The organism is Sediminicola luteus (assembly GCF_002514735.1).
Lineage (GTDB): Bacteria > Bacteroidota > Bacteroidia > Flavobacteriales > Flavobacteriaceae > HQA918.
Map to the genome: position 1 here is coordinate 634,386 of NZ_NBWU01000004.1, position 42,948 is coordinate 677,333.

Here is a 42,948-nt window from a genome sequence, read left to right on the forward strand (position 1 = left end):
CTGCTTTAGGTACCTGGCCATGGCCAAAGCCCCTTGGTTTTGGGCCGCTACTCGCAGGCCCATGGTCTTTATACTACGCTCGAGCAACCAAACCGTATAATCGCTTAAACTACCTCCGAAATTCTTGGCCAATTGAAAAATATGATCTATATGTTTTTTCGATGTAGCCACGGCCCCGGCACAGATATCGGAATGGCCGCCCATGTATTTGGTAGCCGAGTGCAATACGATATCAAACCCAAGATCGATCGGGTTTTGGTTTACCGGACTCGCAAAGGTATTATCGATCATACTTACCAAACCTTTCGATTTGGCCAATTGGGCAAAGGCCGCTACATCAAAAATACTGAGCAAGGGGTTCGATGGTGTCTCTATATACAATACTTTCGTTTTGGGGGTTAGGGCCGCTTCAAAAGCCGCGACCTCAGTGCCGTCTACAAAAGTATAATCGATGCCATATTTTTCGAACTCCTCTATCACCAAATTATAGGTACCCCCATAAAGGGCACTTTGCAATACAATATGGTCCCCGGCCCTTAAAAAGGCCATCAGTGTAGTACTGATCGCCGCCATACCACTACCGAATATCATTCCGGCCTCGGCATGCTCCAGATCGGCTATTTTCTTGGAAAGGGCCTCTTGGTTGGGCGTATTGAAATAGCGCGGATATCGTTTTATAGCCACATCTTCATAGGCATAGGAACTGGCCATATACAAAGGCGATACGGCCCCTTTGAATTGGGGATCCGCTAATTCGCCCGAATGGGTACAGATGGTGTTCAAGCCCGATTTTGAAAGGTCTTTTTCCATGGTGATTTCGGTTTCAACTTAAGGCTACCGAAGTTACGAATAAAGTTTTGGACGCGGTCTACCCTTTGTCATTACATCCACAAAACAAAAAAGCTTAAAATTCCGCTTAAACATTAGACTGAATCCCACTAAGTTTCCTACCTCCAAATAGTAAACAACACTCGTTACGAAAAAGCATCCAATCGTTTCGTGGCATATCTCAAAGCACCATACTTTATCGCAATGAAACGTATCGAGTAAAATGGCTTCCCTTTCCGGTAATCTGACTTCCTTAAAGCCAAAGCAACCCTCTAATTTTGCCATAACTTATTTAAAAAGAACAAAATGAACAAAACTGTATTGGTCACCGGAGCCAGCCAAGGCTTTGGAAAGTTAATAGCTAAAAAATTTCAAAATGAAGGGTGGAATGTTATCGCCACCATGCGTACTCCAGAAAGGGAATTCGAGTTAACCCAATTAAGCAATGTACTGGTAAAACGACTCGATGTTACCAACACGAAAACCATAAACAGCGCCATAGCCGAGGGCATAGCGCATTTCGGCAAAATAGATGTCTTGGTAAACAATGCAGGATTTGGACTTCAAGGACCGTTCTTGCATAGTTCCGAGGAAATGGTCAAAAAACAAATGGACGTTAACGTATTTGGTGTGTTTAATGTCACTAGATCGGTATTGCCCTATATGCAGCAAGAAAACAACGGGCTTATCATCAATTTTTCTTCAATTGCCGGTTTGGTCGGGTTTCCCCATACCGCCGTATACAATGCCACCAAATATGCCATAGAAGGATTTACGGATGGTTTGCAATATGAATTGAACCCCTTGGGCATTCGATTAAAACTTATCGAACCTGGTGCTTTTAAGACTGGTTTCGTATCTTCTATGGACAGACCCGAAGTGCCAGATAACAGCATTTATAAAAAGGGTTGGGATGCCACCATTGCCCAAATAAACGCTATGTTAGGTGAAGGCCAAGATCCACAAGAAGTTGCCGACATCACCTATTTGGCGGCCATTGATGATACGGACAGACTCAGATATTTGGTAGGCGACGATGCCAAACAGATCATGGAAGGGCGTACACAAATGGATGACGAGGCTTTTAAAACTATGCTTATAGAATCTTTTAATCTTTAAAAAAGTAAAATCATTGTGGTCGGTTCAAGGGTAACAATCCTAACCGACCACAATGACAAAAAACGTTAGATTTACGTATTCAAGGTAGGGCGATATGCATGAAACGGTCAAAATTAATACGGTAAGCGAGCTTCATGAATTTTTGGGATATCCGTATAAACCGACACATCCCTTGATAACTTTAATAGATTTTTCGGAAATTAACCTAAATGGTATTAAAAGTGGCACACGTAAGGTATTCGGGTTCTATTCGGTGGTATTAAAGAAAATTACCGGGGCAGGTGTAATTTACGGCAGGAAGGTGTATGATTTTTCAGAGGCAGCGCTTTTATGTATGGCACCGGAACAACTCAGTGTGGTTACGGCTATTGAAAAAGAGGCATTTACAGAAGGATGGGGCTTGTATTTCCATCCGGATTTAATCCGATCTAGCGCACTTAATAAATCGATAAATTCATACACTTTCTTTTCCTATAATACTGATGAGGCACTACATTTATCCGAAAAGGAAAAAAGCATCCTACACCTACTTACCCAGTCCCTTAAAGCTGAGTCCAGTGATAAATTGGATAACTACAGTACCGATATTATCGTTTCCAATATTGAAGTCATATTAAACCATTGCAAACGCTTTTACGGCCGTCAATTCATTACAAGACAAATACACAACAAAGGTATAGCCAGCCGATTTGAAGCCCTTTTAACCGATTACTTCGAATCTGGAAAATTACGGCTACAGGGGCTTCCATCGGTAAAGTATTGTGCCGATCAGTTACACCTATCCCCAAATTATTTGGGTGACTTACTAAAGCAGGAAAGCGGTAAAAGCGCTAAAGACCATATTCATTTTTTCCTTATTGAAAAGGCTAAGAACCTTTTGCTGAATAGCAGTAGCAGTATTACCGAAATCGCCTATGACCTTGGGTTTGGACAACGTCAAAGTTTTAGCAAACTCTTCAAGCAAAAAACCGGAATGAGCCCGTCGGAGTATAAAAACCCGGAATGAACTACGTAAGTGGAAAAAACACAAACTCTCAAATACTAACGGAGCCCGACATTTCCTATAGTCCTAGGCTCCGTTTTCATAATTTCACTCCAAACGCTACACCACCGTTTCCTTCCATTTTCCCTTACGGAACCAGACGATGGCCAAAATGGCCAACAAGACCTCAGAAAAGGTAATCCCCAAAAAGACGCCCAAAGGCCCCAAATCGAGTACCAAGGCCGTGAGATAGGCAAAGGGAATCTGGAAAAACCAGAAGCTTATCAGATTGATCTTAGTCGGGGTTCGGGTATCGCCAGCCCCGTTAAAAGCTTGGGAAACCACCATACCATAGGCATAGAAAACATAACCCGAGGCCATGATCTGCAAGCACAGACTACCGATTCGTACCACCTCGGTCTCGGTATTGAACCAACCGATGATCTGCTTGGCGAACACGAGATACACTATAGAGACCAGGGCCATAAAAATGGCGTTGTATTTACCGGTTTTCCAAACCGAAGTCGCGGCCCGATCGGGCTGTTTGGCCCCTAGGTTCTGGCCTACCAAGGTAGCGGCGGCATTGCTCATACCCCAACAGGGCATTAGCGTAAAGAGCATTACCCGTATGGCAATGGTATAACCCGCGACGGCCTCACTACCAAACTCACTCATAATACGCATAAGTAAAAGCCAACTCGAGGTACCGATCAAATATTGGGCGATACCTCCCAAGGAAACCTTGATCAGGTTGAACATCACTTGGGTTTTGATCTTAAGATCGCGCAGCCCCAATTTAATACGGCTCCAGCCAAAGAACAAAATAGCCAATTGGGCCACTACGGCCGTACCCCGACCAATATTCGTGGCAATGGCCGCCCCTTGTACCCCAAATTCAGGAAAAGGCCCCCAGCCAAAGATCAAAAAGGGATCTAAGATAATGTTGAGTCCGTTCGAGAGCACCAAAGTCCACATGGCCACGGAAGCATTGCCCGCCCCCCGGAAAATGGCATTGATCAAAAAGAGCAACATAATAGTGATATTGCCCCCTAATAGCCATTGGGTATAGCCATAGCCTTCAGCAATAAGTTCGGGTTCGCCCCCCATTAAGGCCAGAATTTCCTTGGCATAAAAAATGCCCACAAAAGAGATAGCTATAGAAATTAATACCCCTAGGGCAATGGCCTGTACAGCGGTTTGCTTGGCCCCTTCAAGGTCTTTTTCACCGACCCTACGCGCCACCACGGCCGTTGCGGCCATACTAAGCCCAATGGCTAGGGCATAGATTAGGGTAACCACCGATTCGGTGAGTCCAATCGTCGCTACCGCATTTACGCTTACTTGGGAAACATAAGCAATATCGACCAAGGCGAAAATGGACTCCATGAGCATTTCGAGGATCATGGGAATGGCCAGCATAAACACGGCCTTACGGATACTGCCTTGGGTAAAATCTTCCTGCTCGCCCTTTACGGCGGCCCAGAAGTATTGTAACATTTTTTTTGGAGATGGAATATTATGATGTGTCATGGTATTGAATTTAATGCCCCAGCGTACTGGGATGGTAGAATAATGTCAGAGCCATTACTTTCAAAGGCTTCAAAATCTGGGGACTAACCCCCGATGACATCTATAAACTGCATAAAACTCTATAACTTCATAATGGTGCAAAGATGGTTGTTTTTTAGAACATAGAAAAAAGAATCTAGAAAATAGATGCCCAGATGGTTGAAATTGGATACTAACAATCAGAACATTAGTAATTCGAATCAAGGGTTAATGTAAACTATAAAAAGTCTTATAAACCTAAGTTCGATTATTTACTAACATATGGTCAGCATGTTTTGTGCTTAGTTGGCTTTCTATGTCTTCCTGAGCGCCGTGTCAGCCGACAGGCAGGCAGTCGAAGGACTATTTTAGCAATAGTACTTTTAAAGGCTTTCGACGGCGCTCAAGCTGACATGAGTGAATTCTATTGTAATTCAGTTGTATTATCTATCTCCAATTAATCGAACTCAGGTTATAAAATTTCTCAGTGTAACTCTGCGTCTTCTCGGCGTACCTCTGTGTAGCTTGAGCCTTAAGAATTATAGCACAGAGTAGCACAAAGAATCACAGAGAGTTCAATTCTTGATTCATGTTAGAAATAATTCTTTATTCACTGAACAAGCAAACAAAAATCTCACATCTAGCTTCTCACATCTAGAATCTCACATCTAGCATCTAGCATCTAGCCCCTACTTCTTATAATGAACCCGATAGCGCCAATAGCTTAGTCCGCCCAAAGCGAATACGAAGGCCACGATATAATAGACCAGTGTCGGTGTGATCACCTGCGCCCCACTGGCGTAACTATGCAAGCCTACCAAGTAGAAATTCACCCCAAAATAGGTCATCATAATACTGGCATAGGCCACAACCGACATAAAACTGTACAACCAACGGCTACGTAGACCGGGGACCAGACGGGCATGGATCACAAAGGCATAGACCATAATGGAAATCAGGGCCCAGGTTTCCTTGGGATCCCAACCCCAATAACGCCCCCAACTCTCGTTGGCCCATTGTCCGCCCAAAAAGTTGCCGATGGTAAGTAAGACCAAGCCCAGGGTAAGGGTAAGCTCATTAATTATGGTAAGCTCTTGCAGGTTGAGCTCCATACGTTTTTTATTCTTTTTATTGGTCATGATCATGAGTAACATGGCCACCACGCCTAAGATCATGCCTACGGTAAGTGGTCCATAACTACCTACGATAATAGCCACGTGAATCATTAACCAATAACTGTTCAGTACGGGTTGCAGATTGGCCACTTCGGGATCTACCCAACTTTGGTGGGCCACCCAAAGTAGCAAGGTGGTAGCAAAAGCGGTCGCTGCCACCGTCATATCACTTTTACGGGCGAACATCAAGCCCATACCCATTGAAGCCCAAGAAACATATAGAATACTTTCATAAGCATCGGACCAAGGGGCATGGCCCGAGATATACCAGCGTGCGATAAGCCCAGCCGTATGCAACAGAAACAACAACCAAATAATGCCCTTGAACCCTAAAATGGTACCTCTATAGAATTTACGGTCCTTAAAAATCTGTAAGATCACGAACAAGAACATCAGTAAACCGAACAGCCCATAATAACGGTATAACTTATTAAAGATATCGATACGGTTATAGCGTATCTCAACATCTATTTTTTTGTCTGACGGCAATACGGCACCCCCATGGTTCTTTTGGTTTTGGGCAAATGCGGCCAACAATTTATCGGCTTCGGCATAATCCCCAGAGATTTTAGCCGCCTTTAAGGTCTGTACATAATAGGGCAAAGCATTATTGATAAAATTGGCGTACAAGCTGTCTTTTACTTGGTAAGTTCCCATACGGAATTCATTGGCCGAAATCCATTTGTTGTTTTCATCATCCAACAAAGGGAAAATTTTAAGTATACTACCACTAAGGGCCTGATCGAACAAACCAAGTCTAAGATCGAGTTCCTGATAATCTTTTTGGAATTTATTCGGATTAGTGGTAGAATAGGCATCTTCCAGAAATGGACTTAGCTTATATCCTACTTTATCATCGTATACATCGGTCAACTTTAAAAACTCCTTTCCTTTCGGAAGGCCCAGTACATTACGCAGACTATCGTTATAGCCTTTTCTATCGATCACGATAAACTCACGATCGATCCAAACACTAGGTACGATCATCATAGACAACATTACCTGATCGGGATTTAGGTCTTCGTATTTATTCTCGTACCTGAGTTTTCGCAATACTTCTGAAGCGAAAGTATTTATGGGTTTCATACGCCCATTACCATCTTGAATGACCAATCGGGCGAATTTATCGGCATGCTCCTTGGGCACTATGGAAGCTTGGAACATAGAATCGAGTTGGGCCGGACTGGGTTGCCTCATATGATTGGGTCCAGTATGTTGCCCCCAAACGGAAAGGGTTCCCAAGGTCATGGCCAAGAGTAGCAGGGCCTTTTTCTTTTCCTTTACTTTTTTCAGTTTTTCGCCCAATTCCCTAAAACGGGTCTTTCCGGGGAACATAATGCCCATAAGCCCTAAATAGAGTAGAAAATAACCGATGTAGGTAATCCAAGTACCCCAAAAATCGTGGCTCACCGATAATACGGTACCTTTTTCATCGGGATGGAAACTGGACTGGAAAAAACGATATCCGTGATGGTCCAATACGTGGTTCATATAAATATCGTAATCGAACGGACGTTCGTCGTTCACGGTAATTTTACTCATATAGGACGAATAACCCCTTTCGGTACCGGGATACCTTTCGGCAATAAAATCGTTGAGTTTGATGCCAAAAGGCAATTGGTACACCTTAGACCCAAAGGACACCCTAAAATCGAGTCCGCCTACGGTAAATGGTTCTGAAAACTCGGCGGTACCGGCACTGCCCAAAATGGTCTTTTTTACGGTTTCTCCGTTTGAGGTCACCGAAAAGCTAAAGCCATCCATATCGTTTTTGGTCTGCTCGGCCTTTGGAATGGGAATAATATCGTACTTGCCCTGCATCAAAGGTTCGGGCAAAACAAAGCGCATATTACCAACAGTATACAACGAACGCATCATTAAGGGTTGGATCGAATCTTTTTTAAGCTCCCCCTTCAATTGATCAGCCATTCGCATAAAATTCCCTTCGAAAGGCGACTTGATCATGGCTACGGTATCACGCAAAAATATATTGATGGCCCCCTGGGTCTCCTTGTTCAGGGCAAACAACATATTATGGATATTGGCCACCTGGCCCTCCTCTAAAAAATGTTCATGACGGCTACCATCGCCTGCTTCCACGATTTTTAGGTAGTTTTTTCCGTTCGGATCGGCCACCAAACCCTTTTTGGCGTGGGCGATAAACCCATCGTAGGCAATGGAAAAATCCTGTCCCTTGAAATCACTGTTCCAAGGTAGGTCACTTTTAATGGCTTCCGGCGTAACTATAAGATGGTTTTGCAAGGTTTTACGTTGCAACTCGCCATTCTCCGTCTTTCCGTCTACCAAAACGGTCAAAAAGGTCTTGTCGGAATAGAATACCCTTTCGGTAGCCCCTTCCCGAATGGGCATCAGGCCTTCGAAACTGATATAACGGGTAACAAAAGCACCAACGATGATCAAAATCCAGGAAAGGTGTAGTAACAACACCGCCCATTTTTCCTTCCGGAATAACCGATAACGCGAAATATTACCTATAAAATTGATAACGAATATGACCATAATGGCCTCGAACCAAGTGGCATTATAAATCCAAATACGCGCGGTTTCCGTACTGTACCAGCTCTCGATAAAGGTACCAAAGGCCATGGCCACGGCAAATACGATAAAGAGAATGGACATTAATCGGGTAGAAAAGAAGAACTTCTTTAGAAAATCGGAGAGCGAACCCATGAAAAAATGGTTTTGCCGGCAAAAATAAGGCATAAAGCCCCGTTATAAAAAAGCAAGGGCCTAATATCACGAATTTTAACTTCAACTAAACTTCTGGAAGCGGTTTACCGTCTGCTATTAACCGATGTTAATACCGGTATTGGATCCAAAGCTGTACTTTTGCCGCATGCTACAGGTATCGTTGATCGGAAGCGGCAATTTGGCCCACCAACTTTTGGTGGCGCTCAGGGATTTGACCGGGGTTGACTTGGTTGAGGTCACCGCCAGGAATACCGAAGCCATAGACCTTCTTGATAACGATATTCCCTTAAATAGCGATTTTTCAAAGCTTCGACCGGCCGATATTTACATCTTGGCCGTAAGCGATGCCGCAATAAGCCCCGTATCGGAACAATTAGGGGATTTACCCGGTATGCTGGCCCATACTTCGGGCAGTGTTCCCATGAATGCCTTAATGCATGAAAACCGTGGGGTTTTTTATCCCTTACAGACTTTTACCAAAGGCAAGGTAGTCGATTTTTCGAAAATCCCCATCTGTATTGAAGCTTCCTCTCGCACGGGTATGGACACTTTAAACCAACTGGCCCAAAAACTGTCTGAAAAGGTTACCGAATTGCCCTCGAACCAACGCAGGCAACTGCATTTGGCCGCGGTTATGGCCAATAATTTTACCAATCATATTTTTTACTGGGCAGAGCGCTTTTGTATCGAAAACCAACTCGATTTTACCCTGCTTCACCCCTTGATCGAGGAAACCGTGGCTAAAATGAAGGCAGTCGGTCCTTTTGATGCCCAAACCGGCCCGGCACGTAGAGGCGATTTAAATACCCTACAACACCAATTGGAGGCCATGCCCACACCCGAGCTTAAACAATTATACCAATACCTAAGTAATAGTATACAAAACACCTATGGAAAAGAATTATAAAGAATACCTGAACGACATTACCACCTTTGTTTTTGATGTGGACGGGGTATTTACCGATGGCAGTGTTATGATCACCGAATCGGGTGATATGTTGCGCAGTATGAACGTAAAAGATGGGTATGCCTTAAAAACGGCTTTATTACGCGGGTATCGGGTGTGCATTATAACCGGAGGCAGTAGCGAAGGGGTACGTAAACGCTTTGAAGGCCTTGGTGTAAATGACATACATTTAGGGGCGCACCAAAAATTGGAGGTCTTCGCAGGGTTTTTGAAAAAATATAGTCTCTCTACCGATGAGATATTATACATGGGCGACGATCTGCCCGATATTCCCCCCATGGGTCAAGTGGCCCTACCCTGTTGTCCGCAAAATGCGGTACCCGAGGTAAAGGAAGCCTCCCGTTATATTTCCCATAAAGATGGCGGAAAAGGCTGCGTACGCGATGTTATCGAACAAGTACTTAAAGTTCGAGGTGATTGGAACGGAAACTACAGTGCCAAAAACGATTAAAATGCTGAATGAAATTCTAAAAAACCATAAGCTCATACTCGCTTCGGGTTCCCCTAGACGCCATCAGTTTTTTAAGGACCTTGGTTTGGCCTTTACGGTACGTACCAAGGATGTAGACGAAGTATATCCCGACCAGCTTCAAGGCGCCGAAATTTCCGATTATTTGGCCCAACTCAAAGCCAATGCCCAAAAAGATACCTTGGAGCCGAACGAAATACTCATTACTTCCGATACGGTAGTATTATTGGATGACGAATGCCTAGGCAAACCCAAAGACCGAGACGAGGCCTTGGCCATGATCCGCAGTCTCTCGGGCCGTTCGCATAGGGTAGTGACTTCGGTCTGCTTTAGCTCTATCGAGAAACAAATCACCGAAAACTGTACGACCAAGGTTTCTTTTAAAGACCTATCCGATACCGAGATCGCGTATTATGTAGACCATTACAAACCCTACGACAAGGCCGGGGCCTATGGTATACAGGAATGGATCGGGGCCACCGCCATTACCCATATCGAAGGTTCGTATAACAATGTCATGGGCCTGCCTACCCATTTGGTCTATAACATCTTAAGCAACTGGGACTGAAAAGGCTTTTCGTATCTTTAGGAAAAAAGCCCATGGAAACTGTTGCCCATTTCCGTAACTATTTTGGTGTTTTGGCCGCAATGCTGTTATTCGGTTGTCAAGAAAAACCGAAACCAACTTTGGCCTTACATGAGAACCCGAACCCTGAAAAGGAGGTGAAAATCGGTAATCGTGAGTTATCGCCAGCCTTTAAGGCCTATTGGTACAATGGCGAAGCAGAAGTGAGTTCCTACACCCTCGAACAAGCCCGGTATGGCGAACTCCGCCAAGGCCATGCCGTTTTAATCTTTGTTACCGAACCCTTTTTAAAAAAGGAGCAAGTAAAGGCCGACAGGGCCAAACCCGGGGACGTTAACGTCTTAAAACTGAACTACACCAAAAAGTTCCATACCGGACTCTACCCCTATTCCATTATGACCAGCACCTTTATGCCCACCAAACAACAAGGGCACGCCCTTAAGGTAAGCAGCTCTATGCAAGAATGGTGCGGTCATGTGTATACTCAAATGAACAACCGGGACCAATTTGAAATACGATCCCATTCGTATTTTGAGGGAGAGGCCGACAAATCGTACGACTTGGAAAAAACCTGGTTGGAAGACGAACTCTGGACCTTGATCCGTATAGCCCCCGAGGAATTACCCGTTGGGGAAATACAAATCGTACCCGCCATGGAGGCCGCACGCTTAAAACACTTTGAACTCAAAGCTTATACGGCCCAACTATCGTTAACCGAAAGTACCAGAGGCACCTATACCTATACGATCCAATGCCCGGAATTAAACCGTAATCTCAGTATACAGTTCGAAAAAGCCGCGCCACATAAAATTTTGGGATGGCAAGAACAGTTCCGTAGTGGCTTTGGAAACAAGGCCAAGGTATTGACCACTAAGGCCACCCTAAAGAAAACCCTACTTACCCCCTATTGGACCAAAAACAAAAATGCCGACGGACAGCTACGCCAAGAACTACTTCTCGATTAGTTAATGAAAGCTTAGTTATTGTCTAAATACAGCAGCTTGTCGTAAACGCTTATTCACTATTTTCGCTAAGCAAGCCCACAAAAAATAGAGTCAATGGATCAAATTATAACCCAATACGCCACGGCCATAATTGGTACCTTAATCGTAATCTTTGTTTTGCTGATCTTACGACTTACCATTGCCATGATCGTAAGACGGGTGGGGCGATCCAAAAACCTGAACCCTAAACGTACCGAATTGGTACTGCGCTATATGACCACGGGACTTATTACCATCGCCCTGGTGGCCCTAACCCTGATCTGGGGGGTTAATGTAATGGAATTGGGCTTTATCTTTTCCTCGGTATTTGCTGTAATGGGCATTGCCCTGTTTGCTTCCTGGTCCATTCTGAGCAATGTTACCGCGGGAATCATCCTATTTTTGAACTTCCCTTTTAAAATTGGGGATCGCATCCGGATTCTGGACAAAGACCTCGATATGGACAAGGAATTTTTGATTGAGGATATCAAGGCCTTCCACATACATTTACGCACTAAAAAAGGGCATTTAATCACCTATCCGAATAGTTTAATGCTGCAAAAAGGGGTTTTTCAAATCGAAAACAATCCGCAAAAACCGGTGGTGGAAGAATAATTCCCGGAACTCATTTAGACCTTTTGGGTTCAAGCGAACCTGCCTCGCCGGCAGGCAGGAAATGATGGTTTTGTAACCAATTGACGGCTTTTTTGAGCTTCATAGTGGTGTTATGAAGGGATAAAAAGTCAAGGAGTGGGTGCAAAACGGCGTTTTTATAGCGAATCGAAAAGGTTTACATGGGTTCCTTGTTAAAGAAGTTCTAAAAAAATGTAAAAGGGTACGCAATCTTTCTATATTTGGAAATACCCTAAAACCATTATTACATGCGTAATATTGCCCTTTGGCTGTTCTTGGCCATCGCAGGTATGGCCCCGAGTTGGGCCCAAGCCCCTAAGCCTTTATCGGCCACCGAAATACATCACGAATTACAGAAATTGAACTTTTTGGGGACCGCCCTTTATGTGGCCGCACACCCCGATGACGAAAATACCCGCCTGATCTCTTACCTCGATAATGCGGTAAAAGCCAATACGGTCTACCTATCCCTGACCCGGGGCGACGGCGGACAAAACCTAATCGGCACCGAACTGCGCGAACTTTTGGGCGTACTGCGTACCCAAGAGCTCTTGGCCGCACGGTCGGTAGACGGGGGCGAACAACGCTTTAGCAGGGCCAACGATTTTGGTTATTCCAAGCATCCGGACGAAACCCTAAAAATCTGGGACAAAGATTTGGTGTTGTCCGATGTGGTACGCACCATTCGTTTGTTAAAACCCGATATCATCATCAACCGCTTCGATCATAGGACCCCGGGTACTACCCATGGCCACCATACCTCATCGGCCATGCTCAGTGTGGAAGCCTTTGACTTGGCCAACGACCCAATAAGCTATCCAGAGCAATTGACGGCATTGGACACCTGGCAGCCTAAACGTATGTTTTTCAATACCTCTTGGTGGTTTTATGGTTCCCAAGAGAATTTTGCCAAGGCCGATAAAACGAATTTGATGCAAGTGGATATCGGCACCTACTACCCCGAACTGGGGCTTTCGAACAACGAAATCGCCTCCGTGGCCAGTAGCCAACACCTCTGTCAAGGTTTTGGTAGAGTTACCACCCGTGGTAGCCAAGACGAGTGGGTGGAATTGATCAAAGGCGACCTCCCGCAAGACAAAACCGACCTGTTCGACGGTATAGACACCTCTTGGAAGCGGGTAAAAGGCGGGGCTGCCATCGGTAAGATCCTTAAAGCCGTGGAAACCGATTTCAATTATGCCGACCCATCGACCCATTTACCACAACTGATGGAAGCCTACAGCCTGATCCAAGGTTTGGAAGACGCCCATTGGAAGGCCCGAAAGACCGCTGAAATTGAAAAAATCATAGAAGCTTGTGCCGGATTGTTTTTAGAAGCACGTACCGACCAAGCCGCTATTGCCCCGGGTGAAACGGGCAAGGTGAGTTTAGAAATGCTTAACCGTAGTGGGGTACCACTAACCATTAAGGAAATTGAAATTATACCCGATGGATATCAAGAATACCCGAATATCACCTTAAAAAACAATAAAAAAGAAACTCGGGATATGGAATTCAAAGTACCAACCGATGCTACCTATACTGCACCCTATTGGCTTTTGGAAGACATTGGTTTAGGTATGTACACCGTATCCAATACCGAATTGATCGGCTTGCCGGAAACCCCGAGAAAATTCTTCGTACGTTTCGATTTGGAGATTGCAGGAATCCCTATAAGTATTGCCAAACCCATGGTATATCGCTATGCCCTTCCGGAAAAAGGGGAAATCTATGAGCCCTTCCAGATTTTACCTCCGGCCACGGCCAGCATTGCTAACAAAGTCATGTTGTTCGCCGATGGCAAACCACATGAGATTCCGGTAACCGTTAATGCCGGAAAAAATAATCTTAGCGGCAGTCTTCGCCTCAAACTAGGAGCCGGCTGGCAAAGTACACCGGCCTCCTTACCCATAAACATTGAAAGAAAAGGCGACCAAAAGACCTATTCCTTTACCCTGACCCCACCTTCCAACCAGAGCGAATTATGGATCTCGCCCCAGTTAGAGGTCAATGGCAAAACCTACGATCAAGAATTGATTCCCATAGATTACGCCCACATTCCCAAACAATCGGTATTGCTACCCTCTAAGGCCAAGGCCGTTCGTTTGAACATTAAGAAAAGTGGCGAACGTATTGGCTATATCATGGGGGCCGGAGACGATGTTCTTACAAGTTTGGAACAGATTGGCTATACGGTTGACCTTTTGGATATCGCTAGTTTAAACAGCGAACAGTTACAGGCCTATGATGCCGTAGTCTTGGGAATACGTGCCTATAACGTGCATAAAGACCTTGCCTTTAAAAAAGAGCTGCTTATGGACTATGTGGCCCAAGGAGGTAATTTGGTAGTGCAGTACAATACGGTTAGCCGTAGGGCGGCCGCACTAAAAGATTTTGCCCCTTACCCCTTACAACTTTCGCGGGATCGGGTTACCGACGAAACGGCACAAGTACGTATTCTGGATGCCAAACACCCCCTGCTAAACTATCCGAATAAAATTAGTGCTGCCGACTTTGAAGGCTGGGTACAAGAACGCGGACTCTATTTTCCGAACGAGTGGAGTGCCGAATACACCCCTTTATTAGGTATGAAAGATGCCGGGGAAACCGAAAAAACAGGAAGTCTTTTGGTAGCCGAATACGGTAAAGGCCAATACATCTATACCGGATTAAGTTTCTTTAGGGAACTACCTGCCGGTGTGGCCGGTGCCTATAAACTATTCGCCAACCTGATCGCCACCAGACCCACACAAAACCAATAAAACCATGAACGATAAACTCATCTGGAAAAAAACGTATACCTGGGTATTGGTACTGAATGCCCTGTATATACTGGCTTTTTATATACTAATGACCGCTAATAAATAATCATGGAGATTGCAGATTGGATTATTCTGGGCGGCACCCTATTGTTTATCGTAGCCTATGGTTTATATAAAACCCGAGGCAGTAAAAATGTATCGGACTATGTGTTGGGCGGCAAAGAGGCCAAATGGTGGACGATCGGCTTGTCGGTCATGGCGACCCAAGCCAGTGCCATAACCTTTTTATCGACCCCGGGCCAAGCCTACCACGACGGAATGGGCTTTGTACAATTCTACTTTGGCCTACCTATGGCCATGGTGGTCATTTGTATGGTCTTTATTCCCATTTATCATAAACTTAAGGTGTATACGGCCTATGAATTCCTCGAAAAACGCTTCGACCTCAAGACCCGTACCCTGGCCGCTATTTTGTTCTTGATCCAAAGAGGATTGGCAGCCGGTATCACCATTTATGCCCCGTCGATCATACTATCGGCCATCTTGGGCTGGGATTTGACCGTATTGAACATTATTATCGGGGTACTGGTTATTATCTATACGGTTTCTGGCGGGACCAAGGCGGTAAACGTAACCCAAAAGCAGCAGATGTTCATTATTATGGGCGGTATGTTCGTGGCCTTCTTTTTTATCCTTGGATTTTTACCTCAGGATATCGGTTTGGACAAAGTGTTAAAGATCGCCGCGGCCACCGATAAGTTGAACATTCTCGATTTTACCTTCGATACCGATAGTCGATATACCTTTTGGAGCGGTATTACCGGAGGCTTTTTTTTAATGCTCTCTTATTTTGGTACCGATCAAAGTCAGGTACAGCGTTATCTCTCCGGCAAATCGGTACGAGAAAGCCAATTGGGCTTGATCTTCAACGGTATCCTCAAAGTACCCATGCAGTTCTTTATATTGTTCGTGGGTATAGCCGTATTCGTTTTCTTTCAGTACAATTCGTCACCACTAAACTTTAACCCCTCGGCCACCGCCGCTGTAAAAAGCTCGGAATACGCCCAAGATTATGCCTTGTTGGAACAGGCGCATCAGGCCATAGAAGTCGAGAAGAAAACAGCTCAAAACCGTTTTGTGTCCGCTTTGGAGACCAAGGAGTATACTTCCATAGAACAGGCCAAGCGCAATATCGCCAAGGTTCATGAAAAAGAGCAACAGAATAGGGATGCCGCCAAGGCCTTGATCAAAAAGGCCGATAGTTCGGCCGAGACCAATGACAAAGATTATGTCTTTATCCATTTTATACTACATTATCTGCCTACCGGTCTTATAGGCTTGCTTTTGGCGGTCATACTTTCGGCGGCCATGTCGTCTACGGCTTCCGAACTAAATGCCCTGGGAACCATCAGTGCCTTGGATCTTTATAAACGGAATACGGCCAACCTTACACCAGAAAAAGAAGTTCAGGTGTCTAAGGCCTTTACCCTACTTTGGGGTCTGGTAGCTATTGGCATCGCCTGTGTGGCCAATCTTTTCGATAATTTGATCCAACTGGTGAATATTATTGGCTCTATTTTCTACGGTAACGTATTGGGTATTTTCCTATTGGCCTTTTTCTTTAAGTTCATTAAAGGCAATGCCGTTTTTGTAGCGGCCATTTTCACCCAGATCATCGTAATCATCGGCTGGTATAACGATTGGATGTCGTACCTATGGCTCAACGCTTTCGGTTGTGCCTTGGTCATCATTTTGGCTTCCGTTTTTGAAGTATTCGACAAGACCCTGAAAAAACCACCGGTAAACGCCTAAACCCCAAATGATATGAAAAAAATAGTATTGCTTATCAGCTGTGTTGCTATCATCCAATCCAGCTTGGCCCAAAACCTTAGCGGCACCCAACTCTTGGATAAATCCATTGCCTTTCACGACCCGGATGGAAAATGGGAACATTTTAAAGCCGATTTTACGGTAACCATGGAGACCCCGAGCCGTCCGAAACGGGTCAGTGCCATTTCCATGGATTTCCAAAAGCAGTTGTTCGCGCTTAAGGTGAAACAAAACGGCAATGAACTAGATTACGAAATCAATGGTGATGCTTGCAAAACCAGGCTAAACGGTTCCGCGGATGTTGCCCAAGCCACCAAGGATTCATTGCGTTTAACCTGCGACCGTGGGCGTATGATGAAAGACTACTACACCTATTTATACGGCTTACCTATGAAATTAAAAGACAAGGGCACCCATATTGATCCAAAAGTGACCAAAAAGACCTTTAAAGGAAAGGAATACTGGGTACTTAAGGCCACCTATGATGCCGAGGTGGGCAAAGATACCTGGTATTTTTATTTCGACCCCAAGACCTTTGCAATGGAGACCTATCAATTCTATCACGATGAGTCTAAAAACGATGGGGAATACATTCTATTGGAAGGTATGGAAACCATAAACGGGATACATATGCCCAAAACCCGAAAATGGTATTACAACAAGGACGATAAATTTTTGGGTACCGATGTTTTGAGTAAGTAATCGACCTGGATTCAAGCATGGATACTCAATAACCTTTTGTATAAAAACATCGGTGAAACGTGTGTTTTTACCGTCTAACGCAACCAAAATGTTAAAATAACAGTAAACTACCTTTATTTTACACGGTTTTCACCCCCTTGGCGTTATACAGATGTACCCAATCTTAAAACGCCACCATGCGCCTACTTAACACCAGTTACCGTTTTTGGTTAGTCCTATTCATTGGAGTTATTTTACTACCTCTCGGTTGTAGTAAAGACGATGGGCCAGAAGGTCCTTTGTCCGACACTGAAGGAGTTGTAGACGAAGACAACCCGGAAAGGATCGCTGCCAAGCAGCTGTACCAAAGTTTATACGTTACTTCCACTACACAAAATGCCGACCCGAGCTGGTCGGGCAATTTCGACGATTGTAATGCCGGACAAACCGCAGATCTTACACGTCATAAAATATTACAACGCGTATCTTACTACCGAAATATGGTCGGTTTGGAAAATACCATTACCGAAAACACCCAAAAAAGTAGCATTGCCCAGCAAACCGCCTATTTAATGGCAGCCAACAATCGTTTGGACCATAACCCGGGTTCCGATTGGAAATGTTATTCGGAAGATGGTAAGACCGGAGCCGGAAACTCTTTATTGACCACCGCCCATAATGCCGAGGCCGTAGACGCCTATATTCGTGATCGGGGTGCCAATAATGGACCCGTGGGCCATAGAAGATGGTTGTTATTCCCCAGGCTTACCGAAATCGGGATCGGGAATACCAGTCAGAGCAACGCCCTTTGGGTATTGGGCAATTACGGCCCTGTACCCGATAACGCCCCAGAATTCATTGCCTGGCCGCCAAAAGGGTATGTTCCCAGTCACTTGGTTTTTGAACGTTGGTCATTCTCTGTGGCCCAGGCCGATTTTTCGGAAGCCCAGGTAAAGGTGACCAATGCCCGCAATCAAGAATTCGCACTGACCGTAGAGGAACTGGTAGATGGTTTCGGAGACCCAACCATCGTATTCATTCCCCAGGATTTGGAAACCGATATCACAGGTGACATCCCTTATACCGTAACCATTAGCAATGTACAAGTAAACGGGGAAACGAAAGAATACAGCTATACGGTGACCCTTTTTAATGTGAATGAGTAACGGTCAATTCCGGTAAAAATTCATCTCATCCATATATTCCCAAGCACCAGTGGGGATCAGTGGGCGGATATTCTTGCCCAATGCGTGATGCTTCCGGATAAAAGTGGCCGAAATTTCCATAATAGGGGCATTCACCTGATGTATTTTTGGATGGCCTTCAAATCGGTGGGCTATTGCGCCCTCCGAAATGCGCGGATACATATACACCTCATGATGCTCTAAGATTACCTCATAGTTTTTCCACTTGTGAAACCCTTTTAGGTTGTCTTCGCCCATCAGCAAAGAAAAACTGTGGCCTGGGTATTTTTCAAGCAAATGGATTAAGGTATCTACGGTATAATTCGGTTGTTTCAGTTTAAACTCGATATCGGACACCAACAGTTTCGGGTAGTCTTTAATCGCCTCATATACCAATTGGTAGCGGTGGTTATCGGCCAGTAAACTCTTTTTTTGTTTAAACGGACTACGCGGGGTAACCACGAACCATACTTCATCGAGATCGGTAAACTCTACCATATGGTTGGCTATGGCCAAATGCCCAATATGAATGGGGTTGAAGGTGCCGAAATAGAGTCCGATTCTTTTCATTACACCCTATTCTTTAGCAATAAAATCGGCGACCAATTGTTCGGCCTCCTTTAAGGCTACGTCCAAGTCGTAGTTTTTGATTATGGTATCGAACTGGGGTGCCGTAGCCAATTCTACCGAAGCCTTAGCCACCCGCATATTGATCTTGTCCTCACTTTCGGTACTCCGTTTTTTTAACCTAATCTTCAATTCGTCTACCGAAGGGGGTTTTACAAAAACCGCCAAGGTCTCTTTGGGGAATTTCTTTTTGATCCGTAATCCACCCACCACATCGATATCGAAAATCACGTTTTTACCTTCGGCCCAAAGGCGCTCTACCTCCGATTTTAAGGTACCATAGAAACAATCGCGATATACTTCTTCCCACTCTAAAAAATCGTCGCTTTTAATGTGGTTTTTAAAGGTATCGAGCGACAAGAAGTAATAATGTTGCCCATCGACCTCTTCTCCTCTACTCGCCCGGGTAGTAGCCGACACGGAAAAGGCTAGGTTCAGCTCAGGTTGTTTTAATAAATGTCTTACTATAGTGGTTTTACCGCTTCCGGATGGGGCGGAAAATATAATCAGCTTGCCTCCTGCCATTACAATACGTTTAACATCTGTTCCTTGATCTTTTCCAACTCATCCTTCATTTGGACCACCAATTGCTGCATAGGGGCATAATTCGCCTTGGAACCGATAGTATTGATCTCGCGACCTATTTCCTGACAGATAAAACCCAACTTTTTTCCGTTGGAGTCCGCCGTAGCCAAAGTGGTCGAAAAATAGTCTAAATGGTTGGCCAAACGCACCTTTTCTTCGGTAATGTCATATTTCTCCAAGTAATAGATCATTTCCTGTTCAAAACGATTCGCATCTACCTCGGTCTTAAGGTCGGCAACGGCTTTTTCCAAGCGCTCACGTAAAGAAGTACTACGCTCGGGATCCATGGTCACCACTTGGGCCAGCAAATCTTTTAAATTATGGATCCGTTTTTTGAAATCGGCTTCCAATACGGCCCCCTCCGAAGTTCTGAAATCGATAATCTCGGCCAAGGCTGCCTGCAGACTTTCTTTGATGGCTACATATTCTTTCGGATCCAATTCTTCGCGATCGGTTTTGGTCGCATCGGGTAAACGCAGGGCCATTTCCATCAACTTAAGCTCCTCACCTGCCGAAATATCGGCCAATTGGGCCATATACCTACGCACTACCCCGCTATTGACCGAAGTAGGTGCATCGTCTCCCGTGAACTCGAGATAGAGTGAAAAGTCGACTTTACCCCGTACCATGGCATTGGCGATCATTTTTCGCATTTCCAGCTCTTTTTCCCTATATGCAGAAGGAATACGTGCGTTAAGGTCGAGGTTTTTACTGTTGAGGGATTTGATTTCTATGGTAATCTTTTTGGAGGGCAATTGTAGTACATGCTTCCCAAAACCCGTCATGGATAAGATCATAAATGGTCTACTTTCGGCAAAGGTAGTTAAAATAGGTCATTGGTAGATTTTTGCGTTCCAAAGTATATCAATCAAAAAAGCCCCTTCCGTTACGGAGGGGGCTCTTCAAATTTATGTTGAAACTTGGGCTTACATGCCACCCCATTCTTTAATGGAGTCTTCGTTCATTTTAACATAGTCGGCGTTTCCGGCAGCCTTGGCCTTGGCCAAAGAACCTTTGGCGGCTTCGATAGCACCTTTTTTATCGCCCATCTTGGCCAAAATCAACGATTGTCTGCGTTGTACCCAAAAAGCATCCGGGTTCATTTCGACTGCTTTGGCAATCCACTCTTTAGCTTTGTTCAAGTCTTTACCCGATTCGAAATAGTAAGAGGCGGCAGAATAATAATCGCCCCCAGATGGTCCGTTCATTACGGCATCGATACTTTTAGTAGTCTTGGCATCGGTTGGCACCTCGAAAGGAATAGCCACATAGGTTTTTTCCCAAAGGATACCCAAGGTAGCCCCGTTGTTGTGCAAATCGTCGATGGTCATAGTAAAGGTTTCGATATCCATGGGCATAGTCTCCACCTTACCATTTACGATAGCACCCACCTTACTTGGGTCCCAATTCCTTGGCGTACCCCAATTATTGGTATCGCTATAGAAATACACCTTCCAAACGGCCTCGCCTGGCTCGGTAAAAATCGCATAGCTACCCGCTTTTAAATCTTTACCTCCCACTTTAACATCGTCACTAAAGGTTACTATGGTATTTTTGTTTGCACCGGTTCGCCATCTGCGACCATAAGGCACCAAATCGCCATAGATGGCACGACCTTTCATTGACGGACGCGAATACTCTACGGTTACATCGGTAAGGCCTACTTTCTGCTCTATTTTAGCAGCCGGACTAGGCTGCGGGGCATCGATTAACTGGGCAAAACCGAACTGGGCAACCAATACGGCCATACATGCCATTAAAAACTTCTTCATTGTGTTTGTTTTAGGGTTTTCCACAAAAATACGGAGAAGTAATGTTAAGAAAATCAAAAAATAACGTATGGAAATCAACCAGCCCAAGGAAAGGCTTTAACACTATAACCATCGGGGGTTTGTACGACCATATAATAAATTCCGCTTGGCAAAACTGATAAGTCCCACGCACCCTCCTTGGTATCTAAACGGGTAAAAGGCACAACCAATTTACCCGTACCATCAAAAATAGAAGCCGTTAGCATCTTTGATTTCCCTGTAAATCGATAGCCTAAAAGCCCATTCTCGGCGCCAAATAATATTATTTCATCGGCAACTGCTGCCCCGGTCGATTCTTCAGGTGTTTTTTCGAAGGGTATGGTTGCACGAAACAAATCATTCCAGAGTAATACACTCGGGGTCTGCCTTTCGAAATATTCCGAAGAGAGATAGTAATGTGCGGCTATACCACCTACCAAAGCTTCCATTTGTCCATAGGAAACCGAAAGGGTCGATTTTACACTTTCGGTCCCAAACAAGGATTCGGTATTACTTTTTTGCCACAGCAAAAAAGGCGCTAGGGTATCGGAATACCCCAAGAGAACCAGTCCGTTTTCCGTAGAATAATCTGCACTGGTCACCAATCCGTTAACAGGGAAAGTGGCCACCTGCCGGGCCGTAAATTCACCGGGAATTTTGGGAATGGTATAGGCACGCGTATCCATGGACTTCCAGCGCTTTGTAAAAACTACTAGCGAATCGCCCTTAACTACTAGGGCTTCGGCGTCCCAATCGCTTTGTCCCGTTTCGTTTTCGGGTTGATCCGGATAGGTAAACCGTATGCTTTCGGCGGTAACTTTATTACTTTCCAAAGCAACCAATGGCACCCTATAAATGGTCAATTGCTTTCTGCTACCGGTATTATTACCTATATCCCCGATATACAGAAAATCTTGGTCTTGGGCTAAATCTTCCCAATCAACATTTTCGGCATTTTCTATAACTATACTGCGCCCAATTTGCATTCCCAAACTATCCATAACATAAAGGCTTGGAGCGCCTCCAGAATCGTTATGACTAATCAATGAATCGTTATAAATTGCCAGTCCTGAGGTCTCTTTCAATGCCTCGGGTAGTATACCCAAACGTTTTACTTGAATTTGGGCACTGAGGGATACCATGGAAAAAAACAACCCTATGTAAACCAGTTTTAAGAACATCTTGAGGATGAAAAATAGATGGGTAAGATAATTTAAATTACTTCAACAAATCATCGCAATGTACCGATAAAAGATTAGATTTGTCCAGCAACTAACTAAATGGGACCAGACCCACGACCAAACTTATGACCGTACGTCCGAATCAACTATTTTCCGAGTTTTTAAGCACCTATATTCTCGTTTTTTGTGGCACCGGTGCTATGGTAGTCAATGAAGTAACCGGGGGATCTGTTACCCATGTGGGGGTTTGTTTGGTGTGGGGATTTGTGGTTTTGGCCATGATCTATGCCTTTGGCGAAATCAGTGGTGCCCATATGAACCCGGCCGTAACGGTAGCCTTTGCTGTAGCCAAAAAATTTGATTGGAAAAATGTGCCACCCTATGTATTGTCCCAATCCGTTGGGGCCCTATTGGCGAGTACCACCCTTTGGTTACTATTTCCGGCCAGTGAGTGGTTAGGGGGCACCCACCCGTCGGTAGACCCTTATTTTTCACCGGGAAGCACTTTTATCTTGGAATTCTTACTCACTTTCTTTTTAATGGTTACTATTATCAACGTGTCTACAGGATCCAAGGAAGTCGGGGCCATGGCCGGTTTGGCCATTGGTGGGGTGGTAATGTTGGAAGCCCTTTTCGCCGGCCCCATGACCAATGCCTCTATGAATCCGGCCCGCTCATTAGGTCCGAATCTCGTATCGGGCCATTATCACGACCTTTGGATTTACCTATTGGCCCCTACTTTAGGTGCCATCTTTGCCGTGTTTACCTGTAAATGGGCCAAAGGCCCCAAATGTTGTGACTAATCCCACCTAAACGACCTCACTTTAATACTAGGGTTCTAATTTGTATATTTAGTGCCGTCTGAGTAAATAGGAATCTTTACAAATCCGTAGTGACCAACTACGGGAGGGGTACGTGTTTGCTCCACTAGCTAACTCTCAAATAATCCAACGCAATGAAAAAATTAGTATTCGTTTTTTTCTTGGTAGCTGGCCTAGGTTATAGTCAGAAACTAACGAAAAACAAAAAAGCCGTAATGGCTTCTGTGGAAAAACACAAGGCGGAATTGATCAAAATAAGTGACTCCATTTGGGCCTTGGCCGAGACCGCATTCGAAGAACATGCCTCATCAAAGATCCTGGCCGATTATGCCGAAGCCCAAGGTATGACCGTAGAAAGAGGGGTAGCCGGTATGCCCACGGCCTTTACGGCCACCTACGGATCGGGCAAACCCGTAATCAGTGTTTTGGGCGAATTCGATGCCCTACCCGGAATTTCGCAAAAGGCCTTGCCTACCAAAGAGCCTTTACACGAAGGTGCGGCGGGGCATGGTTGCGGACACAATATGTTCGGAGCGGCCGCTTTAGGTTCTGCCGTAGCCATCAAAGAATTGATTGAAGCCGGAAAGGTCAAAGGCACCGTAAAGTTTTTGGGTACCCCTAGCGAGGAGAAATTCTTCGGTAAGATCTGGATGGTTCGCGACGGACTCTGGGACGATGTAGATGTGAACATCAGTTGGCACCCCAGTGCCTCTATAAAAGCCGATGTACAGAGTTCATTGGCCCTGGTAGATTTTAAGGTCGAGTTTTTCGGACAGGCCGCGCATGCCTCGGCAGACCCTTGGAACGGTCGATCGGCCTCCGATGCGTTGGAATTGTACACCACCGGAATCAACTATTATAGAGAGCATGTAAAACCCACCGTACGTATCCATTACCATATACAAGATGGCGGACAAGTGGTAAACGTGGTTCCCGATTACAGCCGTTTATGGGTACGGGTTCGCGATACCAAACGAAGTGGCATGATGCCGGTTTACGAACGTATCAAGGCGATGGCCGAAGGTGCCGCCATTATGGCCAATGTAGATTATAAGATATCGTTGATTTCTGGTATCTATGAAGTATTGCCCAACCGGTCAGGGGGTGCCGTTATGCAGAAAAACCTAGAATTGTTGGGTGGTATCACCTATACCCCGGAAGAAATCGCCTTTGGAAAAAAAATACAGGAAGTTACCGGCAAACCCCAAATAGGTATGAATAGCACCATTAGTCCTTTGGAAGAAACACGAGAGCACCCCGGTGGTGGTTCTACCGATGTGGGCGATGTGAGCTGGAACGTGGCCAACATCAATCTAGGCGTAACCACAGCCCCTGCCGACACCCCTTGGCATTCTTGGGCCGTAGTAGCCTGTGGTGGTATGAGTATAGGCCATAAAGGCATGGTCTACGCCGCCAAAGCCATGGGCATGACCATGGTAGATTTGTTCGAGAACCCGAAAACGGTCCAAGAAATAAAGGCCGAGTATTTAGAGCGTAAGGGAGACGAGGTCTATAAAGCCATAGTACCCGATGGCCCGCCACCTATTGATGGTGAATAATAGCATTGAAGTAAAACTGGTAAGTGCCGAACAAGTATGGCCCATACGCCATATCGCCATGTGGCCGGAAGCTGATTTTTCCTATATCAAATTACCGGAAGACCCCAAAGGAATGCATTTTGGGCTCTTGATCGACGGAGAATTAATCAGTGTGGTTTCCTTATTTGACAGAGGTTCGGGTGTTTTTCAATTCCGGAAATTTGCCACCTTACCGGAGCATCAAGGCAACGGCTATGGTAGTCTATTGCTGAAACATATGCTTCAACACGCTAGACACATGATGGCCCGGCAGATCTGGTGCAATGCTAGAACCCATAAACAGCGGTTTTACGAAAAGTTCGGATTCAAATCAACCGGAGAAACCTTTATCAAAAAAGATCAGGCCTATACGATAATGGCCCTAAACGGAAAGGAAATTAACCTGACAGGTTTCAAAAACCAAACCTGTCAGGTTTAAAAGCTTAAAGTCTAACGATCTTGGCTCCGATGGCCTTTAGTCGTTCTTCGATATTTTCATACCCACGATCGATCTGTTCGATATTGTGGATGGTAGAAGTACCTTTGGCAGAAAGTGCGGCAATCAACAACGAGATTCCCGCGCGAATATCGGGCGATACCATAGTGGTAGCCTTTAGCTGCGATTTAAAATCGTGACCGATTACCGTGGCCCTATGCGGATCGCACAAAATGATCTTGGCCCCCATATCGATCAGCTTATCTACAAAGAACAAGCGGCTTTCGAACATTTTTTGGTGTATAAGCACCTCTCCCCTAGCCTGTGTGGCCATAACCAAGATAATACTTAATAAATCGGGGGTTAAACCTGGCCAAGGCGCATCGGCTATGGTTAAAATGGAACCATCGATATAATTCTGGATCTCATAGCCATCTTCATGCTTGGGAATAAAGATATCATCGCCTTTTTGTTCCAAGGTAATGCCCAATTTCCGGAATACGGAAGGGATCACCCCCAGATTTTCCCAACTCACGTTTTTAATGGTAAGCTCACTTCGGGTCATGGCAGCTAGACCGATCCAACTACCGATCTCGATCATATCGGGCAACATGGTATGTTCGGTTCCGCCTAATTTTTCGACCCCTTCAATGGTCAATAAGTTAGAGCCTACCCCTTGTATTTTGGCCCCCATGCGGTTCAGCATTTTGCAAAGTTGTTGCAGATAGGGTTCACAAGCGGCATTGTAAATGGTGGTGGTGCCCTTGGCCAAGACGGCGGCCATTAGAATATTGGCCGTGCCGGTTACCGAGGCTTCATCGAGAAGCATATAGGTACCTTTGAGCTCTTTGGCCTCTACCCCGTAAAAATGTTCTTCACGGTTATAACGGAAGGTAGCGCCCAATTTCACGAAACCTTCAAAATGGGTATCCAATCGGCGTCTTCCGATCTTATCGCCTCCGGGTTTAGGAATATATCCCATACCAAAACGTGCCAATAAAGGTCCTACCAGCATAATGGATCCTCTAAGGCCCCCACCGTCTTTTTTGAACTGTTCCGATTGCAAATACCCTGTATTTACATCATCAGCCTTAAACGTATAAGAACCTTTTCCTTTCTTTTGGATCTTGACCCCTAGGTCTTCCAAAAGCAGTATCAGTTTATTTACATCTACAATATCCGGGATATTGTGTATCGTTACGGCTTCGTCGGTCAACAAAACGGCACAAAGAATCTGGAGGGCCTCGTTTTTGGCCCCCTGTGGGGTTATCGCTCCATGGAGTTGATGACCACCTTCAATTTTAAATGTTCCCATTCAGGTTGTAAAAAGTATGGTTAGTACCTCTTTTTGTTTCGGTTATTGCGGTGTTGTCCTTTACGGCCATTGCTTCGCGGGTTGTTCGATTTCGACACCCTATTTTTCAAGAACTGGCCACTTTCGGTAAGATCTTCGCCCTTTACGGCCATATCGATACGACCGTCACTCAACTCTAACAAATGATTAAATATCACACTATCTTCTACGGAATCCTTATTCCAGTTCAGGTAGCATTTTTTCATGTGGTTGGCAATGGCATACTCCAAACCGTCGCGCATATCGCCTTTATCCCAACTTACCGCCACATCGATCATACGTTTGATGTTGTTACCGTAAAAACGATACTTGGGAAAGCTTTGTGGGTAATCTAAAGGGTCGGGACGCTTACTGAACATTTCCTCGGTAGGCACCTCATACGGTGATTCTACATTCAGTTTAAATTCCGACATAATGAACAACTGATCCCAAAGCTTATGCTGGAAATCGGGTACATCGCGCAGATGCGGTTGTAAATTACCCATAACGCTGATAATGGCACGGGCTATTTTGTTACGCTCGGCATCATCTTCAATCTGCAGGGCATGGTCGACCAACTTTTGAACGTGTCGGCCATATTCAGGTATAATGAGTTTGGAACGCTCTGTATTGTATTCCAATTTTTCTATTTGATCCAATATAAAGGGTTTAGGTAACTAAAAAACGAAATGGAAGTTGTTCTATGAACGATTGCAAGGTAATAAAATTATGGCTTCTGACCATTTTAGAGACTGTTTTGAAATATGTCAATTGTTTTTTTATGCCTCTTCCTGCCTGCCGGCCGGCAGGTTTGAGCCTTATTTCGTTAAAATTTTAAACCGTAGCCCAGCTATGCTAAAAAATTTTGCCTTATAAAGCATCAAAAACCGCCTATAAAAATTCCAATCACACATTACAAAATAGTCTCTTAGAGGGAGATAACCCCTTCTACGGCACTTACCTCTATATATTTTTCGATTACTTTGGCCGGATTGGGCATACGTACATTTATGGAAACCGAGGTATAGGTACCCTTTTTACTTTGCTTAGAGTTGATTACCGCGCCCATATTATTAAAGATATCCTCGATCTGTTGGATCTTGGCGGTATCAGTAGGCACGATGAATTTGTATAGATAGGGTGCTGGCCAATTGGTATCTTGCTCCAATTGCTCTTTTAACCTACTGTAAAATTCCTCCGCTTTCTTTGGATCCATATGTCAAATTCTTTTTGGCAAAGATAGGTCTTATAGGTCTATAATACATGTCGAGCAAGGTTCTTAAGTAAGGTCTCGTAGTAGTTCGGTTAACATCATTATAGCGATAGGGTCTATTTTCTCACTTATGTTTTATTTCTTTGCATTTTAAGACACTGTTTTTGGATACCAAAAGAATATTATTGATTGGAGGGCCAAGTACGGGTAAAACCTCCTTGATAAAGGCCTTGGAAGAACAAGGTTACCCCTGTTTCCATGAAGTTTCTCGCGAAGTAACCCTGGCCGCTCGGGAAGAAGGTATACAACAATTGTTCGTTAGCCACCCTACCCTTTTTAGTGAGCGTTTGTTACAAGGCAGGATCAAACAGTTCGAAGCAGCCAAAGACATGAACGAGGCCTTGGTCTTTTACGATCGGGGTATACCGGACGTGGTCGCTTATATGGATTTTGCGAACGAAAACTACAATCAAAGTTTTACCCAACCCTGTACCGATTATCGCTACGATATCGTTTTTATGCTATTGCCCTGGAAAGAGATCTACACCTCTGACAATGAGCGTTACGAAAATTTCGAGGAGGCTTTAAGAATCCACACCTATTTAGAGAACACCTATGCCCAATACGAGTACCAACCCATTGTGGTACCCTTTGGAAGCATAGCCGAAAGGGCCGCCTTTGTCATTGATCATTTAAACCTAAAATAGTGCAGTTGTCCCCTATCCAACTTCTCGAAAAGTATTGGGGGCACACCACTTTTAGGGGGTCTCAAGAAGCTATTATTGAAAAAGCCATGGAAGGCCGCGATGCTCTGGTACTTATGCCTACCGGAGGAGGAAAATCGGTCTGTTATCAAATACCGGCTTTGGCCCAAAATGGGTTGTGTATCGTAGTCTCGCCTTTGGTGGCCTTGATCAAAGACCAAGTAAACGAATTAAAACGAAAAGGCATTAAGGCCATGGCTCTGACCGGAGGCATCCCATTCGAAGAACTACTCGATCTGCTCGATAATGCCCAATTTGGCGGATTCAAATTCCTGTACCTTTCCCCAGAACGGTTACAGCAAGAAGTGGTTCAAGAACGCATCCGCGAAATGGATGTGAACCTCATTGCCATCGATGAGGCCCACTGTATCTCGGAATGGGGCCACGATTTTAGACCGGCCTATCTAGACTGTGCCCTGTTACGCCAACTGGCCCCGAATGCCCCGGTTATGGCCCTAACCGCCACGGCTACCCAAAAGACCCAAGACGATATCGTCGCTAATTTAGAGCTGATCAACCCCTTTATCTCCAAAGATTCCTTTAAACGCGATAACATCCGTTTTGGAGTCTATGAACAAGAGGACAAACCCCAACGGTTGGTAGACCTCTGTCAAAAGGCACAAGGTAGTTGCATCGTTTATGTAAGGTCTCGAAAACGTTCGGAAGAGTTGGCCCAACTCCTGAACAACAAAGGTATTAAGGCCCTGTTTTTCCATGGCGGACTATCGGCAGGTGAAAAGGAAAAACGCTTACAGGCTTGGGTACACGAACAGGCCTCTGTTATGGTGGCTACGAATGCCTTCGGTATGGGTATAGACAAGGCCGATGTGCGATTGGTAATACATTACCAACCTCCCGAAAGTATTGAGGCCTACTACCAAGAAGCCGGTAGGGCCGGAAGGGACGGTTTACCAGCACAAGCGATTTTATTGTTGGGGCCAGACGATACACAACATACCTTAGAACGTTTTAAACATCAATTACCGAGTATCGCCTTTATAAAACAGGTTTATCGGAACCTGAACAACTATTTTCAAATCGGGTATGGCGAACTCCCCTTGGAAGTCCAACGCTTTCGTTTTTTGGCCTTTTGCCATCAGTACCAAACCGGGGCCGGCATTACGTACAATGCCCTGCGCATCTTGGATCAATACGGTGTACTGCGGCTCGATGAGCAGTTCAGCACCCACAGTTTGGTGCGCTTTATCTGCCCCAAAAACGAATTGGCCCCGTATTTAGATACCCATCGTGCCCAAAGTGGATTAATTCAAACGGTGTTACGCACTTATGGGGGTATTTGGGAATACGAGACCAAGGTAGACACCTATAGATTAAGTAAAAAACTAGGGTACTCTGAAGAAAAAGTAGCCGCTCAATTAACACAATTGGCCCAAGACGGATTAATCGAATACACCGCCAAACACCGCGATGCCGAAATTACCTTTCTCTGCCCTAGGGAAGACGAACGCACCATAAACCCCTTTGCCAAGATCATTAAGACCCAGCAACAACTTAAAATGGGAAAACTTCAGGCCATGCTGAAGTACATTAACCTAAAGAAAGATTGTAGACAACAATATATATTACAATACTTTGGGGAAACCGAACCCCAAAAATGTGGGCATTGCGATCATTGTCTAAAAGAAGCTCCCGTTCCAACAGATTCGCTAGCGATTACCGACCAAATTATAGCGGTATTATCAAAACGAAAATGTAGTTCTAGGGAACTGATCAATGGCCTACCTCATGACCCAATGGAAATATTGGAAGCTTTAAAAGAACTACTGGCCGAAGGAAAAATAACCATTGGTCCCGATAACACATATGAATGCCCGAATTCGGGCGATACAGCTATAGATTGAGAGTTTAAGCAAAATAAAGGCGCTCAGGCAAAAACCTGAAGCAATGTATTTTGTCACTCCGAGCGCAGTCGAGGAGCCTTAAGAACACCGTGTCTACCGGACACAAGTAATTAAATTTTGATTGAATTCATTATTATGTTTGACAAAACAAAAACAATATGAAAAGAGCCTTACGAATCGTTTTTATGGGAACCCCAGATTTTGCCGTGGGTACCTTAAAACAGATTATAGAAAACGGATATGAGGTAGTCGGTGTAATCACTGCGCCGGATAGGCCGGCCGGCAGGGGTAGAAAGCTACGACAGAGTGCTGTTAAGGAATATGCCGTTGCCCAGGGCTTGCCCCTATTGCAACCCGAAAAATTGCGCGACCCGGAATTTTTAGAGGCCCTAAAGGCCTGGAAGGCCAACCTACAGGTTATCGTGGCCTTTCGCATGTTGCCCAAAGTCGTTTGGGACATGCCCGAATATGGCACCTTTAACCTACACGCCTCTTTACTACCCAATTATCGTGGTGCGGCACCCATTAACTGGGCCATAATAAACGGGGAAACCGAAACCGGGGTAACTACCTTCTTTATTGACGATAAAATTGACACCGGGGAAATCATTCTACAAGAAAGCACCCCAATTTTACCAGAAGATAATGCCGGAAGCCTACACGATAAACTCATGGCACAAGGGGCACGATTGGTGATAAAGACCCTAGGGCTGATCACTGAAGGGCCCGTTACGACCCAACCCCAACCCGAATCGGCCCAAAAAACAGCTTATAAAATACATAAGGACACTTGTAAGATAGATTGGTCCTTACCCGGGGAAAAGATCCAAGACCATATTCGAGGGTTGAGCCCCTATCCGGCCGCATGGACCGCCTTTACCAATGGTGAAGAAGCAAGCACCGTTAAATTGTTCGAAACCCGCTTCGAAAAAGCCTCGCATGAATTAAAAGTGGGATCCCCGATCGTAGATAAGCATAGTTTAGGTATTGCCGTATCCAACGGCTACATTAATGTTCTAAGTTTACAATTGGCCGGGAAGCGAAAAATGGAAATCGCAGCAGCCTTAAACGGATTAAAATGGCAGGATAATGCCGAGTTCCTTTAAAACAAAGGGTTTAGAGGGATTTTCCCTGAAAAATCGCACAAAAGCTGTTAGTTTATCAACAGAGCTTCCGAAGTTATCAACAATCATGCGCTTTTCCCGCGGTTTTACTTGCGTCGATCAAGAATCCGTATAAATTTGTTATGTAGATATTTTAACAACAATTAATTTCACTTAATTATGAACAAAACAGAGTTAATAGATGCTATGGCTGCTGATGCCGGTATCACTAAAGCTGCCGCTAAAAAAGCCTTGGAATCTTTCCTAGGAAACGTTGAAGGTTCCCTTAAAAAAGGTGGTCGAGTATCTTTGGTAGGTTTCGGATCTTGGTCTGTTTCTAAAAGGAACGCTAGGGAAGGAAGAAACCCACAGACTGGAAAAACCATCCAGATTGCTGCTAAAAACGTAGTAAAATTCAAGGCTGGTGCTGAGTTGACCAACTCTGTAAACTAAGTCTTTTTCGTATAGAAAATATATAGGGCGTTCCCCGCTGGGGAGCGCCCTTTCTGTTTTCTCACATAGTATTTAACTAAAAAATGCTATATTTAAGTACAACTAAACACGTATGACCAGGTCTAAACCCGATAAAGGCACTTTGTTGATTGCAGAGCCGTCATTGACAGGAGACATTTCTTTTACCCGTTCGGTAGTGCTATTGGCCGAGCATTCAGAAGAAGGTTCCCTTGGTTTTATCTTGAACAAACCCCTGCACTATATGATCAGCGATCTGGTAAAGGAAATCGAGATTCCTTTTCCGGTCTATAATGGTGGACCCGTAGAACAAGACAACCTCTATTTTATACATAAGGTGCCGCATTTAGTAAATTGTAGCGTAGAAATCGCCGATGGTATATATTGGGGCGGGAACTTCGAGACCATTATCAATCTGATAAATAATGGGGATATTTCTGAAAACGATATCCGTTTCTTTTTAGGGTATTCGGGCTGGGATGCCTTTCAGTTAGACCAAGAACTGGAGTCACAATCTTGGGTCTTGGTAGAAAACAGCATGGAAAACGATATTTTCCTAGAACCGGCCAAAGCTTTTTGGAACAAGAAAATACACGAATTGGGTGGTCGCTACCTCATTTGGGCCAATGCGCCTGAAAACCCGAGCCTAAACTAAGGGCTACCATACAAAGAGTCCCGAAATGCACCAGGACGCGTCATTTAAAAAAAAACATGAAAATCAGCCTTCCATAACCGATAAACGGGCCATGGTATTCAATTTACCGATCAATTCGGAAGCCAAGCTAGACTGATATTGCTTTTTACGGTATTTGGTTACCGGTAGTATACCTTGAATGGCATTGGTAAGGAACAGCTCATCGGACTTTTGGAGTTCAAATGGGGAAATAGAGCGTTCTTCCAAGGTTTTGCCCTCCATTTTTCCTATCACCTCCATTAGCTTTTGACGGATAATTCCGTTCAGCGCACCATCCGAAAGCGGTGGGGTAACCACGGTATCCCCTTTCACTAAAAATAAATTGGCATTAATGGCCTCGACCACATGCTTGTTCCCATTGATCAACAAACAATTGGCATAGCCATTTTCTTGGGCGAAAACCCCGGCCACTACATGCAGGGCCTTATTATTGGTCTTTAAGGTGGAGAGCAGATCGTTGTTTACGTAATAATCCTTAAACAATTCAACTTCATACGAAGAATCTTCGAGCGTAAAAAACGCATTTTCCAAGGCACTGGCCTCCAACAAATAGTCTATTTCATTGGTGTTGGGCATATAACGCCCACCCGCCTTACGGAATACGGTTAAGCGTACCCTACAGGTTTGCGCCAACAAACCATTGGCCTCCAGCAGGATTTTGATCTCTTCGGCCAAAAACTCCATAGTAAACGCCATGGGTATCTCCATACGCAGCATACGCATAGACGACATAAGCCTCAGATAATGATCTTCCCAAAAGACCGCTTTACCCCCCATTACCCGTAAACTTTCGAAAACGGCATCACCTACATATAGTCCCCTATTACCATGAGGTAGATAAGGCACTTCCTCGGCCATAAGTTGGCCATTGAAATTTACTTGCATAAACCGCTACAGATATGGGTTGTTATACAGAGCCTAAAACATGTTTTAAATCGGAAATCTGGTTGTCCCAAAGCATTTTGGCCTCCTCCATTTCATCGTCTTCCGAAAAATCGGTGATAAACAGGGAGACATCTTTGGTAATCTCATCTACAATGATCCGCATTTCGAAAAAGTCACCAGCTTCGGCATCTTCCCATGCAAAACGAACGAACTCATCGGTTTTCTTTTTGAGCATTTTGGCGATCTCTTCACTTTCGTCCCAAATAAAGGTAAAATCCTCTCCCCTAGAGTTTACGTTATCGGCAAACCATTCAGAAAGTCCGGAAGGGGTAGATATATATTGATAAAGTAGTTGTGGCGAAGATTGAATTACGAACTCCAATTCGTATTTTGTTTTTTCACTCATTCTCGAATTGTTTTACCGAACAATATAGATATTTCCCCCACTAAAAAAAACAAATGTCAATTTATTTTTTGGTGATTTATTTTTTGATTGAGCCAAAATAATCCGTTATATTTGCAGCCGTTTTAAGCATGGCGAGGTAGCTCAGCTGGTTAGAGCGTCGGATTCATAACCCGGAGGCCGAGGGTTCAAGTCCCTCTCTCGCTACTAAGTAAGACAAGGGTTTCAAGAGATTGGAACCCTTTTTCTTTGCCCCAAACTTTCTTGGGTACAACATAGGTACAACAAGCACACTTAACTCCGAAAAGTTTTAGGGCATAAAACATTTTAGAGGACATCTCCCTTAGTGCTCCATAACCTCTAATTCACTCACTGTTAATAACTTTTATACATAGCGACAACAATAGGATCCGGCATTTTTTATAAATGACTTAATTTTATTGAAGAAAATTAACATTATGATTTATTTTGATGATGAAGAGGAGGATACCTCCCAGGTAGACAATCAACCACCTCGTACTACGGATGAATGGGTGACAAGCAATGAACCTCTTCCAGATATTAAATAAAAAGCAATAGGTAAATAAAAAGGGCTAACGTGACGAGAACTACGGCTAGAGAAATAGAAAGCCTTAGCCTTTTGCTACCTTTATGAACTTCATTAGTGTTCTTTAGGATGCCTTCATTAAGATCAATTAACCTTATCTTATAGTACTGTTTTAATTGATTTTTCTCACTAAACTGTTCGTAGTGGCGGTGAATTAATTTTTTTGGTTCACACCCTGGAACAGTCATTCCTGCTGGTAAGATATTTTTATATAAAACAGCAAAGGAAATTATCATGGATAATGCCAACAATAAATACAAAATATCACTTTTGGCATATTCCATATCCACAAGCTCATTTGCCGAAAAAGATAAAATTGAAAAATAGATGCCGATTGCAATAAAACTTGTGTTCCTATTAGCTCTAAAAGAGATAAAGGTTTGAGAAAGTCTTTCATTTGCTTCGCTATATATTAACTCTAAAGTTTCCAATTCATACTTGTCCGTATCTAGATTAATATTTCTTTGCTTTCTTTTATCCTTCATACAGCAATTAGCTAAATAACCATGGCTTATATTCTAATTGAATTTCAAATAATTCCTTGTTACTAACTTAATGACTAGACTTGTTACTCAATAGAGTAATAAAATCCAAGTCTAAAACATCACATATAATTTCAGTTTTTTTTATTGAATTTTGCCATCCCCCACAACATTCAGGGCTTAAACAAATAGTGAAAACTGTCAGTTTATCAATAACTTTTCTAATTTTAAGTACTAGCTGTATAATATACTCGTCATCTATCACCTGAATATTAACTTCACCGATATTACTGTAAAAATAGTCTATATCCAAGTTTAATATCCAGCCTTGGTCACCATACTGGTCTATCAGAGAGTCAACATCAGATAAAAGCCTTAAAAAATCCAAATCCTCATTAATGAAATAATCTTCTCGGTTACCTTCATCATGCGTAGCAAAGAAAGTGTTTTGAAATAAATTTGGATATGCATAGCTAAGATTCAAAATGTAATTATCCCATCTGAACATTTGAAATTGGTCTCCATTGTTTCCTAGTTGCCTTAATTCTAAATATTCCTGAAAAGACAATTCATGTAAATTAATTCCTTTATCAATAACCTGTGTTTGGATAGTTTTTTTAAATCCGAGTAAATCATAATGTCTGTCAATATGCAAATAGTTATGAGGGATTTCTCCATCAACCTCCTGTAACCACGACCAACCAGCAGCCAAATGATTATCCATAATATATATATTGCCAACATTATAGAGAAAATTTACATTTTCATTTAATGAAACGCCTAGTTTAGCAGGAGGTTCTTTTATCCACATAATCTGTAATTTTGTTCTAATCGAAAGAAGTCAAAGTTATCTTCAATCAGGAATTACTTTATCCGATATTTTAGTCTACGTCTTACAAAAGCAGGTTGTGTTCCTTCTAAAACATCTATAATTTTTTGGTTTATTCTAGGATTTTCAATAGCACCTGTTTCATGAGAAAATTTATAATTTTGAGATTTTTCTAACCTAACATAAATAATTTGTTCTGCATCGGCACCAACTGCTAAATTTGGATTGTGTGTGACCAATATCACTTGACGATTCTTTTTTGCTTCACGAATACATGACGCCAATACTGTAAAAATACTTTCATTATCCAGATTGTCTTCCGGTTGGTCAATAATCAAAGGGGTGTTGTTTTTATCAAGTTGAAGATAAAATACTAACAATAACAATCCTTTTTCACCCGGAGATAGTTCATTTAAGGATTTGTCTCCTAAGCGTAATTCATAACGTGTAGAAAAATAGCTTAAGGAAAAAAGATAATCATAGAAATCCTTAACATTGTGAACCTGTTCATTAATATCGTTCGGTTTTCCTTTATGATTTTTAAGTTTATCTATTAACGCTTCGATAAATGAGTAAACCGAATTAAAGTCATTCCAATTCACTTCTGAAAGCAAACTTCTTAAAAGGTCTTGGGCACCCTGCTTACCATAAAAAGAACCCGTTTTATTCTTGTTTATGTGGTCAAGAAGAGTTTTAGAAAAAAAATGTTCCAATACAAAAGCCGCCTCAATGTTCACGGAAAAATCATCAGTTCTTACCGAAGCAAGTTTCGACTCAACGCTTTGTTTGAGCTCCGAATAAAAACTAAGAACATGTTGCATGCTCTCAAAAATCTTTCCGGAAAGTTCTCTCCGTTTAGTGTATGCGGCATCAAGTTTACTCGCAAGTTCTTTATTAATATATGATAATCGAGCTTCTAATTTCCTAATTGTTCCTGGACTGGGATTTTCTTCCTCTCCTATGATCGCCAATTTATTCGATTTCCATTTTGAAAGCCTATCAAGGTAGTTTTGGTACTTTCTTTGTGGAGTCCCTAATTGCTCTTTAAGCTTGCTAATCTCATTTTGTACGTATTCAAAGGCAGAACGCAAATCAGGTATACTGATTACTTCTTCAAAGTTTGTTATACTGCCAAAAGATTGTTTGTTATCCGTTTCATATTTTACGATTTCAGCTTTAATCGTAGAAATCATGGTTGTAACCGGCTCAATATTGGCCTTTAAGCTAATAATTTGATTAATATCTAAGCCAAGTTCTTCACAAACGGTTGTTAACGCTCCTTTCTGTTTTATGAACTCGGCATTCATAGAGGAAAGGTTTTGTTGCAAGGAAGTAGCCTTTTGCAGTTTGTTTTTTTCCTTGGTCACAATCTCAACCGTTTGTTTTTCCTTTTCGTTGATAGCCTCAATTTTTTTATTGAGTTCAGCAATTTTATGAGTCAGTTCTTTTTGCTCAGGAGTTTGACCTTCAGGTTTGTCAACCTCTTTTGGCTTTAGCTTTTCAAGAGCATCCAACTCAGCCTTTTTAGCTTTAAGCTTTTCTTCGAGACTAAGCTTAAAATCAGGATTGCCCTCTTTTTCTAGGCGTACAATCTCAATGTTTATTTCTCTTAGGTTAGCTTCAAAAACACTTGTTTCTTGACTACTTTGTTGTGTTTTAAATTTCTGAAGTTCAGAGAATGAGGTTTTACCCATTTTTTCAGTTTGTTCGACATGAGAGAAAACCACATCCTCTATTTCGCGCCGGAACTCTTCAATCTCTATATCATTGGTAAGTTGTTCAAAATAATTCTGAGGCAAGTAACGTACCATTTCCGGTTTGGCCTTATCTACAAAATCATTAAGATTTTTTGATATAGCTGTACCACTTTCCAATTGGAATTCAGCATTGAAGTTTTCTGCAAATCCGGGCTGTTTGAATTTCTTATTCTTAGTACGATTTGACAAAAAAGAAAAATACTGTTCCTGATTGCTTTCTCCAAGTAAACCCAAAATATCAACTAGTGCACTTTTCCCGCTTCCTTTGTTCCCAATAATAGCAATCAGCTCTGGATTTAAGGGGATGTCTACCCCTTTAAACCAGCTACCGTTACTTTCGTTATAGTCTTCAATTTGGTCAATCTTTAAGTTTGATATAAACTTGGTCGCTTCTTGTTTTTTTCTTGCCTCAACTGGCGGTTCTGACCCTATAAAAACTCTTACGTCAGGTTCATAGCAAATTTGTTGCAATCCCCTAAAGGTTAGGTCAGCCTTTATCCAAGTGGGTTCAAAATTAGGAACATTACCTTCAAGTCTTTCTAAATCATCAAAGGAATGAGCATCACTCCCAGATACCACAGGTTTAGGTTTTGATTCACCTTCCACATATCTGTCATTCCTTAAAAACCAGTCTTTGTTTTTAGAACTACCAAAAAACACATCAGCTATCTCATCCATCGTGTCAGATGCCCTTACTTTTCTTGGCGATTCCGAGTCCGTACTTCTAATTCCATCGTTGTTTGCCGGAAACACAATTAGGTATGGTTTTTCATCGCCGAAAGTAACCTTTAATGCATCCTTAAGCGCTTCCATATTAATGCTAGCCGCTTTATATTCATCCTCTTTTTCCAAGTCGGAACATGAAATTTTCCCGCCAGTAGGGGATTCCCCAATAATCTTTAGTTCGGAAAGAAACTTGCTTATTTTTGAATGTGGACAATTGGTTTCGTCATTATCAAATATGACATGTACATTGGGATTATCATTACTTCTACTTATAGCTTCAGAAAACCTGAGCTCAATATTTGGAAAAAAAATCTTCTTTGATTTTGGATATCGATTAAAGTACTTTTCAATGAGAATGGTATAATTGTCAAAGCTATAATAATCGGTTATCCCGAATGCTTGAACGGGTGAAGTCTCCAGTGCATCGATGTATTTATTCCATATTGCTTCTTCGTCTTCATCCTTAAACGCATTAGCTAGTTTTGTTTTTGGTGTGTGAATGTGTAAGTCCCATCTACGCCATTCGGATCCTCTTTGAGAGTTGATGTTGGTCATGTTACTTTTGTTGGTTACTTTGAGAAACATATAGTATTTAAATTATAGCTTCAATGCTTTAAATAAAAAAAGTTTTAATAGTTTGTATATCAGTTGTGTAATGATGTTATTTTGATAGTGGTTCATTTCTTTTCTTTTTTAATTGACAAGACATAATTCAAAATTGGTCTCCTAGTGTTTTCTTCTTTTTCTAATCTTATAAAACCCCCTTCAAAAATCCATTCAAAAGTTATGTCTTTATCTTCATAGACAAATTCCTTTTTCTTTATCTTTAACTCCTGTAAATCATCATACCCAAAACATCTAGTTATTGTATCTATCAATGTTTCTGCTTCAGTATAATAAATAAACCTTGAATAATTTTTAAATGCTTTTCTAAAGGTCAAAACCAATCCTTCTATTTCTGGGTAAATAGTACAAATCACGTAATTGAAATAGTTGAAATAAAACTTAGGTAATTTAAATGCAAACGTTTCAGTGTTCGATCCTTCCTGTGAAGAGTATGATTCAACAAAGGAATCTTCCTGGCAAAAACTAATTGCTTCTCCGAGAATATCATTTTTCTCATCTATATCGTCAATTACTTTTGATAATTCAGATATCAAATCGTTCGGCTCAATAATCTTGGTTGGGACATTGAATTCATTGTAGAGCACCTCTGACTTAATCCTTAATTTTTTGTCCATTGCAACAAAGAAATCACAATGTGCCCCATAAAAAGAATGTTCACCATCAGCTTGAATATTTTGCATATTGTCTGTTGGTTTGGGTAATTTATCAATTTTATATCCAATAATGTCCAGCATTAAATATGCAGTTGTGTAATATTCATATTGATTTACCGGCTCTTTTTTGTGTTTAAAAGTGGTCTCAACATATTCAAGAAATGTCATTTTGGTTCCCTGTTTTAACAAAAAGTAATCAATGTTCTTTATTACTTCGTCATAATTCCAGTTACCAGAATTTGACTCAAGCTTAAATCCATACTCACCCAAAGAATTTCTAAAGTCCTTGTAATATTTACCATCTTTCAGTAGTTTTTGGGAGAAGGGGCCTATTTCTTTCATCAAATCCCACATATTAGAATTAGGCTTCAAGTTGGGAAACATCTTTTTCATAATGTCCCTATTTTCATCCGTTATCTCAATTCCAGAAGGCTGGCTTTGATATAGAGACTTCATTAAACCGCTCATTTCACCAAATCCGATTTCATCAAGTGATTCATCAAGATCTTTAAACACTTTTTCCATATCCATTAATTCGGATATGTCTTCTTTATTTTTTTCACCTTCGAAGTACTCCGTCGGTGTTCCAAACAATGGTTCTATCCCATCTTTACCCCATCTCAACAAATGTTTGTCCGAAAGAAATTCTAAAGTCCTCAAGTCTTCTTTGAAAAGTTCATTATCCGGATTATAACTCTTCATCAGGTCAGTAAAATGGGCAGGAGTATAAGGGATTAGAAAATACTTCTTGTGTTTAGAAATAAAATCTTTAATATCCTTATAATCCGGTCTTTTAAGACTGCTAATTACATTCCAATCTAAGTAAACTCGAATCATACATTTTATTCTTAATAAGCCTATTTTGACTCAGTCTATAATGTTAATAACCCCGAGAAATTTCCCTAAAAGGTGGAAAATTCAGCTTTCGTTTAATGGAATCCACAAAACTTTAAACTCCACCTTACTATTCCTAACAGATATCCGTAACCAAAACCTCGATTCAAATACATAAATAAACGCAAAAAAAACACTACACCATGGTTACTTTAAACTTAAGTGTTTCATGCTATATAGATTCTAAATTAGTTCATTTCAGCTAAATTATCTATAAGAAATGCTCCTTTCTAAGCTCTCTTTTCACTTTTATTAGCTCATCCTCAGTTAGCTCCAATCTATAATTTTTTTTCCTAAAGCTACTTTTTACCCCTTGACATTTTCAAGTACATAGCTGGAATCTCTTTTTAAGTCATCAAAGCTCTCCCTCAATCGCTCATAGCGTATTTTGAGAACCGCTGTGTCATCCATATCGGGAAAAGAATTACTACCCAAATATTGGCGCTCCACCTGTTCAAAGAAACTTTCTTCTTCCTCTTTCTCTCCTTTTTGAAACAATCTAAAAATCATGGCATTCGTTGGTAGGGTCTGGATCTTTTCGATATCCATGATAATCGCCATTATGACCTCTGTTCGTTTAAGGTTCTTCAAAATTTCCTTTAATAGGCCTTTACCGTACTTGTCCGAAGGGAAAAAGCTGTGCCAGTCAAAAAAAAACATAACCGTTTCCAATGTTTGGAAGTAACTTTGCCCACCCTTTTCGAGAACTTTTTGAATTTGGTCAAGGTTCTTTTTTTTTCCGTACCGTTTTAAAATCATCCAAGGTTTAATCTTGTTTTCTTTCAAATTGTGACAATCTTTTTGAGTGTTTATCGGGTGTCTCAGAGGTTTTGTTACAATTTCTGAGTTTCCAATCAAAACCTCAAATGTCCCGAATCCCCCATATTTAGGGGCTTGGGGAGAAAAATGGAAACGTAACGGTGCGCCAGCACGTTACCCTCTTGCTATTCCTTTTTCTTCCCACAGGGTCAAAAATTCCATACGACCTTATAAAATTCGGTCGCCTTCAGTCAAATCATAAGGTTCGTGATCAAAAGGAAAGTCAAATCTACCCGATGTCCTTTGGGGATAATGACCACTATTGGATAATTACATAATCCAACACAACTAAGAAAAATTATAGTTTCCTGAAATGGATGGTGCATCTAGATCAAAACTTGCTGTCGTACAAAAGGTTAAAAAAGTAATTGGATATTATCTTAACTTTAATGTTCAGTACAACAACTGGTAAGAGGGTACATATCAACGGAGAACTGGTATTGCCCTCTATCTTTTTATGGCCTTCCAAAGGATAATATTTCGGAGACCACTATTTCGGTTATAAAACGTTCTCCGACTTGGTCATCATGGATTATACGGTAGGTCGGTTTTCCTTATTCAAGGACCTCTGTTCCTTTCGTCAAACGCCTATGCATAAAATCCGCCGTTTTACCAATTGCTATTACGGCATGCCAAGAGGTTTTCCACCGCCTTTCATTTTTGCCGAGAAATGTTGTTCATGGGTCGCAAATGGAAACCTCACCATTTTTGTCCCGCTTTCCATAACTATCAGCTTTGGGGCTTTACCCATATTGCCGATCAATCGTACCATATTCCAGATTGCCACATTTATATTCTTAAGTTTCGTTGGGACTTAAGGGGGCTATCCCTTGTTTCTCCCACATTGACCCCACAATAAAAGAAGTGGGTTCGGTCAAGGCTTTTAGCGACCTATCGATTTCGGTTATGGGCAACCCTCATATTATTGCCATTTAAATTAACCTTGTGTCCGATTTTAACATCGCTAAAACCCTGCATGGCCTTGACGGGTTCCACAGAGGGGTTAGAAACCCTTTCCTAAGGGGTGGGCGGAACGAGTGTACAGGGCGTTTAACGAATGCAGCCCACCTCTTCGGATTAGGGTTTCTTATCCCTTGCCCCGTTTTTCGTTGTCCCGAAAAACGATCAGGGCTTCTTTTATTATGGCCCCTTAAGACCCTTATGTATTACTATCGTCCGAGAGCAACAGTTTTTCAATCGCATCGTAACTGGTCAATTGGTCGTCGGGGAGTATGTCGTTTATAAGTTCAAGTATGGCCACCACGGCCGTTTCATTGGATAAATAGGGCAATCGAGGTGACATTGAATTGCCTTCCTGTTCCAATGCCGCAATGCTTACCCGCAGTAGAC

General features: G+C 42.8%; 38 protein-coding genes and 1 tRNA gene (1 of these 39 cut by a window edge). 20 read left to right on the plus strand and 19 right to left on the minus strand.

Features of this window, described 5'->3' with window-relative positions; genetic code table 11:
* Positions 1-810, minus strand: the 5' portion of a protein-coding gene (locus B7P33_RS15115) for a trans-sulfuration enzyme family protein (protein ID WP_097442878.1). The gene continues 369 nt to the left of window position 1, outside the view; 810 of the gene's 1,179 nt are visible here — the first part of the coding sequence; its start codon is at positions 808-810; the stop codon falls past the left edge of the window.
* Positions 811-1,134: 324 nt separating this feature from the next.
* Here B7P33_RS15115 and B7P33_RS15125 point away from each other — a divergent pair, with 324 nt between their 5' ends.
* On the plus strand, positions 1,135-1,947 hold the full coding sequence (locus B7P33_RS15125; RefSeq protein WP_097442882.1) for an SDR family oxidoreductase: 813 nt from the start codon (positions 1,135-1,137) through the stop codon (positions 1,945-1,947).
* A gap of 172 nt (positions 1,948-2,119) precedes the next feature.
* A complete protein-coding gene (locus B7P33_RS15130; RefSeq protein ID WP_172435963.1) occupies positions 2,120-2,953 on the plus strand; it encodes a helix-turn-helix domain-containing protein in 834 nt (277 codons plus the stop codon).
* Between the two features lie 96 nt (positions 2,954-3,049).
* Here the strand turns inward: B7P33_RS15130 and B7P33_RS15135 are convergent, their stop codons facing one another.
* Positions 3,050-4,426, minus strand: coding sequence for an MATE family efflux transporter (locus B7P33_RS15135; RefSeq protein WP_245871809.1), 1,377 nt, complete (start codon positions 4,424-4,426; stop codon positions 3,050-3,052).
* A gap of 740 nt (positions 4,427-5,166) precedes the next feature.
* On the minus strand, positions 5,167-8,343 hold the full coding sequence (ccsA, locus tag B7P33_RS15140; protein WP_245871810.1) for a cytochrome c biogenesis protein CcsA: 3,177 nt from the start codon (positions 8,341-8,343) through the stop codon (positions 5,167-5,169).
* A 166-nt stretch (positions 8,344-8,509) separates the two neighbouring features.
* Here ccsA and B7P33_RS15145 point away from each other — a divergent pair, with 166 nt between their 5' ends.
* From B7P33_RS15145 to B7P33_RS15185, 9 genes are all read left to right on the plus strand, one after another.
* Entirely contained in the window at positions 8,510-9,271 is a 762-nt protein-coding gene (locus B7P33_RS15145) for a Rossmann-like and DUF2520 domain-containing protein (protein WP_172435964.1), read from the plus strand.
* Positions 9,255-9,782: a KdsC family phosphatase gene (locus tag B7P33_RS15150; protein ID WP_097442889.1), complete on the plus strand. Its 528-nt coding sequence runs from the start codon at positions 9,255-9,257 to the stop codon at positions 9,780-9,782. The genes B7P33_RS15145 and B7P33_RS15150 overlap by 17 nt, the downstream gene beginning before the upstream one ends.
* A 1-nt stretch (position 9,783) precedes the next feature.
* A complete protein-coding gene (locus B7P33_RS15155) occupies positions 9,784-10,368 on the plus strand; it encodes a Maf-like protein (RefSeq protein WP_097442891.1) in 585 nt (194 codons plus the stop codon).
* Positions 10,369-10,400: 32 nt separating this feature from the next.
* On the plus strand, positions 10,401-11,351 hold the full coding sequence (locus tag B7P33_RS15160) for a septum formation inhibitor Maf (protein ID WP_097442892.1): 951 nt from the start codon (positions 10,401-10,403) through the stop codon (positions 11,349-11,351).
* Between the two features lie 93 nt (positions 11,352-11,444).
* Positions 11,445-11,984, plus strand: a complete 540-nt coding sequence (locus B7P33_RS15165) for a mechanosensitive ion channel domain-containing protein (protein WP_097442894.1) — start codon at positions 11,445-11,447, stop codon at positions 11,982-11,984.
* Positions 11,985-12,250: 266 nt separating this feature from the next.
* Positions 12,251-14,764: a PIG-L family deacetylase gene (locus B7P33_RS15170; protein WP_097442896.1), complete on the plus strand. Its 2,514-nt coding sequence runs from the start codon at positions 12,251-12,253 to the stop codon at positions 14,762-14,764.
* A gap of 108 nt (positions 14,765-14,872) precedes the next feature.
* Positions 14,873-16,576, plus strand: coding sequence for a sodium:solute symporter family protein (locus B7P33_RS15175; RefSeq protein ID WP_097442897.1), 1,704 nt, complete (start codon positions 14,873-14,875; stop codon positions 16,574-16,576).
* A gap of 12 nt (positions 16,577-16,588) precedes the next feature.
* Complete coding sequence (locus B7P33_RS15180) at positions 16,589-17,296, plus strand: DUF6503 family protein (protein WP_097442899.1); 708 nt, start codon at positions 16,589-16,591, stop codon at positions 17,294-17,296.
* 176 nt (positions 17,297-17,472) lie between these two features.
* Positions 17,473-18,441: a CAP domain-containing protein gene (locus B7P33_RS15185; protein ID WP_097442901.1), complete on the plus strand. Its 969-nt coding sequence runs from the start codon at positions 17,473-17,475 to the stop codon at positions 18,439-18,441.
* A gap of 3 nt (positions 18,442-18,444) precedes the next feature.
* Here the strand turns inward: B7P33_RS15185 and nadD are convergent, their stop codons facing one another.
* The 5 genes from nadD to B7P33_RS15210 form a co-directional block, all read right to left on the minus strand.
* The gene (gene nadD / locus B7P33_RS15190; protein WP_097442903.1) at positions 18,445-19,029 is read right to left on the minus strand and encodes a nicotinate (nicotinamide) nucleotide adenylyltransferase; all 585 of its coding nucleotides are present in this window, start codon (positions 19,027-19,029) and stop codon (positions 18,445-18,447) included.
* A 6-nt stretch (positions 19,030-19,035) separates the two neighbouring features.
* Positions 19,036-19,611: a guanylate kinase gene (gene gmk, locus B7P33_RS15195; RefSeq protein WP_097442904.1), complete on the minus strand. Its 576-nt coding sequence runs from the start codon at positions 19,609-19,611 to the stop codon at positions 19,036-19,038.
* Positions 19,611-20,468 (minus strand): YicC/YloC family endoribonuclease, encoded by an 858-nt coding sequence (locus tag B7P33_RS15200; RefSeq protein WP_097442906.1) that lies wholly within the window; start codon positions 20,466-20,468, stop codon positions 19,611-19,613. Before B7P33_RS15200 ends, gmk begins: the two co-directional genes overlap by 1 nt.
* A 129-nt stretch (positions 20,469-20,597) precedes the next feature.
* Positions 20,598-21,443, minus strand: coding sequence for a DUF2911 domain-containing protein (locus B7P33_RS15205; protein WP_097442908.1), 846 nt, complete (start codon positions 21,441-21,443; stop codon positions 20,598-20,600).
* Between the two features lie 74 nt (positions 21,444-21,517).
* On the minus strand, positions 21,518-22,642 hold the full coding sequence (locus B7P33_RS15210; RefSeq protein ID WP_097442909.1) for a T9SS type A sorting domain-containing protein: 1,125 nt from the start codon (positions 22,640-22,642) through the stop codon (positions 21,518-21,520).
* A 125-nt stretch (positions 22,643-22,767) separates the two neighbouring features.
* Between B7P33_RS15210 and B7P33_RS15215 the strand changes: the two genes are divergently transcribed.
* The 3 genes from B7P33_RS15215 (at position 22,768) to B7P33_RS15225 (ending at position 25,479) form a co-directional block, all read left to right on the plus strand.
* Positions 22,768-23,445: an MIP/aquaporin family protein gene (locus B7P33_RS15215; RefSeq protein ID WP_097442911.1), complete on the plus strand. Its 678-nt coding sequence runs from the start codon at positions 22,768-22,770 to the stop codon at positions 23,443-23,445.
* 152 nt (positions 23,446-23,597) lie between these two features.
* A complete protein-coding gene (locus B7P33_RS15220; RefSeq protein WP_097442913.1) occupies positions 23,598-25,022 on the plus strand; it encodes an amidohydrolase in 1,425 nt (474 codons plus the stop codon).
* Positions 24,994-25,479: a GNAT family N-acetyltransferase gene (locus tag B7P33_RS15225; protein ID WP_245871811.1), complete on the plus strand. Its 486-nt coding sequence runs from the start codon at positions 24,994-24,996 to the stop codon at positions 25,477-25,479. The genes B7P33_RS15220 and B7P33_RS15225 overlap by 29 nt, the downstream gene beginning before the upstream one ends.
* 4 nt (positions 25,480-25,483) lie before the next feature.
* Here the strand turns inward: B7P33_RS15225 and murA are convergent, their stop codons facing one another.
* From murA to B7P33_RS15240, 3 genes are all read right to left on the minus strand, one after another.
* Positions 25,484-26,791 carry a UDP-N-acetylglucosamine 1-carboxyvinyltransferase gene (gene murA / locus B7P33_RS15230; protein WP_097442916.1) on the minus strand — a complete coding sequence of 436 codons (1,308 nt, stop codon included), beginning with the start codon at positions 26,789-26,791 and terminating at the stop codon, positions 25,484-25,486.
* Between the two features lie 20 nt (positions 26,792-26,811).
* Entirely contained in the window at positions 26,812-27,468 is a 657-nt protein-coding gene (locus B7P33_RS15235; protein WP_097442918.1) for a DUF4290 domain-containing protein, read from the minus strand.
* 269 nt (positions 27,469-27,737) lie between these two features.
* A complete protein-coding gene (locus B7P33_RS15240) occupies positions 27,738-28,025 on the minus strand; it encodes a DUF493 family protein (protein ID WP_097442920.1) in 288 nt (95 codons plus the stop codon).
* A gap of 161 nt (positions 28,026-28,186) precedes the next feature.
* On the opposite strand from B7P33_RS15240, the gene B7P33_RS15245 reads away from it, so the two are divergent.
* The 5 genes from B7P33_RS15245 (at position 28,187) to B7P33_RS15265 (ending at position 32,877) form a co-directional block, all read left to right on the plus strand.
* Positions 28,187-28,729 carry an AAA family ATPase gene (locus B7P33_RS15245; protein WP_097442922.1) on the plus strand — a complete coding sequence of 181 codons (543 nt, stop codon included), beginning with the start codon at positions 28,187-28,189 and terminating at the stop codon, positions 28,727-28,729.
* A complete protein-coding gene (locus tag B7P33_RS15250; protein WP_097442926.1) occupies positions 28,729-30,648 on the plus strand; it encodes a RecQ family ATP-dependent DNA helicase in 1,920 nt (639 codons plus the stop codon). The genes B7P33_RS15245 and B7P33_RS15250 overlap by 1 nt, the downstream gene beginning before the upstream one ends.
* A 158-nt stretch (positions 30,649-30,806) precedes the next feature.
* The gene (gene fmt, locus B7P33_RS15255; RefSeq protein ID WP_097442928.1) at positions 30,807-31,754 is read left to right on the plus strand and encodes a methionyl-tRNA formyltransferase; all 948 of its coding nucleotides are present in this window, start codon (positions 30,807-30,809) and stop codon (positions 31,752-31,754) included.
* Between the two features lie 177 nt (positions 31,755-31,931).
* Complete coding sequence (locus tag B7P33_RS15260; protein WP_097442930.1) at positions 31,932-32,204, plus strand: HU family DNA-binding protein; 273 nt, start codon at positions 31,932-31,934, stop codon at positions 32,202-32,204.
* A gap of 112 nt (positions 32,205-32,316) precedes the next feature.
* On the plus strand, positions 32,317-32,877 hold the full coding sequence (locus tag B7P33_RS15265) for a YqgE/AlgH family protein (RefSeq protein ID WP_097442932.1): 561 nt from the start codon (positions 32,317-32,319) through the stop codon (positions 32,875-32,877).
* A 63-nt stretch (positions 32,878-32,940) separates the two neighbouring features.
* Here B7P33_RS15265 and B7P33_RS15270 read toward each other — a convergent pair whose 3' ends face one another.
* The gene (locus B7P33_RS15270) at positions 32,941-33,801 is read right to left on the minus strand and encodes an aminotransferase class IV (protein ID WP_097442934.1); all 861 of its coding nucleotides are present in this window, start codon (positions 33,799-33,801) and stop codon (positions 32,941-32,943) included.
* Positions 33,802-33,823: 22 nt separating this feature from the next.
* Complete coding sequence (locus tag B7P33_RS15275; RefSeq protein ID WP_097442937.1) at positions 33,824-34,207, minus strand: START-like domain-containing protein; 384 nt, start codon at positions 34,205-34,207, stop codon at positions 33,824-33,826.
* 130 nt (positions 34,208-34,337) lie between these two features.
* On the opposite strand from B7P33_RS15275, the gene B7P33_RS15280 reads away from it, so the two are divergent.
* Positions 34,338-34,411, plus strand: a tRNA-Met gene (locus B7P33_RS15280).
* A 354-nt stretch (positions 34,412-34,765) separates the two neighbouring features.
* On the opposite strand, the gene B7P33_RS15285 is transcribed toward B7P33_RS15280, so the two are convergent.
* The 6 genes from B7P33_RS15285 to B7P33_RS19410 all read right to left on the minus strand — a co-directional run.
* Entirely contained in the window at positions 34,766-35,296 is a 531-nt protein-coding gene (locus B7P33_RS15285) for a hypothetical protein (RefSeq protein WP_097442940.1), read from the minus strand.
* Between the two features lie 67 nt (positions 35,297-35,363).
* Positions 35,364-36,104: a peptide arginase family protein gene (locus B7P33_RS15290; protein WP_097442942.1), complete on the minus strand. Its 741-nt coding sequence runs from the start codon at positions 36,102-36,104 to the stop codon at positions 35,364-35,366.
* A 53-nt stretch (positions 36,105-36,157) separates the two neighbouring features.
* Positions 36,158-39,160, minus strand: a complete 3,003-nt coding sequence (locus tag B7P33_RS15295) for a TrlF family AAA-like ATPase (protein ID WP_172435966.1) — start codon at positions 39,158-39,160, stop codon at positions 36,158-36,160.
* Between the two features lie 122 nt (positions 39,161-39,282).
* Complete coding sequence (locus B7P33_RS15300; RefSeq protein ID WP_097442949.1) at positions 39,283-40,722, minus strand: hypothetical protein; 1,440 nt, start codon at positions 40,720-40,722, stop codon at positions 39,283-39,285.
* Between the two features lie 363 nt (positions 40,723-41,085).
* Complete coding sequence (locus tag B7P33_RS15305) at positions 41,086-41,565, minus strand: BfmA/BtgA family mobilization protein (protein WP_141402497.1); 480 nt, start codon at positions 41,563-41,565, stop codon at positions 41,086-41,088.
* A 1,192-nt stretch (positions 41,566-42,757) separates the two neighbouring features.
* The coding region (locus B7P33_RS19410) for a hypothetical protein (protein WP_172435968.1) at positions 42,758-42,948 on the minus strand (191 nt) is incomplete at its 5' end.

Bases quoted from the DNA above. Each gene is read 5' to 3' on its own strand.
- B7P33_RS15125 (WP_097442882.1), top strand. From the start codon at position 1,135: ATGAACAAAACTGTATTGGTCACCGGAGCCAGCCAAGGCTTTGGAAAG.
- B7P33_RS15135 (WP_245871809.1), bottom strand. From the start codon at position 4,426: ATGTTACAATACTTCTGGGCCGCCGTAAAGGGCGAGCAGGAAGATTTT.
- ccsA (WP_245871810.1), bottom strand. From the start codon at position 8,343: ATGGGTTCGCTCTCCGATTTTCTAAAGAAGTTCTTCTTTTCTACCCGA.
- B7P33_RS15145 (WP_172435964.1), top strand. From the start codon at position 8,510: ATGCTACAGGTATCGTTGATCGGAAGCGGCAATTTGGCCCACCAACTT.
- B7P33_RS15150 (WP_097442889.1), top strand. From the start codon at position 9,255: ATGGAAAAGAATTATAAAGAATACCTGAACGACATTACCACCTTTGTT.
- B7P33_RS15155 (WP_097442891.1), top strand. From the start codon at position 9,784: ATGCTGAATGAAATTCTAAAAAACCATAAGCTCATACTCGCTTCGGGT.
- B7P33_RS15160 (WP_097442892.1), top strand. From the start codon at position 10,401: ATGGAAACTGTTGCCCATTTCCGTAACTATTTTGGTGTTTTGGCCGCA.
- B7P33_RS15165 (WP_097442894.1), top strand. From the start codon at position 11,445: ATGGATCAAATTATAACCCAATACGCCACGGCCATAATTGGTACCTTA.
- B7P33_RS15170 (WP_097442896.1), top strand. From the start codon at position 12,251: ATGCGTAATATTGCCCTTTGGCTGTTCTTGGCCATCGCAGGTATGGCC.
- B7P33_RS15175 (WP_097442897.1), top strand. From the start codon at position 14,873: ATGGAGATTGCAGATTGGATTATTCTGGGCGGCACCCTATTGTTTATC.
- B7P33_RS15180 (WP_097442899.1), top strand. From the start codon at position 16,589: ATGAAAAAAATAGTATTGCTTATCAGCTGTGTTGCTATCATCCAATCC.
- B7P33_RS15185 (WP_097442901.1), top strand. From the start codon at position 17,473: ATGCGCCTACTTAACACCAGTTACCGTTTTTGGTTAGTCCTATTCATT.
- nadD (WP_097442903.1), bottom strand. From the start codon at position 19,029: ATGAAAAGAATCGGACTCTATTTCGGCACCTTCAACCCCATTCATATT.
- gmk (WP_097442904.1), bottom strand. From the start codon at position 19,611: ATGGCAGGAGGCAAGCTGATTATATTTTCCGCCCCATCCGGAAGCGGT.
- B7P33_RS15200 (WP_097442906.1), bottom strand. From the start codon at position 20,468: ATGATCTTATCCATGACGGGTTTTGGGAAGCATGTACTACAATTGCCC.
- B7P33_RS15205 (WP_097442908.1), bottom strand. From the start codon at position 21,443: ATGAAGAAGTTTTTAATGGCATGTATGGCCGTATTGGTTGCCCAGTTC.
- B7P33_RS15210 (WP_097442909.1), bottom strand. From the start codon at position 22,642: ATGTTCTTAAAACTGGTTTACATAGGGTTGTTTTTTTCCATGGTATCC.
- B7P33_RS15215 (WP_097442911.1), top strand. From the start codon at position 22,768: ATGACCGTACGTCCGAATCAACTATTTTCCGAGTTTTTAAGCACCTAT.
- B7P33_RS15220 (WP_097442913.1), top strand. From the start codon at position 23,598: ATGAAAAAATTAGTATTCGTTTTTTTCTTGGTAGCTGGCCTAGGTTAT.
- B7P33_RS15225 (WP_245871811.1), top strand. From the start codon at position 24,994: ATGGCCCGCCACCTATTGATGGTGAATAATAGCATTGAAGTAAAACTG.
- murA (WP_097442916.1), bottom strand. From the start codon at position 26,791: ATGGGAACATTTAAAATTGAAGGTGGTCATCAACTCCATGGAGCGATA.
- B7P33_RS15240 (WP_097442920.1), bottom strand. From the start codon at position 28,025: ATGGATCCAAAGAAAGCGGAGGAATTTTACAGTAGGTTAAAAGAGCAA.
- fmt (WP_097442928.1), top strand. From the start codon at position 30,807: ATGAAAAGAGCCTTACGAATCGTTTTTATGGGAACCCCAGATTTTGCC.
- B7P33_RS15260 (WP_097442930.1), top strand. From the start codon at position 31,932: ATGAACAAAACAGAGTTAATAGATGCTATGGCTGCTGATGCCGGTATC.
- B7P33_RS15265 (WP_097442932.1), top strand. From the start codon at position 32,317: ATGACCAGGTCTAAACCCGATAAAGGCACTTTGTTGATTGCAGAGCCG.
- B7P33_RS15270 (WP_097442934.1), bottom strand. From the start codon at position 33,801: ATGCAAGTAAATTTCAATGGCCAACTTATGGCCGAGGAAGTGCCTTAT.
- B7P33_RS15275 (WP_097442937.1), bottom strand. From the start codon at position 34,207: ATGAGTGAAAAAACAAAATACGAATTGGAGTTCGTAATTCAATCTTCG.
- B7P33_RS15285 (WP_097442940.1), bottom strand. From the start codon at position 35,296: ATGAAGGATAAAAGAAAGCAAAGAAATATTAATCTAGATACGGACAAG.
- B7P33_RS15290 (WP_097442942.1), bottom strand. From the start codon at position 36,104: ATGTGGATAAAAGAACCTCCTGCTAAACTAGGCGTTTCATTAAATGAA.
- B7P33_RS15295 (WP_172435966.1), bottom strand. From the start codon at position 39,160: ATGACCAACATCAACTCTCAAAGAGGATCCGAATGGCGTAGATGGGAC.
- B7P33_RS15300 (WP_097442949.1), bottom strand. From the start codon at position 40,722: ATGATTCGAGTTTACTTAGATTGGAATGTAATTAGCAGTCTTAAAAGA.